Source organism: Microbacterium sp. Ld4, assembly GCF_045066555.1.
GTDB lineage: Bacteria > Actinomycetota > Actinomycetes > Actinomycetales > Microbacteriaceae > Microbacterium.
In genome coordinates this window covers 388,711-444,560 of record NZ_JBISHE010000011.1, presented here as the reverse complement: position 1 = coordinate 444,560, position 55,850 = coordinate 388,711, and the positions used below count along the sequence as shown (strand labels likewise).

The following is a 55,850-nucleotide window of genomic DNA, read 5'->3' as shown; positions in this document are numbered from 1 at the left end:
CGGCCACACCGCTCGCACGCAGAGCATCGACGCGCTGATCGCGGAGATCGATGCCCTCCCTGACGACAAGGACCTCTCATGACCGCATTCCCCACCCGCCGCCTCCGCCGCCTGCGCGGCAGCGCAGCCCTCCGCCGACTGTCGGCCGAGCACCACCTCGCGCCCTCGCAGCTCGTGCTCCCCGTCTTCGTGAAAGAGGGCATCGACGAGGCTCAGCCCATCGCGAGCATGCCGGGCGTGTGGCAGCATCCGCTCGGCGCGATCGCCGATGTCGTCGACCAGGCGGCAGCGGTGGGGATCGGCGGCATCATGCTGTTCGGCGTCCCGTCGCAGCGCGACGAGGTCGGCAGCGGAGCGACCGACCCCGACGGCATCTTGAACCGGGCCATCGTCGTCGCGTCGCGCGCCGCCGCCGGGCGACTCACTGTGCAGGCCGACCTCTGCCTCGACGAGTTCACCGATCACGGCCACTGCGGCGTTCTGGCGCCCGACGGCTCGGTCGACAACGACGCCACGCTCGAGGTGTACGGGCGCATGGGCGTCGCGCAGGCGCGTGCCGGCGCCGACGTCCTCGGTCTGTCGGGGATGATGGACGGTCAGGTGGCCGCGGTGCGCCACGCGCTGGATGCCGAGGGCTTCGCGCACGTCGCGATCCTGGCCTACTCCGCGAAGTACGCTTCCGCGTTCTACGGCCCGTTCCGCGACGCCGTCGAGTCCACCCTGCAGGGCGACCGGCGGACCTACCAGATGGATCCGGCCAACAGTCGGGAGGGAATCGAGGAGGCACTGCTGGACATCGGCGAGGGCGCCGACGTCGTCATGGTCAAGCCGGCGATGCCCTACCTCGACGTGCTGAACCGCGTCGCGGAGCGCTCGAGCGTCCCGGTCTGGGCCTACCAGGTGTCGGGGGAGTACGCGATGATCGAGCACGCGGCCGCCGCGGGGCTCATCGATCGCGATCGCGCCATCGGCGAGAGCCTCCTCGGCATCCGCCGAGCGGGCGCCGATGTCATCCTCACGTACTGGGCGATCGAGGTCGCCGGATGGCTGCGCGCCGGGAAGGAACTCGCATGAGCCGCAACGACGAACTGTTCGCCCGGGCACGAGAGGTGATCCCGGGGGGTGTGGACTCGCCCGTGCGGGCCTACGGCTCCGTCGGCGGCACGCCTCGCTTCATGGCGTCGGCGAACGGACCGTACGTCACCGACGCCGACGGCCGCGAGTACGTCGACCTCATCGCGAGCTGGGGTCCGGCGCTGCTCGGGCACGCCCACCCCGCGGTGGTCGACGCCGTGATCGCCGCCGCGCGCCGCGGCCTGTCGTTCGGGGCGCCGACCTCGGCCGAAACCGAGCTCGCCGAGGAGATCCGCCGCCGCGTGCCCGCCGCCGAGAAGGTGCGGCTCGTCTCGACCGGCACCGAGGCGACGATGACCGCGATCCGCGTCGCCCGTGCGGCGACCGGGCGCGATCTGCTCGTGAAGTTCGCCGGTCACTACCACGGTCACTCCGACGGCCTCCTGGCTCAGGCGGGCTCGGGCCTCGCGACCCTGGCCCTCCCGGGGTCCGCCGGCGTGCCCGCCCCGATCGCGGCGCAGACGCTCGTCATCGGGTACAACGACCGTGAGGCCGTCGAGGCGGTCTTCCGCGCCCACGAGGGCCGGATCGCCGCGATCATCACCGAGGCCGCGGGCGCCAACATGGGCGTCGTGCCCCCGGCCCCCGGCTTCACCGCCTTCCTGGCCGACATCACCCGCCGCAACGGCGCGCTCCTCATCAGCGACGAGGTGCTCACGGGCTTCCGGTCGTCGGCGTCGGGCTATGCGGGCGTGCTCACCGCCGCGGGCGAGGACGTCGTGCCCGACCTCGTCACGTTCGGCAAGGTGATCGGCGGCGGGCTCCCGGTGGCCGCTCTCGCCGGCCGCGCCGACCTGCTCGATCTGCTCGCTCCGACGGGTCCGGTCTACCAGGCGGGCACCCTCTCGGGGAACCCGGTCGCGGTCGCCGCGGGGCTCGCCACCCTGACGCATGCCGGCGCCGACGTGTACGCGCGGCTGGATGCCGCGGCGCACACGGTCGCCGAGGCGGCATCCGCTGCTCTGACCGCGGCCGGCGTGCCCCACGTCGTGCAGTGGGCCGGCACCCTGTTCAGCATCTTCTTCGGTGACACCGTCGTCGGAGGAGTGCCCGACTACGCCACGGCGACGACGCAGGACACCGCCGCCTACGGCCGGTTCTTCCACGCGATGCTGGATGCCGGTGTGTCGATGCCGCCATCGGCGTTCGAGGCCTGGTTTCTCACCGCCGCCCACGACGACCTCGCTCTCGGTCGGATCGCCGACGCGCTTCCCGCCGCGGCGCGCGCGGCCGCCGGCTGAGATCGCCGGGCTCGGGGGTCGCTCGGGGTTGCTCCGGGCGCCTCCCGAGGGCGGACGCCCCCGCAACTAGGCTGGTCCCCATGCCTGTTTCCCTGCTCGGCGCCGCCGAGATCCGTGCGCTCGCCGCCGACCTCGATGTGACCCCGACCAAGAAGCTGGGGCAGAACTTCGTCGTCGACGCGAACACGGTGCGCAAGATCGTCGCATCGGCGAAGGTGACCGCGGCTGACCGCGTCGTCGAGGTCGGGCCGGGTCTCGGCTCGCTCACGCTGGCGATCCTCGAGACCGGAGCGCCCGTCACGGCGGTCGAGATCGACCACCGACTGGCTGCGCGGCTGCCCACCACCGCCGCCGCGCACGGCGTGCCCGAGGGTGCACTGACGGTCGTCGACAACGACGCCCTCCGGGTGACCGAGCTGCCCGGCGACCCGAACGTGCTGGTCGCGAACCTGCCGTACAACGTGAGCGTCCCCGTCCTGCTGCACTTCATGGAGACGTTCCCCTCGCTCGAGCGCGGCGTCGTGATGGTGCAGGCCGAGGTCGGCGAGCGGCTCGCCGCGCCGCCGGGATCGAAGATCTACGGCGCTCCGAGCGTGAAGGCGGCCTGGTACGGCCGCTGGCGGCTGGCCGGCACGGTGTCGCGCCAGGTCTTCTGGCCCGTGCCGAACGTCGACAGCGTCCTCGTCGGGTTCGAGCGCTACGCCGAGCCCCGCGGCACCGAAGACGAGCGTCGCCGCACGTTCGCCGTCGTCGACGGCGCGTTCCAGCAACGGCGCAAGATGCTCCGGCAGGCGCTGTCGTCGATGTTCGGGGGCTCGTCCGCCTCGGCGAGCGAGGTCCTCGAGCGCGCCGGCGTGGCTCCCACGGCGCGCGGCGAAGACCTCACGATCGACGACTTCGTCCGCATCGCGAACGCCTGACGGCCGGCGCCGACGGTCGGGTGACGCGATTTCGCGCGTCGTTCACCCCGCGTTCCCGAAACATGCCGGTAACATTTCGTGAAACGGGCGCGACCCGACGCACCCGCACGACGGAAGAAGAACCCATGCGCCGCGCCGAGCATCCGGCCGCCGAACGGATCCTGCTCCACCTGAGTGACACCCACCTGCGCGCCCCCGGCCCGCAGCTGTTCGGCAGCGTCGACGGCGCCGCGTCTCTGACGACCGCCCTCGCGGCGATCGAGTCGAGCGGCATCGCTCCCGACGCCGTCGTGTTCACGGGCGACCTCGTCGACCTCGGCGAAGCGGGCGCCTACGACATCCTCCGCGACATGGTCGAGCCGTTCGCGGAGCGCCTCGGGGCCCGGCTGCTGTGGGTCATGGGCAACCATGACGACCGCGGGGCCTTCCGCTCCCGACTGCTCGACGAGACGCCGCCCGACCCGACCGCGCCCTATGACCGCGTCGACGAACTCGACGGGCTCCGCATCATCACGCTCGACTCGAGCGTCCCGGGTCACCACCACGGCGAGGTGAGCGACGCTCAGCTCGCCTGGTTGCGCGATGTGCTGGCGACACCGGCCCCTCTCGGGACGGTGCTCGCGATGCATCACCCCCCGGTGCCGAGCGTCCTCGCCCTCGCGTCGAGCGTCGAGCTGCGCGATCAGCGCAGGCTCGCCGACGTCCTCCGCGGCTCCGACGTCCGGACGATCATCGCCGGTCACCTGCACTACTCGACGTTCGCGACGTTCGCGGGCATCCCCGTGTCCGTCGCATCATCGACGTGCTACGCGCAAGACCTCACGGTTCCCGTCGGCGGCACGCGTCCGCAGGACGCCGCGCAGGCGTACAACCTCGTGCACGTCTACGACGACACGGTGGTTCACTCGGTCGTGCCGCTCGACGTCGCCGCGCCGCTCGAGTACATCGATCCGGCCGAGGCTCAGCGTCGGCTCGGTGCTGCAGGAGTCGAGAACGTCCTCACGCGCGCCGCTCGACGCTCTGCGCCGGTGCTGCACTGACGGCCGGGTCCTCCCACGGTGCACGCACCGGGAACAGTCGCTCGAGCAGACCGGTCACCGCGCGTACGCGGACGGGCTCGGGCACTTCGGCGTCGCCGCCGTCGTTGAGGCAGAACATGTCGACGTCGCTCCGGTCGGAGAGCCGCTCCGCTCGGCGGAGCGACGCGGCCTGCGTCGTCTGGAAGTAGCGCACACGCGGCGCGGTCGAGGCGATCGCCCGGCCGGTGAACTGCGCGTAGTAGTGGTACAGGCAGTTGGTGACCGACACGTCGGTGGCAGAGCGGAACCGGGATGCCGCCGTGCGCGCGATCTCTTCGGGGAACTCGTTCTCGAGCTCGAACATGATGCTGCGACGCAGCGGGGCGGCGCTGTGCTCGAGGTCGCGAACGATGGTCCGGCCGAAACGCTCCGCGAGCAGGTCGCGGTTCAGCCGCAGGGCGTTGTCGTGACCGCTGCGCGCCAGCCGGCCCGGCCCGGTGCCGATGCGCACGTCGCATTCGACGAACGACGAGACGCCGGCGGGAGAGAAGAACAGGGAGGGCGAGACCGGTCGACCGAAGAACATGTCGTCGTTCGAGTACAGGAAGTGCTCGGCGAGGCCCTCGATGCGGTGGAGCTGCGATTCGACGGCGTGCGAGTTGTGCGTCGGGAGTACCGACGTGTCGGCGAAGAACTCCTCGCTCCGCACCACCGTGACCTTAGGGTGATCGAGCAGCCACGCCGGCGCGGGAGAGTCGGTGGCGATGAAGATGCGTCGCACCCACGGCGCGTACATGTGCACGCTCCGGAGCGCGTAGCGCAGCTCGTCGACGTGACGATAGCGGGCCGGACCGTCGTCGCCGTCTCCGACGACGTACTCCGACAGGCGCGCCGCGCGCTGTCGCTGGAACTCGCTCGAGGAGCCGTCGACCCAGGAGAAGACCATGTCGATGTCGAACGAGACGTCGTGGGGATGCGCGTCGAACATGCCCCGCAGGGTCTGCCACGTGCGCCCGTAGCGCTCCACGGTGTCGCGTTCGAGGTCCTCGGTCGAGATGACGCGCCGGGTCAGATCGTTGTCGTGCGGTGCTTCGACGACCTCTTCACCGAAGCGCCAGAACTCCACGCGCACGCCGAGTCCCGCGCCGTAGCGCAGGGCGCCGGCGAGACGGGGACGGAAGATGCGCAGCGACGACGGGCCGCTGGGGGAGCGCCGGTGCTCGCCGAGGGGGATGGTGGTGCCGCCCTTGGGCTTCGCGTAGAGGGGCTCGGTCGCCGCGCGACGGGTGAGTGCCCGGAGGGCGCGCGTGCGGTCGGCGAGGTCGACGGCCAGACCGGGCACCGTTCCGCCGTGGCGGATGAGCAGATGCGCGACACCGGCCGCGTCGAGGGTGTCGGCGATCAGCAGGATGTCGGCCTGGCGCGCCTCTTCGGGAGTGATGTCATCGTGACGCAGATGCAGTACGCCACCGTGCAGGACGATGTCTTCGCGCTCCAGGAGTGCTGTCCAGGAGCTGCCGTCCGCCGGCAGAGCAGTCAATTGCGTCACATATCCTCCAGATGGTTTTCGTCGAGTCAGCGTAGATCGCTCTCGTTTCGCAGACGTTTCGGTCTGCGTGGTCGCTAGCCTGGGGGGATGACCACCCCTTACGCCGAGCGTTTCCCACAGTCGCGGAACGGCGACACCCACCGGCCCTATCAGGCGGCATCCGATCGCTACGATGCGGGAGCTTTTCGCCAGGTAGGCACGAGCGGCCTGTATCTGCCGGCGATCTCGTTGGGCCTGTGGTGGAACTTCGGAGACAATGTCCCGTTCCAGAACCAGCGTACTCTCCTTCGTCACGCTTTCGATCGCGGGGTCACCCACTTCGACCTCGCGAACAACTACGGCCCTCCCTTCGGCACCGCGGAGACCAACTTCGGACGCATGATGCGCGAGGACTTCGCGCCCTACCGCGACGAGATCGTCATCTCGTCGAAGGCGGGGTACGACATGTGGCCGGGGCCCTACGGCAACAACGGCTCCCGCAAGTACCTGATCGCCAGCGCCGAGCAGTCGCTGACGCGCATGAGCGTCGACTACGTCGACATCTACTACTCGCACCGCGCCGACCCCGTCACCCCGATCGAGGAGACGATCGGCGCCCTCGACACCCTGGTGCGGCAGGGCAAGGCGCTCTACGTCGGAATCTCCTCGTACAGTGCCGAGCGCACCGAGGAGGCCGTCGCGGTGGCGCGTGAGCTCGGCACACCGCTCATCATCCACCAGCCGTCGTACTCGATCCTCAACCGCTGGGTCGAGGACGGCCTCACCGACACCCTCAAGAGCGCGGGCATGGGGGCGATCGCCTTCACGCCGCTCGCGCAGGGCCTGCTCACCGACAAGTACCTCGGCGACGGCACCGGCGACCGGTCGCAGAGCCGCTTCTCCCTGCCCGACGGACGCCTGAACGAGAAGGCGCTGCAGACCCTCCGCGACCTCAACTCGATCGCGCAGGAGCGTGGGCAGACCCTCGCCCAGATGGCGATCCAGTGGGTTCTGCGCGACGAGGTGGTCACGTCGGCGCTGATCGGCGCCTCGAGCACCACGCAGCTCGACCAGAACCTGGCGGCGACGGAGGGCGCACCGTTCGACGACGACGAGCTCTCGCGCATCGACGCCCTCGCCGGTGCGATCGACGTCGACCTCTGGGCGGAGTCGGCGAACGCGTGAGCGGTGATCTCGACGCTTCCCGGCGCGTGCACGTCCGCGCGCCGGGAAAGCTCAACCTCTTCTTCGAGGTCGGCGCCGCCGGGGGCGACGGCTACCACGACGTCGCGTCGGTCTATCAGTCGGTCTCGCTCTTCGAGGACGTGTGGGCCTCGGCCGGTGAGGGCTTCACGATCTCGGTCAGCGGCGATGTCGACGTCTCGGGCGTGCCCCTCGACGAGAGCAACCTCGCCGTGCGCGCCGCGCGCCTGGTGACCGCTGCGGTCGGGTGGGCCGGCGGCATCCGTCTCGAGATCCACAAGGGCGTCCCGGTCGCGGGAGGCATGGGCGGCGGCTCGGCCGACGCCGCCGCAGCTCTCGTCGCGGTCAACGAACTGGTCGGCGGGGGGCTCACCACCTCCGAGCTGCACAGCCTGGGCTCCGAGCTCGGAGCCGACGTGCCGTTCGCTCTGCTCGGCGGCACCGCGGTGGGCACGGGCAGAGGGGACGAGCTGGCCCCTGCGCTCACGCATGGCCGCTTCGAATGGGTGCTCGTTACGAACGACCGGGGGCTGTCGACGCCGGAGGTGTACCGCACGCTCGACGACCTGCGCGCCGCGGCCGACATCCGGCCGGCTCGGACCACCCCGGCAGCCGATCCCGCCGTGCTCCGCGCGCTCCGTTCGGGCAGCGCGGATGCCCTGGGCGCCGCGATCCGGAACGACCTCCAACTCGCCGCGGTGAGCCTTCGCCCCGATCTCGCCGAGGTGCTCGAGCGCGGCCTGCACGAGGGTGCGATCGGAGGGCTCGTCTCCGGCTCCGGGCCGACGATCGCCTTCCTGGCCGCCGATGCGGCGCACGCGCGCGAACTGCAGCAGCGGCTGGGAGCGGCCGGGCATGCCGCCCTGCACGTGCACGGTCCCGTGCCGGGAGCTCGGGTGTCCTGACGGGGTGACGGCGGCGCGTTCTACGCTGGAGACATGACCCACCAGGATGAGACCTTCCACGCGGCCGACCTCGATGACGCTCTGCGGAGCGGCCTCGGGGATCACGGCCTCGAGGCGCGTCGCGTCGACGACGACGACCGCGTCGGCACCGACCGCTGGCTCGACGCCGTGTCGCGCGGCTTCCTGAGCGACGAGCAGACCGATGTCCAGTACGGCGAGGCGTTCGCCCGCCTCGCATACCGGCGCAAGCTCGGCGTCTACGACGCGACGGCGCCGAACCCCGCGGTGCCGGTGGCGACGTTCGCCTCGTGGGGAGCTGAGCTGAGCGTCCCCGGCGGGGTGGTGCCCGCCTGCGCGATCAGCTCCGTGACCGTCGCCCCCACGCATCGCCGCCGCGGCATCCTGCGTCACCTGATGTCCGGCGAACTGCGGACGGCGGCCGCCCTCGGGTACCCGCTCGCTGCGCTCACCGTCTCGGAGTCGGGGATCTACGGACGGTTCGGCTTCGCCCCCGCGGCGCTGGCGGCGCAGTGGGAGATCGACACCCGACGTGCGCGGTGGATCGGTCCGGCCGCGCCCGGTCGCATCGACTTCGTCTCCCGGGAGCAGGGACGGGATCTCGCGGCCTCGTTGCACGAGCGGGTGCGGCGGGCATCTCCGGGCGAGATCGACATGCCGGGCGGGCACTGGGACCGCTTCTTCGGCACGCGCGCCGATGTCGACAAGCCGGGCCGGCTGCGCGCCGTCCAGTACCGCTCACCGGACGGTGACGCCGAGGGCGTGGCCCTCTACCGGGTGACCGAGAACGAGGACGAGTGGTCGGCGTCGACCGTCGACGTCGTCCAGCTGATCGGGGCGACGGATGCCGCCTATGCCGGCCTCTGGCACTTCTTCCTCACGATGGACCTCATCGGGGTCGTGCGGGCGAGCGAGCTGTCGGTGGACGAGCCGCTCTGGTGGATGATCGGCGATCAGCGCGCCGCCCGGATCACGGTGCGCGACCATCAGTACGTCCGCGTCCTCGACGTGCCCACGACGCTCGCGGCGCGCTCCTACGACGTGACCGACACGGTGGCCCTCGAGGTCGTCGACCCGCTCGGCATCGCCGACGGCGTCTTCGTGCTGAGCGCGGATGCCGAGGGCGAGGCGTCTGTCGATGTCGTCGACGCTCCACCGCTCGGCATCCCGCTGGTGCGTCTGGGCGTGGCCGAGCTCTCGGCGATCGTGCTCGGGGGAGTCTCCCCGGTCACTCTCGCGCGCGCCGGACGCCTGGAGGCCGACGACCCTCACCGCATCGCGCGCGTCTTCGGGTCGACGACGGTTCCCCGGCTGAGCTTCTGGTACTGAATCCCCGAGCGGTCCGGGCCCGCCCGCCGGGTCCGTAGTCTTGAACCGATGGCACATCTTCTCGGGGCTGAGTCCCTGCACCTGGAATATCCGACCAAAGTCGTCTTCGAAGGCGTCTCCCTCGGCGTCGACGAGGGCGACCGCATCGGCATCGTCGGCCGCAATGGCGACGGCAAGTCGAGCCTGATGGCGATGCTCGCGGGCCGCCGCGAGCCCGACTCCGGCCGCGTCACGATGCGTGGCGGCGTCACCGTCGGCGTGCTCGAGCAGGCCGACGTCCTCGACGACGACCTCACCGTCGGGCGCGCGGTCGTCGGCGACGGCCCGGAGCACGAGTGGGCCGGTGACCCGAAGGTGCGCGACGTGCTCGCGGGCCTCATCGCCGACCTCGACTGGGATGCCGCGATCGGCACGCTCTCCGGCGGTCAGCGCCGCCGCGTCGCGCTCGCCCGCCTGCTCGCGGGCGACTGGGACGTCCTGGCACTCGACGAGCCCACCAACCACCTCGACGTCGAGGCCATCTCGTGGCTGGCCGCGCATCTCAAGCGGCGCTGGGCGCCCTCGAGCGGTGCGCTCATGGTCGTGACCCACGACCGGTGGTTCCTCGACGAGGTGTGCACGGCCACGTGGGAGGTGCACGACCGCATCGTCGACCCGTTCGAGGGCGGCTACGCGGCCTACATCCTGCAGCGCGTCGAGCGCGATCGGCAGGCGGCCGCGATCGAGGCGCGCCGTCAGAACCTCGCGACCAAGGAGCTCGCGTGGCTCCGCCGCGGTGCGCCGGCTCGCACGGCGAAGCCGAAGTTCCGCATCGACGCCGCCAACGCCCTGATCGCCGACGTGCCCGAGATCCGCGATCGGGTTTCGCTGCAGTCGCTCGCCGTGTCCAGGCTCGGCAAGGACGTCGTCGACCTCCTCGACGCCGGCGTCGAATACGACGGCCGCACGATCCTCCGCGACGTCGAGTGGCGCATCGCCCCCGGCGAGCGCACCGGCATCCTGGGTGTCAATGGAGCCGGCAAGTCGACCCTTCTCGGCCTCATCTCCGGCGCCGTCGAGGCGACGAGCGGCCGCGTGAAGCAGGGCAAGACCGTCAAGGTCGCCACCCTCAGCCAGCGGATGGACGAGCTCGACCCCCATATGGCCGACCCGGTGCGCGTCGTCGTGGCGCAGCTGCGCACCACGTACACGTTCGGGGCGGGCTCGAAGGCGCAGGAACTCACGCCCGGACAGCTGCTCGAGCGCATGGGATTCGCGTCGGCGCAGCTCTCGACGCCCGTGAAGGATCTCTCGGGTGGACAGAAGCGGCGTCTCCAGCTGCTGCTGATCCTCCTCGACCAGCCCAACGTGCTGATCCTCGACGAGCCCACCAACGACCTCGACACCGACATGCTCGCGGCGATCGAGGACCTCCTCGACTCGTGGGCGGGCACTCTGATCGTCGTCTCGCACGACCGGTACTTCATGGAGCGGGTGACCGACCAGCAGTACGCCGTCATGGGCGGCGGACTCCGGCACCTCCCCGGCGGGGTGGACGAGTACCTCCGGCTGCGCGCGGCGCACCCGGCGGCCACCGGAGCGGCGCCGACCACCGGAGCGGCCCCGGGCGCGGTCGACGCGCCGTCGGCATCCGCTCTGTCGGGCGCAGACCGGCGCGCCGCCGAGAAGGAGGTCTCGTCGCTCGAGCGTCGGATCCAGAAGCTGACGGGGCAGATCGAGCGCGCCCGTGCCGCACTGGCCGAACACGACCAGGCCGACTACGTCGGGCTGGGCGACAAGACCCAGGCGATCGCCGCCATGCAGGCGGAGATCTCGGCTGCGGAGGATCGCTGGTTCGAGCTGAGCGAACAGCTGGCCTGATCAGCCGCCCGGCGCCTCGCGCAGGCGAAGCCTCGTCGTGAAGCTGCGCTGGTGTCCCGTGAGGGGATCGACGAACGCGATCTCCCGCGCGAGCAGCTGCAGCGGCCGGTCGTAGTCGTCGGGCGACTCGTCTTCGAGCGTCGGGTAGAAGCGGTCGTTCAGGATTCCGAGCCCGATCGACGCCAGGTGGGCCCGGAGCTGATGCATCCGCCCGGTGTGCGGTCGCAGCAGGGTGTGGACGACCTCGCGTCCGAGGTGCCAGCCGGTGCTCGGGCCGCGGGAAAGGAGTTCGACGCCTGTCTCGGAATTGGGGTCGCGTTCGAGGTCCTCGATCGCGCGGAGCGTTCCGCGCGCGCTCGTCAGGTGACTGCGGACGGTGGTCGGCAGGGGCGGAACACCCTCGTCCGGCACACCGGAGACCGCTTCGTAGACCTTCGACACGGCGCGATCGGCGAACAGGGTCTGGTAGGCCCCGCGCGTGTCAGGACGGGCGGAGAACATCAGGATGCCGGCGGTCGCACGATCGAGGCGGTGGATCGGCGTCAGCTCGGGGTTGTCCAGCCGGCGGCGGAGCCGGACGAGCGCAGAGCTCTGCAGAAAGCTCCCGCCGGGAGTGGTGGGCAGGAAGTGCGGCTTGTCGATGACCACGAGGTCGTCGTCGTGGTGCACGATCTCCTCGACGAACGGGATGTCGGGCTCGACGGGCGGCTCGCGGTAGTACCAGATGAAGTCGGTCGCGCCGAGGGGCGTCGAGAGCGACACCTCGACGCCGCCGAGCCCTACGACCTCGCCCCGCGCGAAGCGGTCGTCGAGCACCGCGCGGTCGATGTGAGAGAAGCGGTCGGCCACGTAGTCCGCGATGCTCGCCCACGGCCCCGTCCGGGGGACGCGCAGCCGGGTCGGGCCGACCCCGTCGCGCACGGGCAGCGGCGCCTTCAGAGCCACGCGGGCGCCCTCAGGAGTCGAAGCTCAGGCTGAGCTTGCGCAGCAGCCCGGCCAGGCGCTCGCGGTCGGCGCGGGCCAGCACGGCGAGGAGGCCCGCCTCCGCGTCGACCAGGCGGGTGATGGCGGCGTCCACGCGGATGCGCCCGTCTTCGGTGAGACTGACGAGCACCCCGCGGCCGTCTCCCGGGTCGGCCGCGCGCGACACGAGCCGGCGGGCGACGAGGCGGTCGATGCGGTTGGTCATCGTGCCGCTCGAGACGAGGGTCTGCTGGAGCAGCTGCTTGGGGCTGAGCGTGTACGGCTCACCGGCACGCCGGAGGGCGGAGAGCACATCCCACTCCCACGGCTCGAGGTCGCTCCTGCTGAACGCCTCGCGGCGGGCGCGATCGAGGTGGCGGGAGAGGCGGTCGACGCGGGAGAGCACCTCCAGCGGAGAGAAGTCGAGATCCGGTCGCTGTGCGATCCAGGCGCCCACGATCCGGTCGACCTCGTCGTGTTCGGGCGTCATGGGTTCATTATCGCCGGAACGGGCGCGCGGGTGCGTGCATGGCAGACTTGTCGCGCGGCATCCGACACCCTCGGCGGCCGTGGTCCGCCGTGGTGTAATGGCAGCACGACAGCCTTTGGAGCTGTGAGGTTCAGGTTCGAGTCCTGGCGGCGGAGCATGACCGAGAACACGTTCGACTCCGATCTGGCCGTCATCATCCTCGCTGCCGGCCAGGGCACGCGGATGAAGTCGCAGCTACCCAAGGTGCTCCACCGCATCGGAGGGCGCCCGCTCGTCGGCCACGTGCTCGATACGGCGCGCGACCTCGCCCCGGCCCACGTCGTCGTGGTGGTCCGTCATGAGCGCGACCTGGTCGCCGACGCCGTCGCGGGCGTGGCTCCCGAGGTCGTCGTGGTCGATCAGGACGAGGTTCCCGGCACCGGCCGCGCCGTCGAGCTCGCTCTCGCGGCGCTGCCCGACCACACCGGCGATGTCCTGGTCCTGAGCGGCGACGTGCCGCTCCTCGACGCCGACACGCTCGGCGCACTGCTCCGCGACCACCGGACGGCGGGCGCAGCCGCGACGCTCCTGAGCGCGGACCTCGACGACCCCACCGGCTACGGGCGCGTCGTCCGAGCCGCCGACGGCACCGTCACCCGCATCGTCGAGCAGAAGGACGCCACGCCCGACGAAGCGGCGCTCCGAGAGGTCAACGCGGGAGTCTACGTCTTCGGCGCCGTCGCCCTGCGGGAGCATCTCGCCCTCGTCGGCACGACGAACGCCGCGGGGGAGAAGTACCTCACCGACGTGATCGGGCTCTTCCGGGCCGCCGCGCTGCCGATCGCGGCATCCGCCGTCGCCGACGTCGACGTGGTGCGCGGAGTCAACGACCGCGTCCAGCTCTCCGACGCCGCTCGTATCCTGAACGCGCGGACGGTGCGCCGCTGGCAGCTCGCCGGGGCGACGATCCTCGACCCGGCCACCACGTGGATCGATGTGACCGCAACTCTCGCCGTCGACGTCACCGTGCTCCCGAACACCCACATCCTCCGCTCCACGGCGATCGCGGAGGGAGCGACCGTCGGTCCCGACACGAGCCTCGTCGACTGCGAGGTCGGCGCCTACGCGCAGGTGACGCGCACCGATGCGACGCTCGCCGTCATCGGCGCGGGCGCCACCGTCGGGCCGTTCGCCTACCTGCGCCCCGGCACCCAGCTCGGTGAGCGGGGCAAGATCGGCACGTTCGTCGAGACCAAGAACTCGACGATCGGCAGGTCGAGCAAGGTCCCGCACCTCTCCTACATCGGCGACACCACGATCGGTCGGAACGTGAACCTGGGCGCCGGCGCGATCACCGCGAACTACGACGATCTGGCCAAGCACCGCACCGAGATCGGCGACGAGGTCCACGCCGGCTCGCACAACGTCTTCGTCGCGCCGGTTAGGATCGGAGATGGCGCGAAAACAGGTGCCGGAGCAGTCATCCGCAAGGATGTGCCGGCCGGCGCACTCGCCCTCAGCGTCGCCCCCCAGCGAAACGTCGAGGGGTGGGTCGAGAATCACCGACCGGGAACCGGGGCCGCGGACGCCGCGGCTCGGGCCCGGTCTGCACAGGAAGCGGACCATGGGTCGCAAGAAGCAGCAGACGGTTGACCTCGACGCCGAGCGCGGTATCGCGCCCGGCCTGGTCGCGAAGACCAAGAAGCGACTCGTCGTCGCGTCGGGACGATCCCACCAATCCCTCTCCGAAGAGGTGACGGCGGCCCTCGGCACGCAGCTCGTCCCCACCGAGCACCGCACGTTCGCCTCCGGCGAGATCCTCACCCGATTCGAGGTGTCGATCCGCGGGTGCGACTTCTTCCTCATCCAGAGCTTCGGGCCGCCGGTCAACGAGTGGCTCATGGAGACGCTGATCATGCTGGATGCCGCCAAGCGCGCCTCCGCGAAGCGGATCACGGTGGTCGCGCCGTACTTCCCGTACTCCCGGCAGGACAAGAAGGGCCGCGGGCGTGAGCCCATCAGCGCCCGGCTGGTCGCCGACCTGTTCAAGACGGCGGGCGCCGACCGGGTCATGAGCGTCGACCTCCACGCCGCGCAGATCCAGGGCTTCTTCGACGGCCCCGTCGATCACCTCTTCGCCAAGCCGGTGCTCCTGGAGTACTTCGAGCGCACCCTGAGCGCCGCCGACCGTGCGAAGCTCACGGTCGTCTCACCCGACACCGGGCGCGTCCGCGTCGCCGACACCTGGTCGGACAGCCTGGGCGCCCCGCTGGCGATCATCCACAAGCGCCGCGACCCGAACGTCGCCAACCAGGTCACCGTCAACGAGATCGTCGGCGATGTGTCGGGCCGTGTCTGCCTGCTCGTCGACGACATGATCGACACCGGCGGCACCATCGTGAAGGCGGCGCAGGCCCTGAAGGCGAGCGGCGCCGAGCGTGTCATCGTCGCGGCGACCCACGCGATCTTCAGCGACCCCGCCACCGAGCGCCTGCAGGACGCCGCGATCGACGAGGTCGTCGTCACCGACACGGTGCCGCTGCCCGACGAGAAGCGGTTCCCCGCGCTCACCGTGCTCCCGATCGCCCCACTGCTGGCCCGCGCGATCAAAGAGGTCTTCGAAGACGGTTCCGTCACGAGCATGTTCGACGGCGCGGCCTGATCCCCGCGGCGCTCCCCTCGGGTTTCGTTGCAAAAGCATAGGAATCCCAGGGGGGTCGCCTCGGGTCCTCTCGTTACGGTTACGACACCCCCCTCACCGGGTGGGCACGACTGAAGGAGGACCCCCATGATCCGCACCACCGCCGTACCCCGCCCGCTCCGGGTGAGCGCTGCCGTCGCATCCGTCGCCGGCCTCGCGTTCCTCGCCGGATGCAGCACCCAGCCCACCGCCCCCGCGTCCTCGGCTCCCGCCGACAGCGGTTCGAGCGAATCGACCCAGAGCGGGGCCGGCGGCGACGCGACCGGCGGCACCTACACCGACGGCACCTACACCGCCGAGGGCTCGTACCAGACCCCCGAGTCGGTGGAGGAGATCAGCGTCACCCTCACCCTCGAATCCGACGTCATCACCGATGTCGTCGTCGAAGGCCAGCCGTCGCGTGCCGAGAGCGAGCAGTACCAGAGCCAGTTCATCGGCGGCATCCGGGATGAAGTCGTGGGCAAGAACATCGATGAGATCTCCGTCGACCGTGTGGCCGGTTCCTCGCTGACGAGCGGTGGATTCAACCAGGCTCTCGAGGAGATCCGCACCGACGCCGCGGCCTGACCGTGTCCGACATCGACCGGCCCGGGTGGCGTTTCGACGCGATCGGCACACGATGGCGCATCGACACGGCGGAGCCTCTCGCGGACGGCGTCCGCGCCGACGTCGCCGAGGTCATCGACCGCTTCGATCGGGAATGGTCGCGGTTCCGGCCCGATTCCCTGGTGTCCGGGCTCGCCCTGAGCGGCGGAGACGTGCCGGCGCCGAGCGATGCTCAGGCGATGCTCGATGCGTACGTGTCGCTCGCCGAGGCGACCGGCGGCGCGGTGAACCCCCTCGTCGGCGAGACCCTCGCTCGACGGGGGTACGACGCCGCGTACTCGTTCACCGATCGTGGGGCCCGGCCGGCGCCGGCGGACTGGCGGGACATCGTCCGCTGGTCCGCCGGACGGCTCTCCCTCGATGAGCCCGCCATCCTCGATGTCGGCGCCCTGGGCAAGGGGCGCCTGGTCGACCTCATCCTCGACCGCGTTCGACCTGCTGCCGGGCCCTGGGCGGTCGTCGACGGGGGCGGCGACATCGCCGTGGCCGGCACGACGCAGCGCATCGCGCTCGAGCATCCCTACGATGCGACGCGTGCCATCGGCACGTGGACGGTGACGGATGCCGCTCTCTGCGCGTCCGCCACCAACCGCCGGGTGTGGGGCGAGGGACTGCATCACGTCCTCGACGCCCGCACCGGCGAACCTGTGCGGCAGTACGCCGCCACCTGGGCCGTCGCGCCCGACACGATGACGGCGGATGCCGTCGCGACGGCGCTCTTCTTCGACGGCGGGCCGCAGCTCGCGGCGCAGTGGAATGCCTCGTGGGTGCGCATGCGCACCGACGGCTCCGTCGAATGGTCCCCTGAATGCGAAGCGGAGTTGTTCCTGTGATCTCCACCCTGACGGCCGGTTGGGGCCGGCTCCTCGGCCTCCTCGGCCGGGTCTCGATGTATCGACTCGTCCTGTTCGCGCTCGCGGCGCTCGCGGTGATCGCCGCGGCGCTCTCGCTCGCCGGCCAGGTCTCGATCGGCGCGCTCGACATGCTGGTCTCCTTCGTCGTGCTGGCGGTGTCGATCCTGGTGGTCGACGTGATCGCGCAGCGCCTCGTCCAACGACCCTGGCGCGTCGAATCGGCGCTGATCACCGCCCTGATCCTGCTGTTCGTGCTGCGGCCCACCCTCGAGCCGATGGGCCTTCTCGGCCTCGCGATCGCCGCCGCCGTGGCATCCGCGTCGAAGTACCTGCTCGCGTGGCGCGGCCGCCACATCTTCAACCCCGCGGCGGTCGGCGCGACGGCGCTGACCGCCATCAGCATCGGGGTCCCGAGCCTCGGCACCTCGTGGTGGTGGATCGGCAGCCCCGCTCTCGCCATCCCCGTGATCGTCTTCGGGATGCTGGTGCTGCTGCGCACCGAGAAGGTGCGGGTCGTGGGGCTCTTCCTCCTCGTCGCGGTCCTCGCCGGATTCGCACGCACGGTCGTCCAACTGAACGAGGCGGGGATCCCGCTCGACATCGGGATGACCGTGTCGCAACTCCTCCTGCAGTCGCCGTACCTGTTCCTGGGTGCATTCATGCTGTCGGAGCCTCTGACGCTGCCGCCGCGGCGCTGGCAGCAGATGATCGTGGCCGTCCTCGTCGGCGCGCTCGCGGGCTGGCCGATCTCGCTCGGCGCGATGAGCCTCGGGCAGGAGCGGGCGCTGCTGATCGGCAACCTGATCGCCTTCTTCTTCGCGATGCGCACCTCCGTACGGCTCACGATCGTCGAGCGTGCCGCGCTGACGCCGAGTGTGCGGGAGCTGACCTTCCGCACGGAGCGACCGCTCTCGTTCCGGCCGGGCCAGTACCTCGAGCTCGAGGTGCCCCACGCCCGGCCCGACTCGCGGGGCTCGCGTCGCGAGTTCAGCATCGTCTCGTCTCCCGCCGAGCTGCCGATCGTGAAGATCGCGATGCGCGACGGGTCGACATCGAGCTACAAGAAGGCGCTCGCTCAGGTCGGTGCGGGCAGCGCGCTGTCGGTCACGGGCATCTGGGGCGACTTCGTCCTGCCCCGCTCGACCGCGCGTCCCGTTCTCATGGTGGCTGCCGGGATCGGGGTGACCCCGTTCGTGTCGCAGCTGCGCCACATGCGGTTGACCCAGGAGCAGCGTGACGTCGTCTTCGTGTACGTCGCCTCGGCCTCGGAGGAGCTCGCCTTCCGCAGCGACCTCGAGACATCCGGTGTTCCGGTGATCGTCGTCACCCGAGACGAGCCCGCCGACCTGCCGAGTGGGTGGCGATGGGCGGGAGGCGTCCGCCTCGACGCCGAGTCGCTGCTGCGCCTCGTTCCCGACATCGCTGCGCGCGACGCCTACGTGTCGGGGCCGCCCGCACTGATCGGCGCGCTGACGCCCGCGCTCAACCGCGCGCGGTCGATCACGACGGACGCGTTCGCCGGCTACTGAAGGCAAAGCACGAGAGCGGCCCGGGGATCTTTCCCCGGGCCGCTTCCGCGTGTCCGGACGCGCCCTCGTGCGGGGGCCTGCCGTCGTGCGTGCGCTTGCCATCGTGCGTGGGTCTGCCGTCGTGCGTGGGCCTGCCGCCGTGCATGGGCCTGCCGTCGTGCGTGGGTCTGCCGGTGCGCCCGGGGTGGCGGCGTGTGCCGGGCACCCCGGGGCGAGGTCAGGCGGGGGAGCCGGGGGCCCCGTCGACGGGGGAGTCGGGCCGCGCCGGCAGCCGCACCTCGAACGTCGTGGAGCCGGGCTCCGAGTCGACCGTGATGGTGCCGCCGTGACCGTCCATGATCGCCCGGGCGATCGACAGGCCGAGCCCCGTGCCGCCGGTCTGCCGCGCACGAGAGGTGTCGGCACGGGCGAACCGCTCGAACAGCTCGTCGGCGACGCGGGGGTCGACGCCCGGTCCGTCGTCGTGGATGCGGAGGAGCGCATCGCCGCCGTCCACCATGACCGACGTCGTGACGGTGGTTCCGGCGGGGGTGTGCAGGCGCGCGTTGGCCAGCAGGTTGGCGGCGACCTGATGGAGACGCGACGTATCGCCCGCGACGACGACGGGGTCGTCGGCGACGTCGATGACCCACTCGTGGTCGGGGCCGGCGGCGCGGGCGTCGGAGGCCGCCTCGATCGCGAGCCGGGTCAGGTCGACCGCGCCGTAGACGAGTTCGGTGCCTTCGTCGAGGCGCGCAAGCAGGAGGAGGTCCTCGACGAGAGCCGTCATCCGCAGCGACTGGGCCTGGATTCGTTCGAGGGACTCGCGGGTCGTGTCCGCCACGACGCCGGACAGTGCGCCGCCCGCCGCCTCCTGGTGACGGATGCCGCGGAGGGAGAGCTCGGAGTAGCCGCGGATGGATGCGAGCGGGGTGCGCAGCTCGTGGCTCGCGTCGGCGACGAACGCGCGCATGCGGTCTTCGTTGCGCTGGCGTGCGGCGAGCGACGTGCTGACGTGATCGAGCAGGGTGTTGAGGGCGCTGCCGACTTTTCCGATCTCGGTGTGCTCGTCGGTCTCCCGATCGGGCACGCGCTCCGAGATGGTCACCGCGCCCTCCGAGAGCGGCATCGCCGCGACCCGGGTCGCTGTCGCCGCGACGGAGCGAAGCGGAGCGAGTCCACTCCGGATGATGAGGGCGACGACCGCCGCGAGCACGAGGAGGCCGCCCGCCGTCAGGAGGGCCACCGTCGTCACGACGCGCGCCGTCAGCTCCGTCACCTCAGACGTCGGCATCCCCACGACGAGGTACATGCCGGTGCGGACATTGGCGATACGGAGCAGGTATTCGCCGAGGCCGTCGATGGGCGCGGTCGTCCAACCCTGCGCGTCGACGGTGACCGACAGGTTGCCGTCGATCACGAGAGGCACGACGTCGCCGTCCGGCGTGACGCGGGCGGCGGTGGTGCCCGTCAGGTTCTGCACGATCAGCAGCGTTCCCGGCTCCTCGCGCCCCATGTCGAGGATCTTGGTGGCGGTCTGGCTCTGCGACCAGTGCAGGCTCACCCGGTCGCGCGCGGCTGTCAGCTGCGCGTCGAGGTTCTCCCGCACGATGTTGCCGAGGATGGCGCCGGTCGCGAGTCCGACCGCGATCAGGATCACCGAGACGAACGAGATGACCGCGGTGATGAGCCGGGCCTCGAGGCTCCAGCGGTGTCGACGAGACGAGGGGCGGAGTCTCACTGAGGCGCTTTGATCATGTACCCCACCCCGCGGACGGTGTGGATCAGCGGCTCCTTGCCGGCGTCGATCTTCTTACGCAGGTAGGAGATGTACAGCTCGACGACGCTCGACCGGCCACCGAAGTCGTAGTTCCAGACGCGGTCGAGGATCTGGGCCTTCGACAGGACGCGGCGCTGATTGCGCATGAGGTAGCGCAGCAGCTCGAACTCCGTCGCCGTCAGCTCGATCTCGGACCCGTCGCGGATGACCTCGTGCGAATCCTCGTTGAGGGTGAGGTCGCCCACTCGGAGGATCGGATCGGCTGTGCCCGCCGAGGCGCCGGCGCGGCGCATGAGTCCGCGAAGGCGGGCCACGACCTCTTCGAGGCTGAAGGGCTTCGTGACGTAGTCGTCGCCACCGGCGGTGAGGCCGGCGACACGGTCTGCGACGGCATCCTTCGCCGTGAGGAAGAGCACCGGCACATCGTCGCCGCTCTGACGCAGGCGCTGCAGCACGGCCATGCCGTCGAGGTCGGGCATCATGATGTCGAGGACCATGGCGTCGGGCGTGAACTCGCGCGCGGCGGCCAGCGCGTCGAACCCGGAGCCGGCGGTACGGACCTCCCAGCCCTCCATCCGGAGCGCCATCGACAGGAGGTCTGTGAGCATCTGCTCATCGTCGACGACGAGGACCCGCAGGGGGGAGCCGTCGGGGCGCTGGAGGGCAGGGGCGGGAAGCGTCATGATTCCATTGTTCTGACTTCTCTATGAGAACCCTATGCGGCGCTCAGTCCGTTGCTGTGAACGTGTCCAGAGCCCCGCCTCGGAAGGTCAGCGTCGTGGCGATGGAGGGGACAGCAGGAACGCCAGAAGGAGCATGAGACACATGCCGACGATCGACCCGAGCGTGTTCGAGATGATGTCGCGCAGGTCGGCCACGCGGGAGTCCAGCATGACGGCCTGGAGGGTCTCGATGATGCCGCTGGTGACGGCGCCGATGATGGGCGCCGTCCACCAGCCGCGCACGCCGAACCACAGCACGGCGATCACGCCCAGGGGCACGAACATCGCGACGTTCGCCCCGAACTCCACCCGCTCGAAGGTGATCCAGTCGGTCGCGGGGCGCTCGGCGAACCACGCGAGGAGCTTGTCGAGCGCTGACGAGATGTCCGAACCGTACGGACGCGCACGGAGGGTCATCCACGCGACGGCCCAGGCATAGAGGCCCGTCAGGACGGCCAGGACGACGCGCGCTGCGGTGCGGTGCACGCGCAGCGCGGTGTCCGAGCGGCTCAGTGCGTGTCCTCTGCGTCGACTTCGGTGCGGTCGCCCGACCACAGTGTGTGGAAGGTGCCCGCCTTGTCGGTGCGCCGGTACGTGTGCGCACCGAAGAAGTCGCGCTGGCCCTGGATGAGCGCCGCGGGGAGGCGGTCTGCCCGGAGGCCGTCGTAGTAGGCGAGCGACGAGCTGAACGCAGGGGCCGGGATGCCGGAGGCTGCCGCGATCTGGACGATGTCACGCCACGCGTCCTGCGTACGGCCGAGGGCCTCGACGAAGTAGGGCGCGGTGAGCAGGACGGGCAGTTCCGGCTCCGCGTCGTACGCGTCGGCGATGCGGTTCAGGAACTGCGCGCGGATGATGCAGCCGCCACGCCAGATCTTCGAGACCGCGCCGAGGTCGATTGACCAGTCGTACTGGGCGGCGCCGGCGCGGATCTCGTCGAAGCCCTGCGAGTAGGCGACGATCTTCGACGCGTACAGGGCGAGGCGCACCTGTTCGATGAACACGGCGGGGTCGGCGACGGTGAAGTCCTCCGACGACGGCCCGGGCAGCTCGCCCGCGACGTCGCGCTGCTCGCGGTGCGACGACAGCGAGCGGGCGAAGGTCGCCTCGGCGATGCCCGAGACGGGGACACCCAGGTCGAGGGCGGTCTGCACCGTCCAGGCGCCTGTCCCCTTGGCGCCCGCCTCGTCGACGATGACGTCGACGAGGGGCTTGCCGGTCGCGGCATCCGTCTGCCGGAGGACCTCGGCCGTGATCTCGATGAGGTACGACTCGAGCTCGCCCTTGTTCCATTCGGCGAAGATGTCGGCGATCTCGGCCGGGGACTTGCCCGTGCCGCGCCGGATGAGGTCGTACGCCTCGGCGATCAGCTGCATGTCGGCGTACTCGATGCCGTTGTGGACCATCTTCACGAAGTGGCCGGCACCGTCGTGACCGACGTGCGTGACGCACGGCTCGCCCTCGGCGACGGCGGCGATCGAGCGGAGGATCGGGCCGAGGGTCACCCACGACTCGTCGGGGCCGCCGGGCATGAGCGACGGGCCGAGGAGTGCGCCCTCCTCGCCGCCCGAGACGCCCATGCCGACGAAGTTGAAGCCGGCGTCGCCGACGGCCTTCTCGCGGCGGATGGTGTCGGTGAAGAGGCTGTTCCCGCCGTCGACGATAATGTCGCCGGGCTCGAACACGCGCATGAGCTCGTCGATGACGGCGTCGGTCGCGCGGCCGGCCTTGACCATGATGATCGCCGTGCGGGGCTTCTGGAGCGAGGAGGCGAACTCTTCGTAGGTGAAGGCGGGCACGAACTCGGCCTCGGGGTGCGCGGCGACCAGCTCGTCGGTCTTCGAGCGCGAGCGGTTGAACACGGCGACCGTGTTGCCCTCGCGGGAGGCGAGGTTGCGGGCGAGGTTCGACCCCATGACCGCGAGCCCCACGACGCCGATGTTGGCGGCGCCTTCGGCGGCCGCACCGGGCGCGGCTGCCGCGTCGGCGTCGCGCTCGACGTCTTCAGGACGCGGGGCGCCTTCGTGCTGCTGGGTGGCTTCGTGAGGAGCCTGGTCCTGGTCGTTCGAAGGTCCGGTCGGGGAAGAGGTCGACGCCATGCGTAACTCCAGGTTCACAGTCGGGGGTCAGAAGAAGGCGGGCGGCCGAGCCGCGGGTCCGTGGCTACTTTATCGGCTTCGCCCGGGGCGGGTTCAGCCGTGTGACGTCAGGTGCAGGCGCTCGACCACGTCGCGCACCTGCTGATCGGGGCTCATGTCGAGATCGACCGAGATGGCCTGCTCGTCCTCATCGGGGCGCTCGAGGGTCGCGAACTGCGAATCGAGGAGCGCGGGCGGCATGAAGTGACCCTGTCGCCGCATGAGGCGGGTTCGGATCGTCGCCGGGTCGCCGTCGAGAAGGACGAACGTCACGTTGTCTCGCCGGAGCACGTCGCGGTACCGGCGGCGCAGCGCCGAACACGTCACGACGGCCGGCCGGCCGGCCGCGGTGGTCTCGTCGATCCACGCGCCGATGCTGGCGAGCCACGGCGCCCGGTCGTCGTCGTTGAGCGCGTGCCCGGCAGCCATTTTCGCGACGTTCTCGGGGGAGTGGAGGTCATCGCCCTCGCAGAACGCCCAGTCGAGGCGTCCGGCGAGCATCGCGGCGACGGTGGACTTGCCGGTTCCGGAGGGCCCCATGAACACGAGGACGGGTGTCGGTGCAGGCATGCGATGCATTCCGATCGATCAGACGAACAGGCTGAGGAAGAGGACGCCGCCGAGACCCACGACCGAGATGATGCACTCGAGCACGGTCCAGGTCTTGAGCGTCTGCGTGATGCTGAGTCCGAAGTACTCCTTGATGAGCCAGAACCCGGCATCGTTGACGTGGCTGAAGAAGACCGATCCGGCGCCGATCGCGAGCACGAGGAGCGCCGTCATCGGGCCGTCGAGGGTCTCGGTCAGCGGCTGCAGGATGCCGGCGGCGGTGATGGTCGCGACGGTCGCCGACCCGGTCGCCACCCGGATGACGACGGCGACGAGCCAGGCGAGGACGAGCACGGAGACCGACGAGCCCGCGACGAGGTCGGCGATCACCTGTCCGATGCCGGTGTCGACGAGCACCTGCTTGAATCCACCGCCCGCACCGACGATGAGGAGGATCCCCGCGACGGGTCCGAGGGAGGAGCCGACGACGGTGGTGAGGCGATCGCGGTCGAACCCGGCGCCGCCGCCGAGGACGAAGAAGCCCACGATGACCGCCAGCAGCAGGGCGATCACCGGCATCCCGATGAAGTCCAAGACGACCTTCCACGCCGCATCCGAGCCGGGGGCCACGATGTCGGCGACGGCCTTGAGGAGCATGAGGAACACGGGGAGCAGGATGCTGGCGAGCGTCGCGCCGAAGGACGGGCGCCGCACCGGGGCGCCGCCCTTCTCCTCCGCCGACTCGAACAGCGCCGGGACGTCGACCGGGGCCCAGCGCGCGGCGAGCGGGGCGAACAGCGGACCGGCAATGATCACGGTCGGGATGGCCACGATGACGCCGAAGGCGAGGGTGAGTCCGAGGTTCGCACCGAGGGCGTCGATCGCCGCCAGGGGGCCGGGGTGCGGCGGGACGAGTCCGTGCATGGCCGACAGCCCCGCGAGTGTCGGGATGGCGATCTTCATCAGGGGCACGCCCGACCGGCGCGCGACGAGGATGATCACGGGGACGAGCAGCACGAGGCCGACTTCGAAGAACATCGGCAGTCCGATGACCGCGCCGATGAAACCCATGACCCACGGGAGGCTCCGCGGGGTGGCGCGGGCGACCAGCGTGTCGACGATGCGGTCGGCACCGCCGGAGTCGGCGAGGAGCTTTCCGTAGATGGCTCCGAGCGCGATCAGGATGCCGACGCCGCCCATCGTCGATCCGAAGCCGCCGGTGAAGCTCGCGACGGTGTCGGTGACGGCGAGGCCGGCGATGGTTCCGGTCGCAAGGGCGCCGAGCGTCAGCGCCAGGAAGGGGTGGAGCTTCGCCCAGCTGATGAGCACGATGATGATCGCGATCCCGACGAGGGCGGCGGTGACGAGCTGCCCCGCCGGGGCGGAGGAGACCGCTTCCGCGGCGGCGGGAAGCGACAGGGGGACGGCAGGTAGGGCCATGAGCATCCTCGATCTGGCGGGTGGCGACGAAGCCGCAGGAGTATTTGTCCTACATGAAACCACAGGTGCCGGACTTATGCATGACATTTCTCTCATCCGCCGGGGCTGCTGCGGGCCATAATCGGAAGATGACGACCTCGCCCGCTCTCGGATCGGTGCACGACGCGCTGGTGGAGCGCATCGGCACGGCCATCGTGCAGGGCGAGCATGCTCCCGGTGCGCGCCTGGTGACCACAGAGCTCGCCGACGGCGCGTCACGCGGCGCAGGCCGTGAGGCGGTCCGCGTCCTCGAATCGCTCGGCCTCGTCCGGGTCCGGCGCAAGACGGGGATCGAGGTCCGCGCCCGCGAGGACTGGAACGTCTACGCGCCCGAGATCATCGGCTGGCGCCTGGCCGGTCCCGGCCGCGACGAGCAGCTTCGCGAGCTGCACCAGCTCCGCGGGGCGATCGAGCCGCTCGCGGCCCGGCTGGCCGCCGTCCACGCCACCGACGCGCAGCGGCAGGAGATGGTCGCCGCGGTCCTCGAGATGGCGCGGACCGAGCACGACGCCGACGGGGCGGTCTACCTGTCCGCCGACGTCCGCTTCCACCGCACGCTGCTCGCCGCGTCCGGGAACGCGATGTTCGCCGCTCTCGGGTCGGTCGTCGAGTCCGTGCTGGTCGGCCGGACCCAGCATCACCTGATGCCGCATGACGCGAACCCGCTGGCCGTCCGGTGGCACCAGGACGTGGCGTTCGCCATCACGGGAGGACGAGCGGATGCCGCTGCCGAATCCATGGGGCTCATCGTCGCCGAGGCGGGCGACGCCACCCGGGCGGCCTCCTCCTCGGGGCGGTGACGGCCCGGGCGGATCGGTCCGGGGTCAGTCCTTGTACTGGTTCGAACGGCCCATCGAGAAGAACGCGCCGGCGGTCAGGATTCCCGTCACTGCGGTCAGTGCGCCCACGAACCACACCAGGGCGTGGGTCATCCATCCGTAATCCATGATCCTCCGTCAGTCGTGCTCGTCGTGTTTCGAGCTCTGGCTGTCATCGTATCGGGCGCGCTGGTAGAGTCAGTCTCGAACTTCGGCGAGGGACGCATCCGTGCGTCCGTGATCGACGCAGTGAAGCAGGCTTCGCGGCTTTCCTCACGCCCACGCGTTCGAGTCGAACCACAGACCCCATACCTGGGCCGCGTCGGCCCGCATATCTGGGCCCTGAGCCCACAAGGAGTACAGCCATGTCGACTGAAACCGACACCAAGGTCGTCGCCGAGCTGCGCGAGCAGTTCGGCAAGGGCTTCGCCCGTCGCCTCCGCGCCGCCGGCAAGATCCCCGCCGTCATCTACGGTCACGGCACCACGCCCGTGCACGTCGCCCTGCCCGGCCACCAGGTCTTCCTGCTCGTCCGTCGTGCCAACGCGGTCCTCGAGCTCGAGATCAACGGCGAGCAGCAGCTCACCCTCGTCAAGGACGTCCAGAAGGACCCCGTGCACCAGGTCATCGAGCACATCGACCTCCTCGTCGTGAAGAAGGGCGAGAAGATCCAGGTCGACGTGCCCGTGCTCGTGACCGGCGAGTCGTTCGCTGGAACCATCGCGGTGCAGGACGCCATGTCCGTCGCCCTCGAGGTCGAGGCCACCCACATCCCGCAGAACGTCGAGGTCTCCATCGAGGGCCTCGAGGAGGGCGCGCAGATCTCCGCCGCCGACCTCACCCTCCCGCGCGGTGCGGCTCTTCTCGCCGACCCCGAGATGCTCATCGTCGCCGTCTCCGTCCCGCAGGAGGAGAACCTCGACGAGGCCGCCGCCGACGCCGCGGGCGCCGACGCTGCGGGCGCTGACGCCGCCGGTGAGTCCGACGAGGCCGCCGAGGGCGACAACGCCTGACCTGATCTCCCGTTCGAAGCCCGTCGCCGCTCTCCGCTGCGACGGGCTTCGTCGTCGAAAGGACTCCCGCGATGGCGGACACCTGGCTGGTCATCGGGCTCGGCAACCCCGGCTCCCGGTATGAGCGCACGCGCCACAACGTGGGACAGATGGTGATCGATGAGCTGGCCCGTCGCCGATCGGAGACTCTCCGCTCGCACAAGGCGAACGCCCGCGCGGCGGAGACCTGGCTGCGTCCCGGCGCCGCGAAGCTCGTGCTCGCCGCGCCCAACTCCTTCATGAACGTCTCGGGCGGTCCCGTTGCCGCACTCGCGAGCTTCTACGCCGTTCCGCCCGAGCGGGTCGTCATCGTGCACGACGAGCTCGACATCCCATTCGACACGCTGAAGCTGAAGACCGGGGGAGGCCACGGCGGCCACAACGGCGTCCGCGACGTGGCGAAGGCCCTGGGCACCGCCGACTTCCCGAGGGTTCGGGTCGGCATCGGGCGGCCGCCCGGACGCCAGGACCCGGCCGACTGGGTGCTCGACCCCTTCGGGAGCGCAGAGCGCGACCGGCTCCCGATCCTCATCTCGGATGCGGCGGATGCGGTCGAACTGCTCGTCGAGGAGGGCCTGCTCGCCGCCCAGCAGCGCCATCACGCACCACGGGACGCGTAGACTCGACCGGTGACAATTCCCGGGATCGTGCGCGCCCTCGAGCAGGCTGACAGTTTCCGGAAGGCGCTCGAGAGCGCTGACGCAGACGCGGACTTCTCCGCCGTCACCGGTATCGACGCACCTCTCCTGGCCGCACTCGTCGAACGCCGCCGCGCGCAGGGACTGCCGCCGGTCCTCCTCCTCGTCGCGCCCACGGGCCGCCGCGCCGAGAGCGTGGGCGCTGCCCTCCACTGCCTGCTGCCGGACGCCGAGATCCTTCATCTCCCGGCATGGGAGACGCTTCCGCACGAGCGGCTGAGTCCCAGCGCCGAGACCGTCGGCCGCCGCCTCGACGTGCTCCGCCGCGCCGCGCACTGGGACGGCGCGACGCCGCTCGTCATCACTGCCTCCGTTCGAGGGGCGCTGCAGCCCATCGCCCGCGGGCTGACGGATGCCGGTGTGGTCGAGCTCGTCGTCGGAGCGCGCGGGCGGGAGCTGGACGAGGTCGTCCGTCGCCTCGTCGAGCTGGCCTACCACCGCGTCGACATGGTCTCCCGCCGCGGCGAGTTCGCCGTTCGAGGCGGCATCCTCGACGTCTTCCCTCCTGTCGCCGATCATCCCTACCGCGTCGAGTTCTTCGGCGACGAGGTCGACCAGATCCGTGCTTTCTCGGTCGCCGACCAGCGCTCCCTTCCCGGCGAGATCCGGGACGTGACCCTCCTCCCCAGCCGTGAGCTCCTCCTGACGGACGCCGTCCGCGAACGGGCCCGTGGTCTTCGCGACCGGATGCCGGGGCTCGGCGCCATGCTCGAGAAGATGGCCGAGGGCATCCCGGTCGAGGGGATGGAGTCGCTTCTTCCGGCCGTCGCCGATGCGGTCGTTCCCCTCGTCGACTACCTGCCGGAGCGGTCGGTCGTCGCCCTGGTCGACCCGGAGCGCGCCGTCACCCGTGCGCGCACCCTCGCCGACACCAACCGGGAGTTCCTCGAGGCGGCGTGGAGCGCGGCCACCGCCGGCGCCGACAGCCCCGTCGACCTCGGTGCCGGCGATTTCCTCACCCTGCCCGCCCTCCGCGCCGCAGCGTCGGAGCGCGGTGGCGCGTGGTGGACCTTCAGCGCATTCGATTCGGGCGCCGCCGATGCTGCCGAGGAGGGCCTCGTCGATGAGGCCGACGGCGCCGTGCGGCTGGCCGCCGTCACCGTTCCGTCGTTCCAGGGCAACGTGGACGGCGCCACGGAGCACATCGCCGGCCTCCTGGGCAACGGCTGGCGGGTCGTCGTCGCGGCATCCGGCACCGGTCTCGTCGACCGCTCCCGTGACGTGCTGTCCGAGCGGGGGCTCGCCGCACGCACGGCCGACACCCTCACCGAGACGCCCGACCCCGGCATCGCCCTCGTCACGGTCGCGACCCTCGAGGCGGGGTTCCAGGTCGCCGAGGCGAAACTCGCTGTCTTCACGGAGAGTGACTTCTACGGCCGCACGATCGGCGGCGACAACCGCGTCGTCAAGAAGCTCGCCTCCCGCCGGCGCAACGTCGTCGATCCGCTGCAGCTGAAGCCCGGCGATCACGTCGTGCACTCGACCCACGGCATCGGCCGGTTCGTCGAGCTGGTGCAGCGCGAGGTCTCCTCCGGCGGACGCAAGCCCGTCAAGAGCACCCGGGAGTACCTCGTGCTCGAATACGCGCCGTCGAAGCGCGGGCACCCCGGCGACAAGCTCTACGTCCCTACCGACCAGCTCGATCTGCTCTCCCGGTACGTCGGCGGCGAGGCGCCGCAGCTGTCGAAGATGGGCGGATCCGACTGGGCCGCCGCCAAGGGCAAGGCGCGCCGGGCCGTCCGCGACATCGCCATCGAGCTCGTGAAGCTGTACTCGGCTCGCATGTCGTCGAAGGGCTACGCGTTCGGCCCCGACACTCCGTGGCAGCGCGAGCTCGAAGAGGCGTTCCCCTTCGCGGAGACCCCCGATCAGCTCCAGACGATCGATGAGATCAAGGCCGACATGGAGAAGCCGATCCCGATGGACCGGCTCCTGTCGGGTGACGTCGGCTTCGGCAAGACGGAGGTCGCGGTCCGCGCCGCCTTCAAGGCGATCCAGGAGGGCAAGCAGGTCGCGATGCTGGTGCCGACGACCCTCCTCGTGAAGCAGCACCTCGACACCTTCACCGAGCGCTTCGCCGGGTTCCCGGTGCAGGTGCGCGCGCTGTCGCGGTTCCAGTCCGACAAGGAGGCCCGCGACACGCTCGCCGGCATCACCGACGGCACCGTCGACATGGTCATCGGCACCCACCGCATCCTCACCGAGAAGGTGCACTTCAAGGATCTCGGCCTCATGATCATCGATGAGGAGCAGCGGTTCGGCGTCGAGCACAAGGATGCGCTGAAGAAGCTCAAGACCAACGTCGACATCCTGGCGATGAGTGCGACGCCGATTCCCCGCACCCTCGAGATGGCGGTCACCGGCATCCGAGAGATGTCGACGCTCGCGACACCGCCCGAGGACCGGCATCCGATCCTGTCGTACGTCGGACCGCGCAGCGACAAGCAGATCGCCGCCGCGATCCGGCGCGAGCTCCTCCGCGAGGGCCAGGTGTTCTACGTGCACAACCGGGTCTCGTCGATCCAGCGCGTCGCCGCGCAGCTCGCCGAACTCGTGCCGGAGGCCCGCATCGTCGTCGCCCACGGCCAGATGGGCGAGCACCAGCTGGAGCAGGTCGTCGACGACTTCTGGGAGCGTCGCGCCGACGTGCTCGTCTCGACCACGATCATCGAGACCGGCCTCGACATCGCCAACGCCAACACGATCATCATCGACCGCGCCGACAAGTACGGGCTCTCCCAGCTCCACCAGCTGCGCGGTCGCGTCGGACGTGCGCGCGAGCGCGCCTACGCATACTTTCTCTACGACGAGAACAAGCCGCTCAGCGAGACGGCCGCCGACCGGCTCGAGACGATCGCCGTCAACAACGATCTCGGCTCGGGCATGCAGGTCGCGCTGAAGGACCTCGAGATCCGCGGCGCGGGCAATCTGCTGGGCGCCGAGCAGGCGGGCCACATCGCAGGCGTCGGGTTCGACCTCTACCTCCGCATGATCGGCGAGGCGGTCGCGACGTTCCGCGGCGACGAGACCGAGGGGCCGGCCGAGCTCCGGCTCGAGCTCCCGGTGCAGGCGAGGATCCCGCATACGTACATCGACAGCGAGCGGCTGCGGCTGGAGGCGTACCAGAAGCTCTCCGCCGCGGCAGCGGTCACGGCGGCCGACGACGCGATCGATCTGGTTCTCGAAGAGCTCACCGACCGCTACGGCGAGCCGCCGGCCGAGGTGGAGGGTCTGATCGCCGTCGCGCGCCTTCGTCGTCGCGCCGCGAGGTCGGGACTCACCGACGTCGTCGCGATGGGCCCGAACCTGCGCATCGCGCCGGCGCACCTGCCCGACTCGATCCGGGTGCGCCTGCAGCGGCTCCACCCGTCGTCGAAGGTCGTCTCCGGCGGTGACGCGATGGTCGTCCCGCTCCCCACCGCGGACGGCGAGGCGCTCTCCGACGCGGATCTGATCGCATGGGCCGGGCAGCTCCTCGACCAGATCTTCCCGCTGCCGCTTCCGGCGACGGTCGACTGACGCGGTGCCGCGGCGGCCGAGTGCGCCGCGGCATCCGTTCGTCAGCCGGTGTTCTGGAGCCCGGCGGCGACGCCCGACACGGACAGCAGCAGCAGGCGCTGCAGGTCGGGGTCGACCTTGCCGGCTTCCGCGTCGCGGAGACCGCGGAGCGCGCGCAGCTGGAGGAGGGAGAGGGCGTCGACGTACGGGCTTCGCATCTTGACGGCGCGGCCGAGGACGGGACGGTTGCCGAGCAGCTCGGTGCCGCCCGTGAGACGCACCACCCAGGCCCGGGTCGACGCCATCTCCTCGCGCACGAGCGCCGCGAGGTCGTCGCGGTCGCCGAGTTCGAGATAATGGCGCGCGATGCGGTCGTCGGCCTTGGCGAGGCTCATGGCGACGTTGTCGATGAGGGTGCGGAACAGCGGCCACTCGTCGTAGGCGCGCTGGAGGGTGTCGGCGTCGCCCACGGCGTCGAGCGCTGTGCCCAGACCGAACCAGCCGGCGAGGTTGATGCGGGCCTGCGTCCACGCGAACACCCAGGGGATGGCGCGGAGGTCTTCGAGCGACTCGACGGACAGGCCTCGGCGGGCGGGGCGTGAGCCGAGCGCGAGCAGACCGATCTCCTCCATCGGAGTGACCTGGGCGAACCAGGGCGCGAAGCCCGGGGCCTTCACGAGCGAGAAGAAGCGCTCCCGTGAGGCCGAGTCCATGATGCGGGCGACGTCGGCGTAGCGCTCCGCCGCCTCGCGGTTGCGGTTCTCGATCGAGGGCGATGAGGCGAGCAGAGTCGCCGCGGCGACCTGATCGATGTGACGCATCGCGATGACGGGGTCGCCGTAGCGGGCGAAGATGACCTCGCCCTGCTCGGTCAGCTTGAAGCGGCCGTCGACCGAGTGGGGCGGCTGGGCGAGGATCGCCGAGTTCGCCGGCCCGCCGCCTCGCCCGAGGGCGCCGCCTCGGCCGTGGAACAGGGTCAGCTCGATCTTCTGCTCGACCGCCCAGGCAGAGATGGCGGCCTGCGCCTCGTAGAGCGCGAGGTTGGCCGCGACGGGCCCGACGTCCTTCGACGAGTCCGAGTACCCGAGCATGACCTCGAGGCGGCGGCCGGTGACGTCGAGCCGTGCGCTGAAGGCGGGGTGCTCGGCGATGCGGGAGAGGATGCCGGGAGCGGCCTGCAGATCGGCGAAGGTCTCGAACAGCGGGATGACATCGAGAACCGGAAGGGTGCCCGAGGCGCCGACCGCGTGACGGGCGAGCGTGTGCACGTTGGCGAGGTCGTCGGTCGACTGCGTGAACGACACGATGTACCGGCCGGCGGCGCGGGGTCCGTGGCGCTCCTGCAGGAAGGCGATCGTCCGGAAGACCTCGAGAACCTCTTCGGCGAGCTCGGAGCGGGGTTCGCCCGATTCGATCTCGGCGAGCACCTTCGCGTGCACGGCGGAATGCTGGCGGACCTCGAGCTCGGCGAGGTGGAATCCGAAGGACTCGACCTGCCAGATGAGCTGCTGCAGGTGGCCATAGGCCTGACGCCGCGCACGGGCGGCCACCAGCGAGTCCTGCACGGTGCGCAGATCGGCGAGGAAGTGCTCCGGGTCGCGGTAGGCGAGGTCGGCGTCGCGGGTGCGGGTCGCGGCGATCTTGCGCGCGAGCAGGAGCATGATGACGCGGTGCGGCTCGTTGGGGGAGCGTTTGGCGATGTCGGCGGCGGCATCCTCGTCGGCATCCTTCAGCCGCTGCCACAGGCCGAGCAGGTCATCGCTCGCGGGAGTGGAGGCGGCATCGAGGGTGAGCGTCCGTCCGATCCGGCTCGCTGCGCGCTCGAGGCCGAGCAGGACGTGCTCGCTCGCGATCGCGGCGGCGGTGCGGGTCGTCCGCGCCGTGACGAAGGGGTTGCCGTCGCGGTCGCCGCCGACCCAGGAGCCGACGCGCACGAAGGGGCGGACGATCGGTTCGGTGGCGCCGGCGTCGTCGCCCTGCAGTGCGTCGTCGACGCGGCGGTACACGTGGGCGACGGCGGTGAAAAGGGTCTCGTCGAAGATCGACATGACCGAGCGCACCTCGTCGGTCGGAGAGGGCTTCTCGGGCCGGAGCGGCGCGGTGCGCCACAGCGTGTCGACCTCTTCGAGCATGCGCCGCTCGGTGCGTCGCCGATCGGCGCCCTCGGTCTCGGCCGCGTCGCGGCTGTCGAGGAGATCGGCGAGGCGCCGGATGCTGGAGGACACGGCGCGGCGCCTCGCCTCCGTCGGGTGGGCCGTGAAGACCGGATGGAACCGAAGGCTCTGCAGTCGCGACAGCGCGGCATCCGGGCCGACCTCGTCGGCCAGCGTCCGGTAGGCGGCGGTCAGGGAATCGCCGGCATCCTCGCGTGCTGCGCGACCGGCGCGCTCCCGGAGGATCCGCACGCGCTGGTGCTCCTCGGCCAGGTTGACGAGGTGGAAGTAGCACGTGAACGCGCGGGCGACCTCCTCCGCTCGTTCCAAGGAGAACGCGTCGGCGATCGCGGCCGCTCGGGCGAAGGCCTCGGGCGTCTCGTCGGTGTAGGCCTGGATCGTCGCGACGCGCAGTCGTTCGACGTCGTCGAAGAGGCCGGGGGAGCCGCTTTCGCGGAGCACCCGGCCGAGGAGGGAGCCGAGCTCGCGCACGTCGGCGCGCATCTGCTCGGGGATCTCCTGCTCGGCTTCGTATCGGCCGACGAGATCGATCGCTTCGGTGTGGGTCAGTTCGTGCACTCGTTCACGCTAGCCCGGGTTCGGGGAGGCATCCGACACCATGACGTCCCGTGCCGTCCCCTCGACGGGATCGGCTCAGAGGGCGATCGCCCCGGTGGAGATCAGCACGACCGCAGAGACGGCGCCGGCTACGGCCAGCACGAACAGCGCCGCTTCGGGGCGGGTGAACACATGCGCCCCCTGCTCGCGGCGCCCGATCACGAACAGCACGGTGCCCGGCACGATCACCACCAGGCAGAGGAGGAGGTAGGTCGGCCCTGCGGCCCACAGCAGGTAGGCGGTGTACGCCGTCGCGGCGGTGGCGATGACCACATCGCGTCGCCGACGTCCGTCGCCCCCGCGGAGGGCGATTTTGAGGCCGTAGGCGGCCGAGAGGAAGAACGGGATCAGCGCGAGCGCGCTCGTGAGCTCGAGGGCGGCGTCGAAGGCGTTCTCGGCGAGCAGCACGAGGAAGAGCATGGCCTGCGCGAGCGCCGACGAGAGCAGGAGCGCCCCCGTGGGGGTGTCGCTGTTGTTGGTGCGGCGCAGGAACGCGGGCAGGTCGCCGGCCCGCGCCGCGGACAGCAGGACTTCGGCCGCCATGAGCGTCCAGGCGAGGTACGCGCCGAGGACGGCGACCACGAGTGCGACGCCGACGAAGACGGCTCCCCAGCCGCCGACGGCCTGCTCGAGCACGCCGCCCATCGAGGGTTGCCGAAGCGCGGCGAGCTCTTCTCGGGGCAGGACGCCGTACGACACGATCGTGACGGAGGCGAACACGGCCAGGACGCTCAGGAAGCCGAGGACGGTGGCGCGGCCCACGTCGCGTCGCCGGCGCGCGTGGCGCGAGTTGACGCTTGCGCCCTCGATGCCGATGAAGACGAAGACGGTGACGAGCATGGTCGCGCGGATCTGCTCGCCGAGCCCGGTCGCCTCGCTGCCGCCCCAGTTGGCCGCGAACACGGCAGGGTCGAAGACCGTGACGCACAGGGCGACGAAGACGACGATCGGGAGGACTTTGGCGACCGTGACGATGCGGTTGATCCCGGCAGCCTGCCGGACGCCCCGTCGGATCAGGAGGAAGAAGAGCCAGACGCCCACCGACGACACCGCGACCGCGAGGAGGGTGTCGCCTTCGCCGAGTTCGGGGAAGACGCTTCCGAGGGTCGACGTGATGAACACCCAGTAGAAGACGTTGCCCACGCAGGCGCTCGCCCAGTATCCGAACGCTGCGAAGAAGCCGACGTAGTTGCCGAAGCCCGCCTTGGCGTAACTGAAGATCCCGGCGTCGAGGTCGGGGCGGCGGATCGCCAGGCGATGGAACACGAGCGCCAGCATCAGCATCCCGCCGCCGGCGATCGCCCACGCGACGAGGGCGCCCGCCACTCCCGTAGAGGCGGCGAACGTCGCCGGGAGCGAGAACACGCCCGCGCCGACCATCGACCCGATGACGAACGTGGCCAGCGTGAACATCGACACGCGCGTCCCGCCCGGCGCGGACGCAGAAGCCGCGGCGGGGGAGGCGGAGGTCACGATCCCAGCCTACGCCGGGCGATACGAGGGATGCCGGTCCCTCGGCATCCCTCGTATCGTTGCCGTCATGTCGCACCCCGTACCCGCGTCACCCGATGCCCTGCGCCGCGCCGCCGAGACGATGCACGCCGTGCGCGAGCGCTGCGTGTGGACGCAGCGCATCGATCACGACGACCTCGTCCCCTACCTGCAGGAGGAGGCGGCCGAGCTCGTCGACGCCGTCGAGGCGGGCTCCCGGGCCGACCTGAAGGAGGAGCTCGGCGACCTGCTCTGGCAGGTGCTCTTCCACGCGGAGATCGCCTCACGCGCCGAGGTCGATCCCTTCGACATCGACGATGTGGCCGACGGCCTCTCCGAGAAGATGGTCCGCCGGCATCCGCATGTGTTCGGCGACGCCGTCGCGACAACACCCGACGAGGTGCTCGTGCACTGGAACGCCGCGAAGGCCGCCGAGAAGCGCACGCGCACCAGCGTGCTGGACGGGATCTCGATGCACATGCCCTCCCTCGCCCTGGCGCAGAAGATGGTCGGCAAGGCGGCGCAGGTCGATGCGGCGCCGGAGGCGATCGCTCCGCACCCCGAGACCGAGGCCGAGCTGGGGGACGCTCTCCTCGCCCTGGTGGTGGAGGCGCGTGCACGCGGGTGGGACTGCGAGCGCGCCCTGCGGCAGCGGCTGCGCGCGCTCGCCGACGAGGTCCGCACGGCCGAGCGCGGCTGACCGCTGCACGCGCCGACGGCGGGGTCTGCGAGACTGGAGCGGTGCCCTCCGTGAACCCGCCGCGCGGCATGCGCGACTTCCTCCCCGCCGACAAAGCCCGCCGCGAGCGGGTGCTCGCCGTCATCCGTGACCGCTACCGCGCACACGGCTTCGACGAGATCGAGACCCCGGTCGTCGAGGACTACGAGCGACTGCACGCCGGCATCGGCGGAGACAACGAGAAGCTCGCCTTCACCGTCCTCCGCCGAGGCCTCGACGCCGACGGCATCCGCTCCGCCGCCGACGACCCCGCCGCGCTCGCCGACCTCGGACTCCGCTACGACCTCACGGTTCCGCTTGCCCGGTTCTACGCGACCAACCGCGCGCAGCTGCCCGCCGTCTTCCGTGCGGTCCAGATCGCTCCGGTGTGGCGCGCCGAGAGGCCGCAGAAGGGTCGCTACCGCCAGTTCGTGCAGTGCGACATCGACATCATCGGCGACGCGACCGCGCGGGCCGAAGTCGAGCTGCTGGTGGCGAGCCTCGACGTTCTCGACGCACTCGGCCTCGAGGGTGGGACCATCCGCATCAACGACCGCCGCGCCCTCGACGCGATGCTCGCCACCTTCGGCTTCGCGGCCGAGGAGCGACCCGGCGTCCTCATCACGATCGACAAGCTCGACAAGGTCGGTCCGGCAGGCGTCGTCGCCGAGCTGACCGAGCGCGGCATCACGGCATCCGCCGTCGCGGCGCTCGACACGTTCCTCACCCGGCCGCAGACCCGTGAGTACCTGCCGTACGGCGAGGCTCAGATCCGTAAGGCGCTGCCCGAGGGCGTGGATGACGAGATCATCGCGCACCTCGTGGCCATCGGCGACGCGGTCGCCGCGGCTCGCGGTGCGGAGGCGGACATCCCGCTGCGTTTCGACCCGTTCCTCGTGCGCGGAATGGGGTACTACACGGGCACCATCTACGAGCTCGCGCACCCGTCGGTCTCCTACTCCCTCGGCGGCGGCGGCCGTTACGACGGCATGATCGGCCGGTTCCTCGGCCAGGACGTCCCGGCGGTCGGGTTCTCGATCGGCTTCGAGCGCATCGTCGACCTCCTCGGCGCGGGCACGGATACCGAGGCTCCGGCGGTCGTGCTGATCCACGATCGCGATGTCCCGGTGGCGGAGCTCGTCGCGGCGAAGGCAGCGCTGGTCGCGGGTGGATCGCGGGTGCGGCTCGAACAGCGGACGAAGAACCTGAAGGCGCTGCTCGAACGGTCCGCGGCCGACGGCTACACCTCTTTCGCCACGCTCCCCGCGGGCGCGGACCTCGGGACGCTCGAGGTCCGGCCGCTGGCGTGAGCGGGCGTCCGTGACAGCGGCACGATGCGCTGATAGCGTGCGGGCATCATGTCGCTGAATGTGCACACCACGCTCGAGGCGCACGGTCCGGGGGCCGCTATCGAGATGACCGACGAGCAGGTCGCTGAACTCGGCGGTGGCCGGCGGGCGGCGGTGGTCGTCGAGATCGGCGGGCGCTCGGCGCGGCTCCGTCTCGCCGTCATGGCCGGCAAGAACCTGATCGGGCTGTCGAAGGCCGCACGCACGGCCCTGGGCGTCGACATCGGCGACGAGGTCGACGCCGTCGTGCGCCTCGACGACGCGCCTCGTGAGATCGAGGTGCCGGCCGACCTGGCGGCCGCTCTCGACGCCGAGCCGCAGGTGCGCGCGGCGTTCGACGCGCTGGCACCGTCGCGTCGCACAGAGATGGCGCGCTCTGTCACCGACGCCAAACGGCCCGAGACGCGCGCCGCCCGCATCACCGCCGCCGTCGAGCAGCTGCGCTCGCCCGCCACCACCTGAGCGCCCCGGAGCGTCACCGGGCGGCAGTGTGCCGTTCACCCGCGGGGTGTCGGCTGGGCGGGTGATGATGATCGCCTCCGGCAGGGCCGGCCGGGTCCTCCGACTCGGCGCGGCGACGGTGGCTCTCGGCGGCGCTGCCGTCGTGGGCGCGCGCGTCGCCTTGACCCGCCAGGCGGCCCTCGCGCGAAAACGCATCGGAAAGCCGCTCGGCGAGGACGCGATCGACGCCGACCGGGTGTGGCGGCGCTCGCTCGGCGGTGAGCCGCTCGAGCTGCTGATGCTCGGCGATTCGATCGCGGCGGGGCTCGGGGCCACGCGTCGTAAGGACACCCTCGGCGCGCGCCTCGCGAAGGGCGTCGCGCGGCAGCTGCAGCGTCCGGTGCGCCTGCGGACCGGAGCGGTGGTCGGGGCGGAGTCCTCGGATCTGGCCGGGCAGATCGACGGGCTTCCGAGCGACTACCGTCCGGATGTCGCGGTCATCGTGGTCGGCGGCAACGATGTGACCCACCGCGTCCCCGTCGCGGCGGCGGCCGCCCATCTCGTCACGGCGGTCGAGCGGCTGCAGGGGACGGGAGCGGTCGTCGTGGTCGGCACGTGTCCCGACCTGGGCGCCCTCCGTGCGGTGCCGCAGCCGCTCCGGATCATCGCGTCCCGGTTGTCCCATCAGCTTGCGGCCGCTCAAGCGGCGGGTGCACGAGCCGCCGGGGCGCACGTCGTGTCGCTTCGGCGAGCGGTGGGGGCGTTCTTCCTCACCGACCCCGATGGGATGTTCAGCCTCGACCGCTTCCATCCGAGCGCGCTCGGCTACCGGCGAACGGCCGAGGCGCTCCGGCCTGTCGTGCTGACCGCGGTCAGCGAGTCCAAGGCCGACTCGACAGGCGCACGACGCGAGCCCCCAGCCCCACGGCGATGACGGCGGCGCCGGCGGCCACGGCCTGCCAGGGCAGAGTCGCTCCGAGGATGAGGCATCCGCTCAGCCCGACGATTTGGAGGATCCGCGGGTAGCGTCGCGCGCTCCGTCGCTGCCGGTACGCGGCGAGGTTGGCGACGGCGTAGTAGACCAGCACGCCGAACGACGAGAAGCCGATCGCGCCGCGGAGATCGACGGTGAGGACGAGAAGGACGATGGCGCCGCCCGCGGCGATCTCCGCCCGGTGCGGTACGCCCCATCTCGGGTGGACCGCGTTCAGGATGCCGGGGAGGTCGCCCTCTCTCGCCATCGCGAAGGCCGTCCGCCCGATCCCGGCGATGAGGGCGAGGAGTGCTCCGAGGGATGCCGCTGCCGCGCCGACCTGCACGAGGGGGAGCGCCCACGCGGCATCCGCGGCGCGCACCGCGTCGGCGACCGGAGCCGTCGACGCGGCGACCCCATCTGTTCCGAGGGCCGCCGTGACGGCGACCGCGACGACGGCGTAGACGAGGACGGCCCCGGCGAAGGCGAGGATGATCGCGCGGGGGATGGTCGTCGCGGGATCGCGCACCTCTTCGCCCAGGGTCGCGATCCTCGCGTAGCCCGCGAACGCGAAGAACAGCAGGCCAGCGGCCTGGAGCACTCCGTAGGCGTCGACGGGGATGCCGGCGGCCAGCGCTGCCGACGGAGTCCGATCCCCTGTGAAGATGGCGACGGATGCGGCGGCGAGGACGAGCAGCACCACCGCGACCAGCAATCGGGTGACCTGCGCGGTGCGCGTGATGCCGACGAGATTCACGGCGGTCAGAGCGACGACGGCTGCCGCGGCGACGACGCGCTCCCACCCGTTGGGGGCGACGTAGGCCGAGAAGGTGAGGGCCATGGCCGCGCAGCTCGCGATCTTCCCGACCACGAACCCCCATCCCGCGGCGAACCCCCACCAGGGCCCGAGCTCGGCTCGACCGTAGGCGTAGACCCCACCCGACGTCGGGTGGACCGCGGCCAGCTGCGCGGTCGAGGTGGCGTTCCCGAAGGCGACCACCGCGGCCACGGCGAGAGCGACGAAGACGCCGGATCCTGCCGCAGCCGTGGCGGGGCCGAGTGCCGAGAAGACGCCGGCCCCGATCATCGACCCGAGTCCGATGGCGACGGCGGCGCCGAGCCCGAGGTGTCTGCCGAGGGAGGGAGTGGTCACGGCCGAACAGTACCGGGAGAGGACGAACAGTGGACAGCGTTGTTATAGTTGAGCTATAATTAGCGCATGTTGATCCGACTCGATCCGAGCAGTTCCGCGCCGCTGTTCGCGCAGATCGCCGATGCGCTCCGCACGGAGATCACCGCCGGTCGCCTGGCTGCGGGTGAGCGACTGCCGTCCGCGCGCGAGGTCGCGGAGGCGCTCCAGGTGAACCTCCACACGGTCCTCCACGCCTACCAGGACCTCCGCGAGGAGGGGCTGCTCGACCTGCGTCGGGGCCGGGGAGCCGTCGTGACGGCGACCGGCGACGCGATCGTCGAGCTCCGCGCGGACATCGCCGCACTCGTCGCGAAGGCGCGCGCCGCCGGAGTCGCGCCCGACACCCTTTCCGCTCTCGTCAAGGAGGCCGCTCGTGTCCACTGATCCCCTCACCCGCGCTCGCCGGCGCTTCATGTTGGTCGCGCTCGTGATCCCGTCGCTCCTCGTCCTCGTGGCCGTCGTGCTGCAGATCGCGATGCTCTCCGCCGCTCCGGCCGTCGTCGCCTCGCACTGGGGCGTCGACGGCACTCCCGACGGCTTCAGCCCGGCCTGGACCATCCCGGTCCTCGCCGTCGCCGTCGGCGGCGGGATCCCCGTCCTGATCTTCGCCACCTCGATCGGCGCCCTCCGCAGAGGGGGCGGGGGAGCGGCATCCCGTGCGGTCGGCGCCGTCGCCCTCGGCACCGCGGTGCTCATCGCGGCCAGCACGACGGCGATCCTCGCCCGGCACGCGGGGGTGGCGGACCCCGCCATGGTGACGTTCCCACCCGCCCTCGTCCTGGTGATCGCGCTCGCCGCCATCGCCGGGGGGTTCGCCGGATACCTCGTGCAGCCGGCATCCGTCCCGCTCGCCGCGACAGCGGGGTCCACCCCGGCCCTCGACGTCCGGCGCGGGGAACGCGTCGTGTGGCTGAAGGGCGTAACGCTCTCGCGGGGCGGTTTGACCGTCCTCTTCGCCGCATGGCTGGTGCTCGCCGCCGTCACGGCGATCGTCGCACTGACGACGGGGGATGCCGCGGCCACCGGGATCTGCGTGGGCATCACCGTGCTCCTCACCGTCCTGCTGACGGCGAATGCACGGTACCGGGTGCGCGTCGATCACGACGGGCTCCTCGTGCGCTCGGTCGCGGGATGGCCGCGCGTGCGGGTTCCGCTGGCCGAGATCACGGGGGCGGAGGTCGTGCAGGTGGAGCCGATGGCCGAGTTCGGCGGCTGGGGTCTGCGCTGGGGACCGGACGGCCGGTTCGGGGTCGTGCTCCGGGCCGGCGAAGGACTCCTCGTCCGACGCCGTGACGGGCGGTCGACGACCGTCACGGTCGACGACGCCGAGACGGGTGCGGCGCTCATCGGTGCCTACCTCGCGTTGACGGACCGCCCCGGGCGCGCTTGAGTGACTCCATGGATCACCCCACAGCCGAACGCTGGCGCGCCGTCGACGAGTACCTCACCGACACCTTGGTAGGTGAAGACGACGCCCTGACGGCGGCAGTGGCCTCGCTCGCGGAGGAGGGCCTGCCCGAGATCGAGGTCGCTCCACTGAACGGAAAGCTCCTTCACCTCCTGGCGCGGATGACCGGCGCGCGCCGGATCCTCGAGATCGGGACGCTCGGCGCCTATTCGACGATCTGGCTGGCCCGGGCGCTCCCGGCCGGCGGGTACGTCGTCACCGTCGAGGCCGAGCCGCACAATGCGGACGTCGCTCGGCGGAACCTCGAGCGGGCGGGCGTGGCGGACCGGGTGGAGATCCGGATCGGGCGCGGCGCCGAGATCCTCCCGACGCTCGAGGGCGCCGAGCCGTTCGACCTCGTGTTCATCGACGCCGACAAGGAGTCGAACACGGTCTACCTCGACTGGGCGGCGCGCCTGGGCCGTCCGGGCACCGTCGTGGTCGTCGACAATGTCGTCCGGTCGGGCCGTGTCGTGGACGCCGATGCGGGGGAGCAGATCGACGGCGTCCGCTCCGGTCTCGCGATGCTGGCAGGCGATCCGCGCTTCGACGCGACGGCGCTGCAGACCCTCGACCGCAAAGGCTGGGACGGGCTGGCGCTCGCTCTGGTGATCTGACCGGGGTCCTGTGCTCCACCGGCCACCTCACTAGACTCGACGGTGGACCGAAGACGCTCCCGTTTCATCCTCCATAAGCAAGGAGTCACCCCTGTGGCATTGATCGAGGCAGTAGGCGCACGCGAGATCCTGGATTCGCGCGGAAACCCGACCGTAGAGGTGGAGGTCCTGCTCGACGACGGGATCGTGCAGCGTGCAGCTGTTCCCTCCGGCGCGTCGACCGGCGCGTTCGAAGCATACGAACTGCGCGACGGCGACAAGAGCCGCTACGGCGGCAAGGGCGTGCTCAAGGCCGTCGACGCCGTCATCGACGAGCTCGGCCCCGCCATCGAGGGAATCGACGCGAGCGAGCAGCGCACGATCGACGACATCCTCATCGCGACCGACGGCACCGAGAACAAGTCGCGGACCGGAGCCAACGCCATCCTCGGCGTCTCGCTCGCCGTGGCCAAGGCCGCCGCGGACAGCGCCGACCTGCCGCTGTTCCGCTACCTCGGCGGACCGAACGCGCACATCCTGCCCGTTCCGCTGTTCAACGTCATCAACGGCGGCGAGCACGCCGACAACGGCATCGACATGCAGGAGTTCTTCCTCGCGCCGATCGGTGCCTCGTCGTTCGCCGAGTCGCTCCGCTGGGGCGCCGAGGTGTACCAGGTCCTCAAGAAGGAGCTGCAGTCCGCCGGGTACGCGACCGGCCTCGGCGACGAGGGCGGCTTCGCGCCAGACCTGCCCAGCAACCGCGAGGGCCTCGACTTCCTGGTCAAGGCGATCGAGAAGGCCGGCTTCACGCCGGGCGCCGACATCGCCCTCGGCCTCGACGTGGCAGCCACGGAGTTCTTCAGCGACGGCGTCTACCGCCTCGAGAACAAGGACTGGACCGCCGAGCAGCTCACCGACTATTACGTCGATCTCGTCGACTCGTTCCCGATCGTCACGATCGAGGACGCCCTCGCCGAGGACGACTGGGACGCATGGACCGCGCTCACGGAGCGTCTGGGCAAGCGCGTGCAGCTCGTCGGCGACGACCTGTTCGTCACGAACCCCGCGCGTCTGGCCGACGGCATCCGTCGTGGCGCAGCGAACTCGCTGCTGGTGAAGGTGAACCAGATCGGCACGCTGAGCGAGACGCTCGACGCGATCGACCTGGCTCACCGCTCGGGCTACACGACGATGCTCTCGCACCGCTCGGGTGAGACCGAGGACACGACGATCGCCGACCTCGCCGTCGCCGTGAACTCGGGCCAGATCAAGTCGGGCGCGCCCGCTCGCAGCGAGCGCGTCGCGAAGTACAATCAGCTTCTGCGTATCGAAGAAGAGCTGGGTGACGCGGCCGAGTTCATCGGCGCCGCAGCCTTCCCGCGCTTCACCGCGTAAGCGCAGACAGACGACGACGAGAGGGGGAGCCGTGGCCAGATCGACGGCTCCCTCTTCTCGTGCGCGCACGACGCCCGAGGGTCGGCGCATCGACGTCCGGGACTGGATGGGCGGGTCCCGCTTCTCCGGGTTCATGGGCATCATGCTCGGCCTCGTCGTCCTCGCCGCTCTCGTGCTCGTCCCGACCGTGGGCACGTACGTGGAGCAGCGTCAGCAGATCGCCGCCCTCGAGCGGTCGGTCGAGGCGACCCGCGACGAGGTCGCCGCTCTCGAGACGCAGCGCGAGCAGTGGAAGGACGAGGCGTACATCACGGCGCAAGCCCGCGAACGCCTCTACTACCGGCGCCCGGGCGAGGTCGTCTACCTCGTCGTGAACGACCTCCCGGATGGCTTCGTCGCTCCCGATCAGGCCCCGGTGAGCGATCAGGTCGAAGAGACGAAGACCGACTGGATGACGCAGCTGCTCGGATCGGTGACCGAATCAGGGCTCGCCCGGACGGTCGCGCCGGACTGAGCCCGCGCGGCATCGTGGCGGCCGGCGCGCCGGGTACCCTTGAGCGGTGCCCCACCCGACCCTTTCGCCCGCGACCGACGCCGACCACGACACGATGCGTGCGCAGCTCGGACGGCCGATGCGCGGTGTCATCGGTGTCGCGGCCCGCTGCGTGTGCGGCAACCCCACGGTCGTCGCGACCGAGCCCAGACTGCCCGACGGCACACCGTTCCCCACGTTCTACTACCTGACCCACCCCGGCGCGACGGCGGCGATGTCGGCGCTCGAGGCGACGCAGGTGATGCGCGAGTTCTCCGAGCTCCTCACCGACGACCAGGTCGCGGCCGACTACTCGGCGGCGCACCAGGCCTACCTTGCCGATCGCGCCGTCCACGGCGAGGTCGAGGAGATCGACGGCATCTCGGCGGGAGGGATGCCGACCCGCGTGAAGTGCCTCCACGCCCTCGCCGCGCACTCCCTCGCCGCAGGCCCCGGCGTCAACCCGATCGGCGACATCGCGCTCGCCCGAGGCGATTGGTCGCCGGAGCGCTGCACGTGCGCGGAGCCGCGGGGATGAAGCCTGCCCGGGTCGCCGTGGCCGCCGCGCTCGTCGCGGCGAGCGTGGTGCTCGGCGGCGCGGCTCCCGCCCCGACGCCGTCTCCGAGCCCCGAACCGGATCCGGTCCGGAACATGGAGTACTGGCTCGACGAGTACGGCATCCGCGACGCCTGGAAGACGACCCGGGGCGAAGGCACGACGATCGCCGTCATCGACACCGGCATCGGCAAGGGAGCCGACGAGCTGTCGGCGGCCGTCGTCGGCGGAGCGGACTTCTCCGGAGTCGGGGCGCCGGACGGCCGCACCCCGGTCGGCGACGGCGATGCCAACCACGGCAGCTGGGTGGGCTCTCTCGCGGCCGCGCGCGGCACCGGCCCCGACGCGGGCATGATCGGCGTCGCGCCGGAGGCGGACCTCCTTTCGCTGTCGATCGGGTTCGGCGATTCCGCGAGCGTCCCCTTCGTCGATCAGGTCGCCGAAGCGGTGCGCTGGGCCGTCGACCACGGGGCCGATGTCATCAACCTCTCCTTCACGACGAACACCCTCGACTGGGACCGGTCCTGGGATGACGCATTCCTCTACGCGTTCGACAACGACGTCGTCGTCGTCGTCGCGGCGGGAAACCGGGAGAGCGGCACCGAGGTCGTGGGCGCCCCCGCGACGATCCCCGGCGTGCTGACGGTGGGCGGCGTCGACAAGAAGGGCCGGGCCAGCAACACCGCCTCGACCCAGGGGATCACGATCGGTATCTCGGCCCCGAGCGAGGAGCTGCTCGGGCTGTCGGCCAACGGCGATCTCGTCATCTGGGAGGGGACGAGTGGGGCCGCCCCGATCGTGGCGGGCATCGCCGCGCTCGTGCGTTCCGCCCATCCCGATCTCGATGCGGCGAATGTCATCAACCGCATCATCACGACCGCCGACCCGGCGAAGGGCGCGACGTCGGTTCCCGATCCGCTCTACGGTTACGGCACCGTCGATGCGGCGCAGGCCGTCGGCCGTCCGGTGCCGCTCGTGTCGGAGAACCCGATGGGCAACCTGCGCGACTGGATCAGGCTGTATCGACGGGCGGATGCCACGCCCTCACCGGCCCCCACCTCGACCCCCATCACCGTGGGCCCCTTGCCCGAAGCAGAGCCGCCGAGCCGCGCGGGATCGCCCCTCCTCCCGACAGCGGACACGCTGCGATACGGAACGGTGCCGCTCGCCGTCGTGAGCCTGGGGTCTATACTTGTCCTGCTCGGGGTCACCGCTGCTGCCCGGCGCATCCGATCGGCGCGCACCCCGCGACCGCCGAGCCGTTGAATCAAGGAGTTCTCCCGACTGTGACTACCACTGTGCCCAAGATCCTTGTCGTCGGAGGAGGCTACGCCGGCTTCTACACCGCGTGGAAGCTCGAGAAGCACCTTCGCCGGGGAGAGGCCGAGGTCACGATCGTCGACCCGCTGCCCTACATGACCTACCAGCCGTTCCTCCCCGAGGTCGCTGCCGGTGAGATCGAGGCACGCCACGTCGTGGTGGGGCTCCGCCGCCACCTCAAGCGCACGCGTGTGGTCATCGCGAAGGTCACCGGAATCGATCACGCCAACAAGACGGCGACGATCACCCCCGAGGTCGGCGAGCCGTGGCAGGAGACCTACGACCAGATCGTGGTCACCGCGGGTGCCGTGTCGCGCACGTTCCCGATCCCCGGCATCGCCGAGAACGCGATCGGTCTGAAGACGATCGAAGAAGCCGTCGCGATCCGCGACCGCATCCTCACCAACTTCGACCGTGCCGCGAACCTTCCCCCCGGACCCGAGCGCGAGCGCCTGCTCACGGTCGTCGTCGTCGGTGGTGGCTTCGCCGGCATCGAGGTGTTCGCCGAGACGCGTGCATTCGTCAGCTCCCTGCTGCGGAGCTACCCGACGATCACCTTCGAGGAGACGCACTTCCACCTCATCGAGGCGATGAGCCGCATCATGCCCGAGGTGTCGTTGAAGACGAGCGAATGGGTGCTCAAGGACCTCGCCAAGCGCGGCGCGCTCGTCCACCTCGACACCCAGGTCTCCGGCGCCGTCGACGGCAACGTCGAGCTGTCGACCGGTCAGGTCATCCCGACCGATCTGATCATCTGGACCGCCGGAGTCATGGCCAACCCGACCGTCGTCCGCGGCAGCGACCTGCCCGTCGAAGAGCGTGGCCGCATCCGTGCCCGCGCTGACCTCCGCGTCGGAACCGCCGAGGAGATCGTCGAGGGTGCGTGGGCTGCCGGCGACGTCGCGGCTGTTCCCGACCTCACCGGCAAGGGCGTCGGCGGCTACTGCGTCCCGAACGCGCAGCACGCCGTTCGCCAGGCCAAGCTCCTCGCGAAGAACCTCACGGCGGTGCTCCGCGGCGAGGTGCCCTCGGACTACTTCCACAAGAACCTGGGCGCCGTTGCCGGCCTCGGGCTCTACAACGGTGTGTTCCAGTCGGGCAATATCGCGATCAAGGGCTTCTTCGCCTGGATCGCCCACCGTGGCTACCACGGCCTGGCGATGCCGTCGTTCGAGCGCAAGTTCCGCGTCGTCGGCGACTGGTGGCAGAACCTGTGGCTCGGCCGCGACAACATCTCGACCGAGACCCTGCAGAACCCGCGCGGCGTGTTCGAGGAGTTCGCGGCCCGTCCGCGTCCGGCGGCTCCCGCCGACGCGCCTGCCCCGAAGCTGCCCAACAAGGTCGACGTCCCGAGCTGACCGGATAGCGTGGGGGTGCGCTGCGGTGCAGCGGGCCCCCATAGCCCAATGGCAGAGGCAGGCGACTTAAAATCGCTTCAGTCTGGGTTCGAGTCCCAGTGGGGGCACACCTGCGGTCCGGCTCCGCATGCGCTCGTCGCAGCGGTCAGCGGATGCCGCGCGGGTCGGCCTGATCCCACCGTTCGACCGTCTGGGCGAGCCAGTACGCGGCGAAGAGCGCGAGCGCCGTCGCTTCGCCGGCGAAGACGACCGGCGCGTCGGGGAACCTGGGTCCGATCACGATCGTGACGACGAGGGTCACGACCAGCAGTGACGGCACCGCGAGGTAGATCGCCCGGTAGCGGGGGACGAGCGCGCCCTCGCCGGGTTCCCGGTGCCGCGGGAGCGCGTTCACGATGGGCACCGCCGCGAAGACGGCGAAGAACGCGATCGTGACCACCAGATGCAGGTTGACCCCGCCGGGAAACGGGAACTGCTCGCGCCACGGGGGTGCGAAGGCCAGCACGCCGACGGCGAGGGCGGTGCCCGCCGCCGTCGCCGCGACGATGAACGTCCTCCTCGCGGCGACCAGACCCGCCGCCGCGAGGACCACGCCCATGATCACCAGAAGCGTCGTGACGACCACGTAGGTCCAGACGCCGTTGTGGACCGCCGGGAGGAACTCCGCGGGGACCGACGGCGACCCGTCCTTACCGGTGGGGATCACCGCGATCAGGGGGACGAAGACGGCGGCGACGTCGAGCAGCGTGGACTCGGCATCCCGGCCCGAGAGGGCGAGGAGTGCGACCGTCACGACGCAGAGGGCAGCCGTGAACATGGGCCCGGCGGGGGAGTAGTAGTAGTCGCTGAGCGACGGAAGGACGACTCCGCCGCGGACGATGATGTCGCCACCGACCGACACGGCGAGAGCGACCACGGCCACGAAGAGGGCGATCCGCAGATACCGATGGGTGCGTTGTGCCGTCACAGTGACGAAGATACGGGAGCTCGGTGACACCCTCGGCGAAGGGGCGAGTGGGGAACGCCTGGGAGTGGCTTCACGGGCGCGGGCGGGGCTCCGCCCGGCGGATAGGATGAGGTCGCTACTCAAGGGGGAAACATGGATTATCTGATCCCAGTACTGGTGATCGTCGGTCTTCTGGCGATCATCGGGATCTACCTGTGGGCCACGTACAACTCGCTCGTCGCCCTCGCGGTGCGCGTGGATGAGGCGTGGAGCGACATCACGGTGCAGATGAAGCGCCGTGCCGACGTGCTTCCCAACCTCATCGAGACGGTGAAGGGCTACGCGGCTCATGAGAAGGCGGTCTTCGAGAACGTGACGCAGGCCCGCGCCGAGACGCTCTCTGCCACCACGCCCGCCGATGCCGGCGTCGCCGAGGGGCACATGCAGCAGGCGCTGAAGTCGCTGTTCGCCGTCGCGGAGGCGTACCCCCAGCTCCAGGCGAGCCAGAATTTCCTGCAGCTCCAGCACGCCATCGTCGATACCGAGGACAAGATCCAGGCCTCGCGCCGGTTCTACAACGGCGGCGTCCGCGAACTGAACACGAAGATCCGTGTCTTCCCGAACAACCTCTTCGCGCGCCGGCTCGGCTTCGGGGAGCGGGAGTTCTTCGAGGTCGTCGACGGCGCGGCGATCTCCGAGCCGCCCCGGATCCAGTTCTGAGCTCTCTCGGCGCCATAGCGGCGCGCCATAGGATGTCCGGGTGAACGGCACCGACGACGACAAGCCCCGCAGCGGCTTCTTCGACGCGCTCCGCCAGCGCACCGTCTCCATCCAGCAGGCGGACTCGGTCCCGCGCGGTCTCGGGATCGCCGCCGCCTACGCCTGGCGCTTCCTCGTCGTCGTCGCCGCGATCGCGGTGCTCGTGTGGGTGGTCATCCAGCTCAAGCTGCTGATCATCCCACTCCTGGCGGCCATCCTGGTCACGGCGCTCGTGTCGCCCCTGTTCACGTTCCTGGTCCGTCACCGGCTGCCGCGCTGGATCTCTGTCATCGTGACGCTGCTCGTCGCGTTCTCGGTCGCCGGCGGACTCCTGTGGCTCGCGATCTGGCAGATCTCGCGCGAAGCGGACCGCGTGCGCGACCGCACGGTGGAGGCCGTCCGCGAACTCCGCGACTACCTGATCGAAGGTCCGCTGCATCTCACCGGTGCGCAGATAGACGACACGATCACTCAGGCCTTCGACTTCCTCCAGGAGCAGGTCCAGGTGCTCTGGACGGGTGCCCTCGCGATCGGCTCCACGCTCGGCCACGTCGCGACGGGTGTGATCCTCGCGATCTTCATCCTGATCTGCACCCTCGCCGACGGGGGAAGCATCTGGAAGTGGACCGTCCGCCTCTTCCCGGTCCGCGCTCGTCCCGCCGTCGACGGCGCGGGTCGCGCGGGGTGGCGCACCGTCATCAACTACGCCCGCACGCAGCTCCTCGTCGCCACCATCGACGCGGTCGGCATCGGTCTGGGCGCGTTCGCGCTCGGTGTCCCTCTGGCAGCTCCCATCGGCGTGCTCGTGTTCCTGGGCGCCTTCGTCCCGTTCGTGGGGGCCGTCGTCACCGGCGCGCTCGCGGTCTTCTTGGCCCTCGTCTACAACGGGCCCTGGATCGCCCTCTGGATGCTCGTCATCGTGCTCGGTGTGCAGCAGTTCGAAGGCCACGTCCTCCAGCCCCTCCTGATGGGCGCGGCCGTGCGCGTACACCCGCTCGCCGTCGTCCTGGCGGTGGCCGGTGGCGCCATGATCGCCGGAATCGCCGGCGCCGTGTTCGCCGTGCCGCTGGCCGCATTCGCGAACGTCGTCTGGCTCTACCTCTCCCGCCGCGGGTGGGAGAAAGACGTCGACCCGGGGCCATCCGATCTGATCTGGAGCACTGTGCCCCGTCGCCGCAGGAGGAAACTCGCGTGACCCATCCCACCCTGGCCGAGTTCGACGATGCGGCCACGCTGCTCAAGGGCGTCATCTCGCAGACTCCGGTGGAGGACTCGGAGTTCCTCTCCGGAGTCCTCGGCGTGCCGGTGCTCCTGAAGCTCGAGAACCTCCAGCGCACCGGCTCCTTCAAGATCCGCGGTGCCACCTACCGGCTCTCACGGCTGACGGCCGAGGAACGAGCTCGCGGCGTCGTCGCGGCATCCGCCGGCAATCACGCCCAGGGTGTGGCGCGCGCCGCGCAGAACCTCGGCATCGCCGCCACCATCTTCATGCCGCTCGGCGTTCCGGTGCCCAAGCTGCTCGCCACCCGGGGGTACGGCGCTGATGTCATCCTCGAGGGCGCCACCGTCGAGACGCCGCTGCGGCTGGCCCGCGAGTACTCCGAACGCACCGGGGCCGTCCTGATCCCGCCGTTCGACCACCGCGACATCGTCGTGGGGCAGGGGACCCTCGGGCTCGAGCTCATGGACCAGATCCCCGACCTCGACACGGTCGTGGTCGGCATCGGCGGCGGCGGGCTCACCGCCGGCGTCGCCGCCGCCGTCAAGGCCCGTGCCGCGCTCACCGGACGCACGGTGCGCGTGATCGGCGTCCAGGCGGAGAACTCCGCCGGATACCCGCCGTCACTCGCGGCGGGAATGCCCCTGGACGCCGCCACCACGCCCACCATCGCCGACGGCATCGCCGTCCAGCGTCCCGGCGACGTGCCCTTCGCGATCATCCGCGACCTCGTGGACGAGGTCGTCACGGTCAGCGACGACGACATCGCCCGCGCGATCCTCGTGCTCATCGAACGCGCGAAGCAGGTCGTCGAGCCGGCGGGCGCCGTCGGTGTGGCGGCGATCCTGACGGGCAAGATCAGGGCCTCCGGTCCCACGGCGGTCGTGCTCTCGGGCGGGAACATCGACCCGCTCCTGCTGCAGCGGGTCGTCGCCCACGGGCTGGCGGCCTCGGGCCGCTACATGACGCTGCAGGTGCCGCTGCCCGACCGCCCGGGCCAGCTCGCCCGGGTGTCTGAGCTGCTGTCGGTCGTCGGCGCGAACGTGATCGAGGTGCTCCACACCCGGCACGGGCAGGGCCTTCAGATCAGCGAGGTGATCCTGCAGCTCAGCGTCGAGACGCGCGGCGAGGAGCACCGGGCGCAGGTCATCGCGATCTTGCAGGATGCCGGCTACGCGCCGACCGTGGTCCCGAACTGACCCGGCCGCCGCGGGGTCACTGACCCGTGTAGGTCTCGACCTTCACGACCTCGACGGGGATCTCCTTGCCGTTGGGCGCCGTGTACGTCGTCGACTCGCCCTCGCGGAGGCCGAGGATCGCCTCGCCCAGCGGGGACGCCTCGCTGTACACGTCGAGCTCGCTGTCGACGGCGATCTCGCGGTTGCCGAGCAGGAAGACCTCTTCGCCGCCGGCGACGATCGCCGTCACGACGGTGCCCGACTGGACGGTGCCGTCAGACTCGGGAGCCGTGCTCACCTTGGCGGTCTTGAGCAGCTGCTGCAGGGTGCGGATCCGCGCCTCCTGCTTGCCCTGCTCGTCCTTCGCGGCGTGGTAGCCGCCGTTCTCTTTCAGGTCGCCTTCTTCGCGCGCCGATTCGATACGCTTGGCGATCTCCTCGCGACCCGTCGTCGACAGCTCTTCGAGCTCGGCGGCGAGGCGGTCGTACGCCTCCTGGGTGAGGAAGGTCTCCGTGGACATGTCATCTCCCGATGTCTGTGGGGGTAAGCCAAACGCCCCGACAGTCGGCCGGGGCGCATGAACTGACAGACTAAGGGATCCAGCAGGAGCGGACCAAACCCGTCGTGGCTTCCGCCAGGGTCGGGATGCTCTCCGTGAACGAGCGGCTGTGCTCGGCCGATGCGGGATACTCCACTATCCGCCATCCGACGATGCCGTGCTCGGGATCCTGGGCTTCGAGAGCGCAGGCCACTGGTGAGCCGGTGGGCGCGGAGACCAGGATGCGCACGTCGACCGTGCGTTCGTCGACCACGGCGTACCCGGTGGTATCAGCATCCACGGTCGCGATCGCACCGCCGACGACCGACCATCCGAGCAGGCCCAGCGCGCTCACCGCGACGATGCCGCCGACCGTCCACGCGACGATCCGACGGGCCGGCGACCCGGCTCGACCGTAGCGCTCCGCGAGCTTGCGCTCGACGTCGGTGAGGGGCATGCGGCATCCGATCTAGGCTGGAGTTCCAGGCTATTCGCTCTGGCTGAGAGATGAGGACACATGCTCGATCCGCGCTGGCTCGCCGTCACTCCGACGCCGACCCCGACGACGCCCGGCCTCGACCCGGCCTCAGTCACCCCGGGTGTGGCGGGTTTCGTGGCCATCGCCCTGGTGGCGATCGTCATCGTCTTCCTCGCGATCGACATGCTGCGGCGCATCCGCCGGGCCCAGTACCGTCACGACGTCAACGACATGCTGGATGCCGAAGAGGCCGCCGCACGGGACGATGACGGCGAAGACGGGCCCTCGGTCAGCCCGGCAGACCCAGCGAAGGGCTGAGCGGGGAGACCGAGATCAGCAGGCACGCCGCCCAGTGGCAGAGAAATGCCAGCACGGTGCAGACGTGGAAGATCTCGTGGAACCCGAAGTGGCCAGGCCAAGGGTTGGGCCGCTTGAGTGCGTAGACGATCGCTCCGCCGGTGTACAGCAGACCGCCGACGACCACGAGGATCATCATCGCGACGCTCGCGCGGAGCAGGTCGCCCAGGTACATGACCGCCGCCCAGCCGAGCAGCAGGTAGAGCGCGACGTACAGCCAGCGCGGCGCATCGATCCAGAAGATCCGGAACAGGATGCCGAGCAGCGCCCCCGACCAGACGAGCACCAGCAGCAGCGCACCCTTGCCCGGATCGAGGGCGAGCGTGGCGATCGGCGTGTACGTGCCGGCGATCAGCAGCAGGATGTTGGCGTGGTCTATCCGCTTGAGGATCACCCGCGTCCGCTCGCCCCAGGTGAACCGGTGGTAGACCGCGGAGTTGCCGAACAGCAGCAGCGACGTGACCATGAAGACGGCCGCCGCCCACTTCGCCGTCGTTCCCTCGGCGAGGACGATGAGGATCACTCCGGCGACGGCGGCGACGGGGAAGGTGGCCGCGTGGATCCAGCCGCGCCAGGTCGGTTTCTGCTCGATCTGCGCATCGACGGCCGCCGCGTCCATGAGCGGCAGCTCGGGCATGTCGGCACCAGCGTCAGCGGAGTTTCTCGTCACGGCGACGAGCCTACGCGCCGCGTCATACCGGGTGACACATACGCCCCCAGGGCGCGGCGTGGCGGCGGAGCAGGGGTAGCGTAGGGGCGTGACTCGCAGCGCTTCGGCTCAGGGACGGGGCCTTCTCTACCGGCTCTACAGCTCCCGCCTGCGTCGCGAGATCGAGGCCCGCACCGTTCCCCACCACGTCGCCATGATGATCGACGGCAACCGGCGCTGGGCACGCCAGTTGGGCTACGCGACCGTATCGCACGGCCACCGGGCCGGCGCCGCCAAGATGCACGAATTCCTCCAGTGGTGCGACGACCTGGGCATCAAGGTGGTCTCGCTCTACCTGCTGTCGACCGACAACCTGACCAAACGGGACTCTCAGGAACTGAGCGACCTCATCGAGATCATCGCCGAACTCGCTGAGACGCTGTCGCATCAGCCCGGCTGGCGCGTGCAGCACGTGGGTCGGGCCGATGTGCTCCCCGCCGACCTTGCCCGGAGTCTCCGGGTCGCCGAGGAGCGGACGCGGGACAATCAGGGTCTCCACGTCAACCTGGCGGTGGCCTACGGTGGCCGCGGTGAGATCGTCGACGCGGTCCGGAGCATCATCGGAAAGCACCACGAGCAGGGTGGCTCGCTCGAGGAGCTCGCCGAGAGCCTCACCCCGGAGCAGATCGGCGAGCACCTGTACACGGGAGGGCAGGCCGATCCCGACCTCGTCATCCGCACCTCCGGAGAGCAGCGCTTGAGCGACTTCCTGCTCTGGCAGTCCGCGCACAGCGAGTTCTACTTCGTCGAGGCGCTCGGACCGGATCTGCGCGAGGTCGACTTCCTCCGCGCGATCCGCGATTTCGGGGATCGCGACCGCCGCTTCGGCAGCTGACCGAGAGTTAATCGATCCGTCACATCGCGCGGCGTGTCGAATCCGCCCCCGGTCATCGGCGCCGTCTACTTTCATCCCAACGGGCACGGAGCCTGTTCGAGTCGGCCTCTCACGACTCGTGACCCCAGGTCGACTCGTGACTGCCGGGTGTGCACACACCCGGGGCGGGAGTGGGTTGTGACCACACGGGCACCTGAGAAGCAGCGGCACCTCAACCGGTCGGCGGAAGCGGGCCTCGACCAGGGATTGCGCACGTACGTCCTCGACACGTCGGTGCTGCTGAGCGATCCCCGGGCACTGTTCCGGTTCGCGGAGCATTCCGTCGTCCTTCCGGTCGTCGTCGTGACCGAGCTGGAGGCGAAGCGACACGATCCCGAGCTCGGCTACTTCGCGCGCCAGGCGCTCCGGCACCTCGACGAGCTGCGGATCGAGCACGGGCGCCTCGACTTCGCTGTTCCCGTCGGCGAGGGCGGGAGCCTGCGGGTCGAGCTGACGAACACCGACCCGAGCGTGCTCCCGGCCGGCATGCGACTGGGGGACAACGACACACGGATCCTCGCCGTCGCGATGCACCTGAACCAGAGCGACCAGGCTGTCACCGTCGTCTCCAAAGACCTCCCGATGCGCGTCAAGGCGGCGTCGCTCGGCCTGCACGCGGAGGAGTACCTCGCCGAGCAGGCCGTCGAGTCCGGCTGGACCGGGATCGCCTCCCTCGATGTGTCGGGCGACGAGATCAGCGACCTGTACGACAGCGAGATCGCGGTCAGCGAGGACGTCCGCGGGCTTCCTGTGAACACCGGTCTCGTCATCCACTCCGAGCGCGGCTCGGCCCTCGGCAGGGTCACAGGCGACCGCTCCTACAAGCTCGTGCGCGGTGATCGCGATGTCTTCGGACTCCACGGGCGCTCCGCCGAGCAGCGGATCGCGATCGACCTGCTGCTCGACCCCGAGGTCGGCATCGTCTCGCTGGGCGGACGCGCCGGCACGGGCAAGTCGGCGCTCGCGCTCTGCGCCGGGCTGCAGGCCGTTCTCGAGCAGGGGCAGCAGAAGAAGATCATCGTCTTCCGCCCGCTCTACGCCGTCGGCGGCCAGGAGCTCGGCTACCTGCCCGGCGATCAGGGCGAGAAGATGGGGCCGTGGGGCCAGGCCGTCTTCGACACCCTCGGATCGGTCGTGTCGGGAAACGTGCTCGAGGAGGTCGTCTCACGGGGGATGCTGGAGGTGCTCCCGCTGACGCACATCCGCGGCCGGTCGCTTCACGATGCGTTCGTGATCGTCGACGAGGCGCAGTCGCTCGAGCGCAACGTCCTGCTGACGGTGCTGAGCAGGATCGGTCAGAACTCCCGCGTCATCTTGACCCACGACGTCGGTCAGCGCGACAACCTCCGGGTGGGGCGCTACGACGGCATCGCCTCGGTCATCGAGACGCTCAAGGGGCACGCGCTGTTCGGCCACGTCACCCTGACGCGCTCGGAGCGCTCTGCGATCGCGGCCCTCGTCACCGACCTGCTGGAGGCGGGCGAGCTGAGCTGACCTGTCACCGGCCGCGGAGGTCATCCGCCGCGGCCGGTGCGGGTCACTCCCAGCGATACCCCTCGCCGCGCACGGTCGTGATGCGGTCTGCACCGAGCTTGGCGCGCAGGTATCTGACGTAGACGTCGACGACGTTGGAGCCCGGGTCGAAGTCGAGCCCCCAGACGC

54 protein-coding genes and 2 tRNA genes (2 of these 56 only partly in view) are annotated in these 55,850 nt (G+C 70.6%); 38 read left to right on the top strand and 18 right to left on the bottom strand.

What is annotated here, in order from left to right:
* The 5 genes from ACJJV7_RS09505 to ACJJV7_RS09485 all read left to right on the top strand — a co-directional run.
* On the top strand, window positions 1-82 hold the end of the coding sequence (locus ACJJV7_RS09505) for a uroporphyrinogen-III synthase (protein WP_405375357.1). The gene continues 701 nt to the left of window position 1, outside the view; only the last 82 of its 783 coding nucleotides appear in the window; its start codon lies off the left edge, out of view; the stop codon is at window positions 80-82.
* Window positions 79-1,074 carry a porphobilinogen synthase gene (gene hemB, locus ACJJV7_RS09500; RefSeq protein WP_405375359.1) on the top strand — a complete coding sequence of 332 codons (996 nt, stop codon included), beginning with the start codon at window positions 79-81 and terminating at the stop codon, window positions 1,072-1,074. Before ACJJV7_RS09505 ends, hemB begins: the two co-directional genes overlap by 4 nt.
* Complete coding sequence (locus ACJJV7_RS09495; RefSeq protein ID WP_405375361.1) at window positions 1,071-2,375, top strand: glutamate-1-semialdehyde 2,1-aminomutase; 1,305 nt, start codon at window positions 1,071-1,073, stop codon at window positions 2,373-2,375. The genes hemB and ACJJV7_RS09495 overlap by 4 nt, the downstream gene beginning before the upstream one ends.
* Window positions 2,376-2,455: 80 nt before the next feature.
* Window positions 2,456-3,295 carry a 16S rRNA (adenine(1518)-N(6)/adenine(1519)-N(6))-dimethyltransferase RsmA gene (gene rsmA, locus ACJJV7_RS09490; protein ID WP_405375363.1) on the top strand — a complete coding sequence of 280 codons (840 nt, stop codon included), beginning with the start codon at window positions 2,456-2,458 and terminating at the stop codon, window positions 3,293-3,295.
* A gap of 125 nt (window positions 3,296-3,420) precedes the next feature.
* Window positions 3,421-4,335 carry a phosphodiesterase gene (locus ACJJV7_RS09485; RefSeq protein ID WP_405375365.1) on the top strand — a complete coding sequence of 305 codons (915 nt, stop codon included), beginning with the start codon at window positions 3,421-3,423 and terminating at the stop codon, window positions 4,333-4,335.
* Here the strand turns inward: ACJJV7_RS09485 and ACJJV7_RS09480 are convergent.
* Window positions 4,295-5,863, bottom strand: a complete 1,569-nt coding sequence (locus ACJJV7_RS09480; protein ID WP_405375367.1) for a stealth family protein — start codon at window positions 5,861-5,863, stop codon at window positions 4,295-4,297. The genes ACJJV7_RS09485 and ACJJV7_RS09480 overlap by 41 nt on opposite strands.
* 87 nt (window positions 5,864-5,950) lie before the next feature.
* Here ACJJV7_RS09480 and ACJJV7_RS09475 point away from each other — a divergent pair, with 87 nt between their 5' ends.
* The 4 genes from ACJJV7_RS09475 to ACJJV7_RS09460 are packed head-to-tail and all read left to right on the top strand — an operon-like array spanning window position 5,951 to window position 11,157.
* Window positions 5,951-7,027, top strand: coding sequence for an aldo/keto reductase (locus tag ACJJV7_RS09475; protein ID WP_405375369.1), 1,077 nt, complete (start codon window positions 5,951-5,953; stop codon window positions 7,025-7,027).
* Window positions 7,024-7,950, top strand: a complete 927-nt coding sequence (locus tag ACJJV7_RS09470; protein ID WP_405375371.1) for a 4-(cytidine 5'-diphospho)-2-C-methyl-D-erythritol kinase — start codon at window positions 7,024-7,026, stop codon at window positions 7,948-7,950. Before ACJJV7_RS09475 ends, ACJJV7_RS09470 begins: the two co-directional genes overlap by 4 nt.
* A gap of 33 nt (window positions 7,951-7,983) precedes the next feature.
* Window positions 7,984-9,297 (top strand): GNAT family N-acetyltransferase, encoded by a 1,314-nt coding sequence (locus tag ACJJV7_RS09465; RefSeq protein ID WP_405375373.1) that lies wholly within the window; start codon window positions 7,984-7,986, stop codon window positions 9,295-9,297.
* A gap of 48 nt (window positions 9,298-9,345) precedes the next feature.
* The gene (locus ACJJV7_RS09460) at window positions 9,346-11,157 is read left to right on the top strand and encodes an ABC-F family ATP-binding cassette domain-containing protein (RefSeq protein WP_405375375.1); all 1,812 of its coding nucleotides are present in this window, start codon (window positions 9,346-9,348) and stop codon (window positions 11,155-11,157) included.
* Here the strand turns inward: ACJJV7_RS09460 and ACJJV7_RS09455 are convergent, their stop codons facing one another.
* Window positions 11,158-12,102: a pseudouridine synthase gene (locus ACJJV7_RS09455; protein WP_405375377.1), complete on the bottom strand. Its 945-nt coding sequence runs from the start codon at window positions 12,100-12,102 to the stop codon at window positions 11,158-11,160.
* Between the two features lie 10 nt (window positions 12,103-12,112).
* Entirely contained in the window at window positions 12,113-12,610 is a 498-nt protein-coding gene (locus tag ACJJV7_RS09450; protein ID WP_405375379.1) for a MarR family winged helix-turn-helix transcriptional regulator, read from the bottom strand.
* A gap of 83 nt (window positions 12,611-12,693) precedes the next feature.
* On the opposite strand from ACJJV7_RS09450, the gene ACJJV7_RS09445 reads away from it, so the two are divergent.
* The 6 genes from ACJJV7_RS09445 to ACJJV7_RS09420 all read left to right on the top strand — a co-directional run bounded on the left by ACJJV7_RS09445 (window position 12,694) and on the right by ACJJV7_RS09420 (window position 18,279).
* A tRNA-Gln gene (locus ACJJV7_RS09445) sits at window positions 12,694-12,765 on the top strand.
* A 1-nt stretch (window position 12,766) separates the two neighbouring features.
* Entirely contained in the window at window positions 12,767-14,242 is a 1,476-nt protein-coding gene (glmU, locus tag ACJJV7_RS09440) for a bifunctional UDP-N-acetylglucosamine diphosphorylase/glucosamine-1-phosphate N-acetyltransferase GlmU (protein WP_405375381.1), read from the top strand.
* A complete protein-coding gene (locus tag ACJJV7_RS09435) occupies window positions 14,214-15,251 on the top strand; it encodes a ribose-phosphate diphosphokinase (RefSeq protein ID WP_405375383.1) in 1,038 nt (345 codons plus the stop codon). The genes glmU and ACJJV7_RS09435 overlap by 29 nt, the downstream gene beginning before the upstream one ends.
* Window positions 15,252-15,377: 126 nt before the next feature.
* Window positions 15,378-15,857 (top strand): hypothetical protein, encoded by a 480-nt coding sequence (locus ACJJV7_RS09430; RefSeq protein ID WP_405375385.1) that lies wholly within the window; start codon window positions 15,378-15,380, stop codon window positions 15,855-15,857.
* 2 nt (window positions 15,858-15,859) lie between these two features.
* The gene (locus tag ACJJV7_RS09425) at window positions 15,860-16,729 is read left to right on the top strand and encodes an FAD:protein FMN transferase (RefSeq protein WP_405375387.1); all 870 of its coding nucleotides are present in this window, start codon (window positions 15,860-15,862) and stop codon (window positions 16,727-16,729) included.
* Window positions 16,726-18,279 carry a flavodoxin reductase gene (locus tag ACJJV7_RS09420; protein WP_405375388.1) on the top strand — a complete coding sequence of 518 codons (1,554 nt, stop codon included), beginning with the start codon at window positions 16,726-16,728 and terminating at the stop codon, window positions 18,277-18,279. Before ACJJV7_RS09425 ends, ACJJV7_RS09420 begins: the two co-directional genes overlap by 4 nt.
* Before the next feature lie 217 nt (window positions 18,280-18,496).
* Here the strand turns inward: ACJJV7_RS09420 and ACJJV7_RS09415 are convergent, their stop codons facing one another.
* The 6 genes from ACJJV7_RS09415 to ACJJV7_RS09390 all read right to left on the bottom strand — a co-directional run bounded on the left by ACJJV7_RS09415 (window position 18,497) and on the right by ACJJV7_RS09390 (window position 24,887).
* Entirely contained in the window at window positions 18,497-19,999 is a 1,503-nt protein-coding gene (locus ACJJV7_RS09415) for a sensor histidine kinase (protein WP_405375389.1), read from the bottom strand.
* Window positions 19,996-20,721 carry a response regulator transcription factor gene (locus ACJJV7_RS09410; protein WP_405375391.1) on the bottom strand — a complete coding sequence of 242 codons (726 nt, stop codon included), beginning with the start codon at window positions 20,719-20,721 and terminating at the stop codon, window positions 19,996-19,998. The genes ACJJV7_RS09415 and ACJJV7_RS09410 overlap by 4 nt, the downstream gene beginning before the upstream one ends.
* A gap of 87 nt (window positions 20,722-20,808) precedes the next feature.
* On the bottom strand, window positions 20,809-21,246 hold the full coding sequence (locus ACJJV7_RS09405) for a VanZ family protein (protein WP_405375393.1): 438 nt from the start codon (window positions 21,244-21,246) through the stop codon (window positions 20,809-20,811).
* A 23-nt stretch (window positions 21,247-21,269) separates the two neighbouring features.
* Window positions 21,270-22,859 (bottom strand): NADP-dependent phosphogluconate dehydrogenase, encoded by a 1,590-nt coding sequence (gene gndA / locus ACJJV7_RS09400; protein ID WP_405375395.1) that lies wholly within the window; start codon window positions 22,857-22,859, stop codon window positions 21,270-21,272.
* A gap of 93 nt (window positions 22,860-22,952) precedes the next feature.
* Complete coding sequence (locus tag ACJJV7_RS09395; RefSeq protein WP_405375397.1) at window positions 22,953-23,468, bottom strand: gluconokinase; 516 nt, start codon at window positions 23,466-23,468, stop codon at window positions 22,953-22,955.
* Window positions 23,469-23,486: 18 nt separating this feature from the next.
* Window positions 23,487-24,887 carry a GntP family permease gene (locus tag ACJJV7_RS09390; RefSeq protein ID WP_405375399.1) on the bottom strand — a complete coding sequence of 467 codons (1,401 nt, stop codon included), beginning with the start codon at window positions 24,885-24,887 and terminating at the stop codon, window positions 23,487-23,489.
* A 128-nt stretch (window positions 24,888-25,015) separates the two neighbouring features.
* On the opposite strand from ACJJV7_RS09390, the gene ACJJV7_RS09385 reads away from it, so the two are divergent.
* The gene (locus tag ACJJV7_RS09385; RefSeq protein ID WP_405375401.1) at window positions 25,016-25,726 is read left to right on the top strand and encodes a FadR/GntR family transcriptional regulator; all 711 of its coding nucleotides are present in this window, start codon (window positions 25,016-25,018) and stop codon (window positions 25,724-25,726) included.
* 24 nt (window positions 25,727-25,750) lie between these two features.
* On the opposite strand, the gene ACJJV7_RS09380 is transcribed toward ACJJV7_RS09385, so the two are convergent.
* A complete protein-coding gene (locus ACJJV7_RS09380; RefSeq protein ID WP_405375403.1) occupies window positions 25,751-25,873 on the bottom strand; it encodes a hypothetical protein in 123 nt (40 codons plus the stop codon).
* 236 nt (window positions 25,874-26,109) lie between these two features.
* Between ACJJV7_RS09380 and ACJJV7_RS09375 the strand changes: the two genes are divergently transcribed.
* The 3 genes from ACJJV7_RS09375 (at window position 26,110) to mfd (ending at window position 31,013) form a co-directional block, all read left to right on the top strand.
* Window positions 26,110-26,757 (top strand): 50S ribosomal protein L25/general stress protein Ctc, encoded by a 648-nt coding sequence (locus tag ACJJV7_RS09375; RefSeq protein WP_405375405.1) that lies wholly within the window; start codon window positions 26,110-26,112, stop codon window positions 26,755-26,757.
* A 71-nt stretch (window positions 26,758-26,828) separates the two neighbouring features.
* On the top strand, window positions 26,829-27,416 hold the full coding sequence (gene pth, locus ACJJV7_RS09370; protein WP_405375407.1) for an aminoacyl-tRNA hydrolase: 588 nt from the start codon (window positions 26,829-26,831) through the stop codon (window positions 27,414-27,416).
* Between the two features lie 9 nt (window positions 27,417-27,425).
* Window positions 27,426-31,013 (top strand): transcription-repair coupling factor, encoded by a 3,588-nt coding sequence (gene mfd / locus ACJJV7_RS09365; RefSeq protein ID WP_405375409.1) that lies wholly within the window; start codon window positions 27,426-27,428, stop codon window positions 31,011-31,013.
* A 41-nt stretch (window positions 31,014-31,054) separates the two neighbouring features.
* On the opposite strand, the gene ACJJV7_RS09360 is transcribed toward mfd, so the two are convergent.
* Entirely contained in the window at window positions 31,055-33,724 is a 2,670-nt protein-coding gene (locus ACJJV7_RS09360) for a phosphoenolpyruvate carboxylase (RefSeq protein ID WP_405375411.1), read from the bottom strand.
* Between the two features lie 75 nt (window positions 33,725-33,799).
* A complete protein-coding gene (locus tag ACJJV7_RS09355) occupies window positions 33,800-35,176 on the bottom strand; it encodes a basic amino acid/polyamine antiporter (RefSeq protein WP_405376178.1) in 1,377 nt (458 codons plus the stop codon).
* 127 nt (window positions 35,177-35,303) lie between these two features.
* Here ACJJV7_RS09355 and ACJJV7_RS09350 point away from each other — a divergent pair, with 127 nt between their 5' ends.
* The 4 genes from ACJJV7_RS09350 (at window position 35,304) to ACJJV7_RS09335 (ending at window position 38,696) form a co-directional block, all read left to right on the top strand.
* Window positions 35,304-35,954: a MazG family protein gene (locus ACJJV7_RS09350; RefSeq protein ID WP_405375413.1), complete on the top strand. Its 651-nt coding sequence runs from the start codon at window positions 35,304-35,306 to the stop codon at window positions 35,952-35,954.
* A 68-nt stretch (window positions 35,955-36,022) separates the two neighbouring features.
* The gene (gene hisS, locus ACJJV7_RS09345; RefSeq protein ID WP_405376180.1) at window positions 36,023-37,282 is read left to right on the top strand and encodes a histidine--tRNA ligase; all 1,260 of its coding nucleotides are present in this window, start codon (window positions 36,023-36,025) and stop codon (window positions 37,280-37,282) included.
* Between the two features lie 48 nt (window positions 37,283-37,330).
* Window positions 37,331-37,783, top strand: coding sequence for a YdeI/OmpD-associated family protein (locus ACJJV7_RS09340; protein WP_405375415.1), 453 nt, complete (start codon window positions 37,331-37,333; stop codon window positions 37,781-37,783).
* A 64-nt stretch (window positions 37,784-37,847) separates the two neighbouring features.
* On the top strand, window positions 37,848-38,696 hold the full coding sequence (locus ACJJV7_RS09335; RefSeq protein WP_405376182.1) for an SGNH/GDSL hydrolase family protein: 849 nt from the start codon (window positions 37,848-37,850) through the stop codon (window positions 38,694-38,696).
* Here the strand turns inward: ACJJV7_RS09335 and ACJJV7_RS09330 are convergent.
* Entirely contained in the window at window positions 38,635-39,888 is a 1,254-nt protein-coding gene (locus tag ACJJV7_RS09330; RefSeq protein ID WP_405375417.1) for an APC family permease, read from the bottom strand. The two genes, ACJJV7_RS09335 and ACJJV7_RS09330, sit on opposite strands and share 62 nt — an antisense overlap.
* Window positions 39,889-39,954: 66 nt before the next feature.
* On the opposite strand from ACJJV7_RS09330, the gene ACJJV7_RS09325 reads away from it, so the two are divergent.
* The 9 genes from ACJJV7_RS09325 (at window position 39,955) to ACJJV7_RS09285 (ending at window position 47,237) form a co-directional block, all read left to right on the top strand.
* Entirely contained in the window at window positions 39,955-40,311 is a 357-nt protein-coding gene (locus ACJJV7_RS09325; RefSeq protein ID WP_405375419.1) for a GntR family transcriptional regulator, read from the top strand.
* Window positions 40,301-41,317, top strand: coding sequence for a DUF1648 domain-containing protein (locus ACJJV7_RS09320; protein WP_405375421.1), 1,017 nt, complete (start codon window positions 40,301-40,303; stop codon window positions 41,315-41,317). The genes ACJJV7_RS09325 and ACJJV7_RS09320 overlap by 11 nt, the downstream gene beginning before the upstream one ends.
* Window positions 41,318-41,325: 8 nt before the next feature.
* Window positions 41,326-41,991, top strand: a complete 666-nt coding sequence (locus ACJJV7_RS09315) for an O-methyltransferase (RefSeq protein ID WP_405375423.1) — start codon at window positions 41,326-41,328, stop codon at window positions 41,989-41,991.
* 93 nt (window positions 41,992-42,084) lie between these two features.
* Window positions 42,085-43,365, top strand: coding sequence for a phosphopyruvate hydratase (gene eno, locus ACJJV7_RS09310; protein WP_405375425.1), 1,281 nt, complete (start codon window positions 42,085-42,087; stop codon window positions 43,363-43,365).
* Between the two features lie 31 nt (window positions 43,366-43,396).
* Window positions 43,397-43,879, top strand: a complete 483-nt coding sequence (locus ACJJV7_RS09305) for a septum formation initiator family protein (RefSeq protein ID WP_405375427.1) — start codon at window positions 43,397-43,399, stop codon at window positions 43,877-43,879.
* Window positions 43,880-43,973: 94 nt separating this feature from the next.
* The gene (locus ACJJV7_RS09300) at window positions 43,974-44,435 is read left to right on the top strand and encodes a DUF501 domain-containing protein (RefSeq protein WP_405376183.1); all 462 of its coding nucleotides are present in this window, start codon (window positions 43,974-43,976) and stop codon (window positions 44,433-44,435) included.
* Window positions 44,432-45,718 (top strand): S8 family serine peptidase, encoded by a 1,287-nt coding sequence (locus ACJJV7_RS09295; RefSeq protein ID WP_405375429.1) that lies wholly within the window; start codon window positions 44,432-44,434, stop codon window positions 45,716-45,718. Before ACJJV7_RS09300 ends, ACJJV7_RS09295 begins: the two co-directional genes overlap by 4 nt.
* A 32-nt stretch (window positions 45,719-45,750) precedes the next feature.
* Complete coding sequence (locus ACJJV7_RS09290) at window positions 45,751-47,130, top strand: NAD(P)/FAD-dependent oxidoreductase (RefSeq protein ID WP_405375431.1); 1,380 nt, start codon at window positions 45,751-45,753, stop codon at window positions 47,128-47,130.
* Between the two features lie 34 nt (window positions 47,131-47,164).
* Window positions 47,165-47,237: transfer RNA gene (locus ACJJV7_RS09285), tRNA-Leu, on the top strand.
* A gap of 38 nt (window positions 47,238-47,275) precedes the next feature.
* Here the strand turns inward: ACJJV7_RS09285 and ACJJV7_RS09280 are convergent.
* The gene (locus ACJJV7_RS09280; RefSeq protein WP_405375433.1) at window positions 47,276-48,097 is read right to left on the bottom strand and encodes a twin-arginine translocation signal domain-containing protein; all 822 of its coding nucleotides are present in this window, start codon (window positions 48,095-48,097) and stop codon (window positions 47,276-47,278) included.
* 132 nt (window positions 48,098-48,229) lie between these two features.
* Between ACJJV7_RS09280 and ACJJV7_RS09275 the strand changes: the two genes are divergently transcribed.
* From ACJJV7_RS09275 to ilvA, 3 genes are read left to right on the top strand one after another with little or no spacing between them, the layout of a single operon-like run.
* The gene (locus tag ACJJV7_RS09275) at window positions 48,230-48,796 is read left to right on the top strand and encodes a LemA family protein (RefSeq protein ID WP_405375435.1); all 567 of its coding nucleotides are present in this window, start codon (window positions 48,230-48,232) and stop codon (window positions 48,794-48,796) included.
* Window positions 48,797-48,836: 40 nt separating this feature from the next.
* A complete protein-coding gene (locus tag ACJJV7_RS09270) occupies window positions 48,837-50,030 on the top strand; it encodes an AI-2E family transporter (protein ID WP_405375437.1) in 1,194 nt (397 codons plus the stop codon).
* Window positions 50,027-51,253, top strand: coding sequence for a threonine ammonia-lyase (gene ilvA / locus ACJJV7_RS09265; protein WP_405375439.1), 1,227 nt, complete (start codon window positions 50,027-50,029; stop codon window positions 51,251-51,253). The genes ACJJV7_RS09270 and ilvA overlap by 4 nt, the downstream gene beginning before the upstream one ends.
* A 16-nt stretch (window positions 51,254-51,269) precedes the next feature.
* Here ilvA and greA read toward each other — a convergent pair whose 3' ends face one another.
* Complete coding sequence (gene greA / locus ACJJV7_RS09260; protein ID WP_405375441.1) at window positions 51,270-51,752, bottom strand: transcription elongation factor GreA; 483 nt, start codon at window positions 51,750-51,752, stop codon at window positions 51,270-51,272.
* Window positions 51,753-51,822: 70 nt separating this feature from the next.
* Window positions 51,823-52,227 carry a DUF4307 domain-containing protein gene (locus ACJJV7_RS09255; protein WP_405375443.1) on the bottom strand — a complete coding sequence of 135 codons (405 nt, stop codon included), beginning with the start codon at window positions 52,225-52,227 and terminating at the stop codon, window positions 51,823-51,825.
* A gap of 60 nt (window positions 52,228-52,287) precedes the next feature.
* Between ACJJV7_RS09255 and ACJJV7_RS09250 the strand changes: the two genes are divergently transcribed.
* A complete protein-coding gene (locus ACJJV7_RS09250; RefSeq protein WP_405375445.1) occupies window positions 52,288-52,566 on the top strand; it encodes a hypothetical protein in 279 nt (92 codons plus the stop codon).
* Here ACJJV7_RS09250 and ACJJV7_RS09245 read toward each other — a convergent pair.
* The gene (locus ACJJV7_RS09245; RefSeq protein ID WP_405376184.1) at window positions 52,538-53,242 is read right to left on the bottom strand and encodes a hemolysin III family protein; all 705 of its coding nucleotides are present in this window, start codon (window positions 53,240-53,242) and stop codon (window positions 52,538-52,540) included. The two genes, ACJJV7_RS09250 and ACJJV7_RS09245, sit on opposite strands and share 29 nt — an antisense overlap.
* Window positions 53,243-53,363: 121 nt before the next feature.
* Between ACJJV7_RS09245 and ACJJV7_RS09240 the strand changes: the two genes are divergently transcribed.
* Both ACJJV7_RS09240 and ACJJV7_RS09235 read left to right on the top strand, forming a co-directional pair.
* A complete protein-coding gene (locus ACJJV7_RS09240) occupies window positions 53,364-54,149 on the top strand; it encodes an isoprenyl transferase (protein ID WP_405375447.1) in 786 nt (261 codons plus the stop codon).
* A gap of 177 nt (window positions 54,150-54,326) precedes the next feature.
* The gene (locus ACJJV7_RS09235) at window positions 54,327-55,682 is read left to right on the top strand and encodes a PhoH family protein (RefSeq protein WP_405375449.1); all 1,356 of its coding nucleotides are present in this window, start codon (window positions 54,327-54,329) and stop codon (window positions 55,680-55,682) included.
* Between the two features lie 43 nt (window positions 55,683-55,725).
* Here ACJJV7_RS09235 and ACJJV7_RS09230 read toward each other — a convergent pair whose 3' ends face one another.
* A protein-coding gene (locus ACJJV7_RS09230) for a response regulator transcription factor (protein WP_405375451.1) crosses the window boundary here: on the bottom strand, window positions 55,726-55,850 show its 3' end. 532 nt of this gene lie beyond the right edge of the window; the window shows 125 of its 657 coding nt (coding positions 533-657); its start codon lies beyond the right edge, outside the window; its stop codon occupies window positions 55,726-55,728.

Coding starts and splice junctions, on each gene's coding strand:
- ACJJV7_RS09325 (WP_405375419.1), top strand. CDS start 39,955: ATGTTGATCCGACTCGATCCGAGCAGTTCCGCGCCGCTGTTCGCGCAG.
- ACJJV7_RS09390 (WP_405375399.1), bottom strand. CDS start 24,887: ATGGCCCTACCTGCCGTCCCCCTGTCGCTTCCCGCCGCCGCGGAAGCG.
- ACJJV7_RS09460 (WP_405375375.1), top strand. CDS start 9,346: ATGGCACATCTTCTCGGGGCTGAGTCCCTGCACCTGGAATATCCGACC.
- ACJJV7_RS09395 (WP_405375397.1), bottom strand. CDS start 23,468: ATGCCTGCACCGACACCCGTCCTCGTGTTCATGGGGCCCTCCGGAACC.
- ACJJV7_RS09465 (WP_405375373.1), top strand. CDS start 7,984: ATGACCCACCAGGATGAGACCTTCCACGCGGCCGACCTCGATGACGCT.
- ACJJV7_RS09340 (WP_405375415.1), top strand. CDS start 37,331: ATGTCGCTGAATGTGCACACCACGCTCGAGGCGCACGGTCCGGGGGCC.
- greA (WP_405375441.1), bottom strand. CDS start 51,752: ATGTCCACGGAGACCTTCCTCACCCAGGAGGCGTACGACCGCCTCGCC.
- ACJJV7_RS09485 (WP_405375365.1), top strand. CDS start 3,421: ATGCGCCGCGCCGAGCATCCGGCCGCCGAACGGATCCTGCTCCACCTG.
- pth (WP_405375407.1), top strand. CDS start 26,829: ATGGCGGACACCTGGCTGGTCATCGGGCTCGGCAACCCCGGCTCCCGG.
- ACJJV7_RS09410 (WP_405375391.1), bottom strand. CDS start 20,721: ATGACGCTTCCCGCCCCTGCCCTCCAGCGCCCCGACGGCTCCCCCCTG.
- ACJJV7_RS09385 (WP_405375401.1), top strand. CDS start 25,016: ATGACGACCTCGCCCGCTCTCGGATCGGTGCACGACGCGCTGGTGGAG.
- ACJJV7_RS09350 (WP_405375413.1), top strand. CDS start 35,304: ATGTCGCACCCCGTACCCGCGTCACCCGATGCCCTGCGCCGCGCCGCC.
- ACJJV7_RS09495 (WP_405375361.1), top strand. CDS start 1,071: ATGAGCCGCAACGACGAACTGTTCGCCCGGGCACGAGAGGTGATCCCG.
- hisS (WP_405376180.1), top strand. CDS start 36,023: ATGCGCGACTTCCTCCCCGCCGACAAAGCCCGCCGCGAGCGGGTGCTC.
- ACJJV7_RS09430 (WP_405375385.1), top strand. CDS start 15,378: ATGATCCGCACCACCGCCGTACCCCGCCCGCTCCGGGTGAGCGCTGCC.
- ACJJV7_RS09475 (WP_405375369.1), top strand. CDS start 5,951: ATGACCACCCCTTACGCCGAGCGTTTCCCACAGTCGCGGAACGGCGAC.
- ACJJV7_RS09245 (WP_405376184.1), bottom strand. CDS start 53,242: ATGCCCGAGCTGCCGCTCATGGACGCGGCGGCCGTCGATGCGCAGATC.
- ACJJV7_RS09435 (WP_405375383.1), top strand. CDS start 14,214: ATGGGTCGCAAGAAGCAGCAGACGGTTGACCTCGACGCCGAGCGCGGT.
- glmU (WP_405375381.1), top strand. CDS start 12,767: ATGACCGAGAACACGTTCGACTCCGATCTGGCCGTCATCATCCTCGCT.
- ACJJV7_RS09355 (WP_405376178.1), bottom strand. CDS start 35,176: ATGTTCACGCTGGCCACGTTCGTCATCGGGTCGATGGTCGGCGCGGGC.
- ACJJV7_RS09275 (WP_405375435.1), top strand. CDS start 48,230: ATGGATTATCTGATCCCAGTACTGGTGATCGTCGGTCTTCTGGCGATC.
- ACJJV7_RS09380 (WP_405375403.1), bottom strand. CDS start 25,873: ATGGATTACGGATGGATGACCCACGCCCTGGTGTGGTTCGTGGGCGCA.
- ACJJV7_RS09335 (WP_405376182.1), top strand. CDS start 37,848: ATGATGATCGCCTCCGGCAGGGCCGGCCGGGTCCTCCGACTCGGCGCG.
- ACJJV7_RS09315 (WP_405375423.1), top strand. CDS start 41,326: ATGGATCACCCCACAGCCGAACGCTGGCGCGCCGTCGACGAGTACCTC.
- gndA (WP_405375395.1), bottom strand. CDS start 22,859: ATGGCGTCGACCTCTTCCCCGACCGGACCTTCGAACGACCAGGACCAG.
- ACJJV7_RS09450 (WP_405375379.1), bottom strand. CDS start 12,610: ATGACGCCCGAACACGACGAGGTCGACCGGATCGTGGGCGCCTGGATC.
- hemB (WP_405375359.1), top strand. CDS start 79: ATGACCGCATTCCCCACCCGCCGCCTCCGCCGCCTGCGCGGCAGCGCA.
- ACJJV7_RS09375 (WP_405375405.1), top strand. CDS start 26,110: ATGTCGACTGAAACCGACACCAAGGTCGTCGCCGAGCTGCGCGAGCAG.
- ACJJV7_RS09255 (WP_405375443.1), bottom strand. CDS start 52,227: ATGCCCCTCACCGACGTCGAGCGCAAGCTCGCGGAGCGCTACGGTCGA.
- ACJJV7_RS09300 (WP_405376183.1), top strand. CDS start 43,974: ATGCGTGCGCAGCTCGGACGGCCGATGCGCGGTGTCATCGGTGTCGCG.
- rsmA (WP_405375363.1), top strand. CDS start 2,456: ATGCCTGTTTCCCTGCTCGGCGCCGCCGAGATCCGTGCGCTCGCCGCC.
- ACJJV7_RS09295 (WP_405375429.1), top strand. CDS start 44,432: ATGAAGCCTGCCCGGGTCGCCGTGGCCGCCGCGCTCGTCGCGGCGAGC.
- ACJJV7_RS09250 (WP_405375445.1), top strand. CDS start 52,288: ATGCTCGATCCGCGCTGGCTCGCCGTCACTCCGACGCCGACCCCGACG.